The sequence below is a fragment of the Halanaerobium saccharolyticum genome (assembly GCF_004362045.1).
GTDB lineage: Bacteria > Bacillota > Halanaerobiia > Halanaerobiales > Halanaerobiaceae > Halanaerobium > Halanaerobium saccharolyticum_C.
Genome location: NZ_SNWX01000027.1, coordinates 1 through 44,526, shown reverse-complemented (window position 1 = coordinate 44,526; position 44,526 = coordinate 1). Strand labels below are relative to the sequence as shown.

45 protein-coding genes are annotated in these 44,526 nt (G+C 36.1%); 3 read left to right on the top strand and 42 right to left on the bottom strand.

What is annotated here, in order from left to right; all coding sequences use genetic code 11:
* Positions 1-317: 317 nt before the first annotated feature.
* The 19 genes from DFR79_RS12985 to DFR79_RS12900 all read right to left on the bottom strand — a co-directional run bounded on the left by DFR79_RS12985 (position 318) and on the right by DFR79_RS12900 (position 18,342).
* On the bottom strand, positions 318-1,109 hold the full coding sequence (locus DFR79_RS12985; RefSeq protein WP_133515907.1) for a CsgG/HfaB family protein: 792 nt from the start codon (positions 1,107-1,109) through the stop codon (positions 318-320).
* A 41-nt stretch (positions 1,110-1,150) separates the two neighbouring features.
* Positions 1,151-1,564: a curli assembly protein CsgF gene (locus DFR79_RS12980; protein WP_133515906.1), complete on the bottom strand. Its 414-nt coding sequence runs from the start codon at positions 1,562-1,564 to the stop codon at positions 1,151-1,153.
* 15 nt (positions 1,565-1,579) lie between these two features.
* On the bottom strand, positions 1,580-2,146 hold the full coding sequence (locus tag DFR79_RS12975) for a hypothetical protein (protein ID WP_133515905.1): 567 nt from the start codon (positions 2,144-2,146) through the stop codon (positions 1,580-1,582).
* A gap of 106 nt (positions 2,147-2,252) precedes the next feature.
* Positions 2,253-2,726 (bottom strand): hypothetical protein, encoded by a 474-nt coding sequence (locus DFR79_RS12970; protein WP_133515904.1) that lies wholly within the window; start codon positions 2,724-2,726, stop codon positions 2,253-2,255.
* A gap of 86 nt (positions 2,727-2,812) precedes the next feature.
* Entirely contained in the window at positions 2,813-3,256 is a 444-nt protein-coding gene (locus DFR79_RS12965) for a hypothetical protein (RefSeq protein WP_133515903.1), read from the bottom strand.
* A gap of 154 nt (positions 3,257-3,410) precedes the next feature.
* Positions 3,411-4,547, bottom strand: coding sequence for an AfsR/SARP family transcriptional regulator (locus tag DFR79_RS12960; protein ID WP_133515902.1), 1,137 nt, complete (start codon positions 4,545-4,547; stop codon positions 3,411-3,413).
* A 180-nt stretch (positions 4,548-4,727) separates the two neighbouring features.
* On the bottom strand, positions 4,728-5,276 hold the full coding sequence (locus tag DFR79_RS12955) for a TIGR01440 family protein (RefSeq protein WP_133515901.1): 549 nt from the start codon (positions 5,274-5,276) through the stop codon (positions 4,728-4,730).
* Positions 5,277-5,421: 145 nt separating this feature from the next.
* A complete protein-coding gene (locus DFR79_RS12950; RefSeq protein ID WP_133515900.1) occupies positions 5,422-6,426 on the bottom strand; it encodes a hypothetical protein in 1,005 nt (334 codons plus the stop codon).
* A 102-nt stretch (positions 6,427-6,528) separates the two neighbouring features.
* Positions 6,529-7,164 carry a metallophosphoesterase family protein gene (locus DFR79_RS12945; protein WP_133515899.1) on the bottom strand — a complete coding sequence of 212 codons (636 nt, stop codon included), beginning with the start codon at positions 7,162-7,164 and terminating at the stop codon, positions 6,529-6,531.
* Positions 7,165-7,321: 157 nt separating this feature from the next.
* A complete protein-coding gene (locus DFR79_RS12940; RefSeq protein ID WP_133515898.1) occupies positions 7,322-8,275 on the bottom strand; it encodes a TIGR01212 family radical SAM protein in 954 nt (317 codons plus the stop codon).
* An 11-nt stretch (positions 8,276-8,286) separates the two neighbouring features.
* Positions 8,287-9,039, bottom strand: a complete 753-nt coding sequence (locus tag DFR79_RS12935; RefSeq protein ID WP_133515897.1) for a phosphatase — start codon at positions 9,037-9,039, stop codon at positions 8,287-8,289.
* A gap of 196 nt (positions 9,040-9,235) precedes the next feature.
* A complete protein-coding gene (locus DFR79_RS12930) occupies positions 9,236-9,958 on the bottom strand; it encodes an amino acid ABC transporter ATP-binding protein (RefSeq protein ID WP_133515896.1) in 723 nt (240 codons plus the stop codon).
* A gap of 15 nt (positions 9,959-9,973) precedes the next feature.
* Entirely contained in the window at positions 9,974-10,618 is a 645-nt protein-coding gene (locus DFR79_RS12925) for an amino acid ABC transporter permease (RefSeq protein WP_133515895.1), read from the bottom strand.
* A gap of 11 nt (positions 10,619-10,629) precedes the next feature.
* Positions 10,630-11,427 (bottom strand): transporter substrate-binding domain-containing protein, encoded by a 798-nt coding sequence (locus tag DFR79_RS12920; RefSeq protein WP_166638054.1) that lies wholly within the window; start codon positions 11,425-11,427, stop codon positions 10,630-10,632.
* Between the two features lie 176 nt (positions 11,428-11,603).
* Entirely contained in the window at positions 11,604-13,358 is a 1,755-nt protein-coding gene (gene pyk, locus DFR79_RS12915) for a pyruvate kinase (RefSeq protein ID WP_133515893.1), read from the bottom strand.
* A gap of 21 nt (positions 13,359-13,379) precedes the next feature.
* Positions 13,380-14,378 (bottom strand): 6-phosphofructokinase, encoded by a 999-nt coding sequence (gene pfkA / locus DFR79_RS12910; protein ID WP_133515892.1) that lies wholly within the window; start codon positions 14,376-14,378, stop codon positions 13,380-13,382.
* Positions 14,379-14,392: 14 nt separating this feature from the next.
* Complete coding sequence (locus tag DFR79_RS16145; RefSeq protein WP_166638053.1) at positions 14,393-14,569, bottom strand: hypothetical protein; 177 nt, start codon at positions 14,567-14,569, stop codon at positions 14,393-14,395.
* A 57-nt stretch (positions 14,570-14,626) separates the two neighbouring features.
* On the bottom strand, positions 14,627-14,848 hold the full coding sequence (gene mtrB / locus DFR79_RS12905; RefSeq protein ID WP_108142719.1) for a trp RNA-binding attenuation protein MtrB: 222 nt from the start codon (positions 14,846-14,848) through the stop codon (positions 14,627-14,629).
* Positions 14,849-14,985: 137 nt separating this feature from the next.
* Complete coding sequence (locus DFR79_RS12900; protein ID WP_133515891.1) at positions 14,986-18,342, bottom strand: DNA polymerase III subunit alpha; 3,357 nt, start codon at positions 18,340-18,342, stop codon at positions 14,986-14,988.
* 86 nt (positions 18,343-18,428) lie between these two features.
* Between DFR79_RS12900 and DFR79_RS12895 the strand changes: the two genes are divergently transcribed.
* Entirely contained in the window at positions 18,429-18,650 is a 222-nt protein-coding gene (locus DFR79_RS12895; protein WP_133515890.1) for a NifU family protein, read from the top strand.
* A gap of 83 nt (positions 18,651-18,733) precedes the next feature.
* On the opposite strand, the gene DFR79_RS12890 is transcribed toward DFR79_RS12895, so the two are convergent.
* The 6 genes from DFR79_RS12890 to rlmD all read right to left on the bottom strand — a co-directional run bounded on the left by DFR79_RS12890 (position 18,734) and on the right by rlmD (position 23,008).
* Positions 18,734-19,159, bottom strand: coding sequence for a YlbF family regulator (locus tag DFR79_RS12890; RefSeq protein WP_133515889.1), 426 nt, complete (start codon positions 19,157-19,159; stop codon positions 18,734-18,736).
* Positions 19,159-19,653: a YfcE family phosphodiesterase gene (locus tag DFR79_RS12885; protein WP_133515888.1), complete on the bottom strand. Its 495-nt coding sequence runs from the start codon at positions 19,651-19,653 to the stop codon at positions 19,159-19,161. The genes DFR79_RS12890 and DFR79_RS12885 overlap by 1 nt, the downstream gene beginning before the upstream one ends.
* Before the next feature lie 17 nt (positions 19,654-19,670).
* Positions 19,671-20,813 (bottom strand): DUF362 domain-containing protein, encoded by a 1,143-nt coding sequence (locus DFR79_RS12880; RefSeq protein WP_133515887.1) that lies wholly within the window; start codon positions 20,811-20,813, stop codon positions 19,671-19,673.
* A 128-nt stretch (positions 20,814-20,941) separates the two neighbouring features.
* Positions 20,942-21,184 carry an FmdB family zinc ribbon protein gene (locus DFR79_RS12875; RefSeq protein WP_133515886.1) on the bottom strand — a complete coding sequence of 81 codons (243 nt, stop codon included), beginning with the start codon at positions 21,182-21,184 and terminating at the stop codon, positions 20,942-20,944.
* A 39-nt stretch (positions 21,185-21,223) separates the two neighbouring features.
* Complete coding sequence (locus DFR79_RS12870) at positions 21,224-21,496, bottom strand: hypothetical protein (RefSeq protein ID WP_110300789.1); 273 nt, start codon at positions 21,494-21,496, stop codon at positions 21,224-21,226.
* A gap of 150 nt (positions 21,497-21,646) precedes the next feature.
* Positions 21,647-23,008 carry a 23S rRNA (uracil(1939)-C(5))-methyltransferase RlmD gene (gene rlmD, locus DFR79_RS12865; RefSeq protein ID WP_432207099.1) on the bottom strand — a complete coding sequence of 454 codons (1,362 nt, stop codon included), beginning with the start codon at positions 23,006-23,008 and terminating at the stop codon, positions 21,647-21,649.
* Positions 23,009-23,206: 198 nt separating this feature from the next.
* Here rlmD and DFR79_RS12860 point away from each other — a divergent pair, with 198 nt between their 5' ends.
* Together DFR79_RS12860 and DFR79_RS12855 are read left to right on the top strand one after the other, a co-directional pair.
* On the top strand, positions 23,207-24,136 hold the full coding sequence (locus DFR79_RS12860; RefSeq protein ID WP_133515884.1) for an AEC family transporter: 930 nt from the start codon (positions 23,207-23,209) through the stop codon (positions 24,134-24,136).
* Between the two features lie 22 nt (positions 24,137-24,158).
* A complete protein-coding gene (locus DFR79_RS12855) occupies positions 24,159-25,529 on the top strand; it encodes an MATE family efflux transporter (protein WP_133515883.1) in 1,371 nt (456 codons plus the stop codon).
* Positions 25,530-25,691: 162 nt separating this feature from the next.
* On the opposite strand, the gene DFR79_RS12850 is transcribed toward DFR79_RS12855, so the two are convergent.
* The 17 genes from DFR79_RS12850 to DFR79_RS12770 form a co-directional block, all read right to left on the bottom strand.
* Positions 25,692-28,205 (bottom strand): CoA-disulfide reductase, encoded by a 2,514-nt coding sequence (locus tag DFR79_RS12850; protein WP_133515882.1) that lies wholly within the window; start codon positions 28,203-28,205, stop codon positions 25,692-25,694.
* A 42-nt stretch (positions 28,206-28,247) separates the two neighbouring features.
* Positions 28,248-28,577: an ArsR/SmtB family transcription factor gene (locus DFR79_RS12845; RefSeq protein WP_133515881.1), complete on the bottom strand. Its 330-nt coding sequence runs from the start codon at positions 28,575-28,577 to the stop codon at positions 28,248-28,250.
* 176 nt (positions 28,578-28,753) lie between these two features.
* Positions 28,754-29,740, bottom strand: coding sequence for a rhodanese-like domain-containing protein (locus DFR79_RS12840; protein ID WP_243727795.1), 987 nt, complete (start codon positions 29,738-29,740; stop codon positions 28,754-28,756).
* Positions 29,741-29,777: 37 nt separating this feature from the next.
* Entirely contained in the window at positions 29,778-31,571 is a 1,794-nt protein-coding gene (locus DFR79_RS12835) for an SLC13 family permease (protein ID WP_133515880.1), read from the bottom strand.
* 1 nt (position 31,572) lies between these two features.
* Positions 31,573-32,109 carry a DUF6691 family protein gene (locus tag DFR79_RS12830; RefSeq protein WP_133515879.1) on the bottom strand — a complete coding sequence of 179 codons (537 nt, stop codon included), beginning with the start codon at positions 32,107-32,109 and terminating at the stop codon, positions 31,573-31,575.
* Complete coding sequence (locus DFR79_RS12825) at positions 32,031-32,477, bottom strand: YeeE/YedE thiosulfate transporter family protein (RefSeq protein ID WP_133515878.1); 447 nt, start codon at positions 32,475-32,477, stop codon at positions 32,031-32,033. The genes DFR79_RS12830 and DFR79_RS12825 overlap by 79 nt, the downstream gene beginning before the upstream one ends.
* 93 nt (positions 32,478-32,570) lie before the next feature.
* On the bottom strand, positions 32,571-33,194 hold the full coding sequence (locus DFR79_RS12820; protein WP_243727796.1) for an NUDIX hydrolase: 624 nt from the start codon (positions 33,192-33,194) through the stop codon (positions 32,571-32,573).
* A gap of 115 nt (positions 33,195-33,309) precedes the next feature.
* Positions 33,310-34,755: an Asp-tRNA(Asn)/Glu-tRNA(Gln) amidotransferase subunit GatB gene (gene gatB / locus DFR79_RS12815; RefSeq protein ID WP_133515876.1), complete on the bottom strand. Its 1,446-nt coding sequence runs from the start codon at positions 34,753-34,755 to the stop codon at positions 33,310-33,312.
* Between the two features lie 21 nt (positions 34,756-34,776).
* The gene (gene gatA / locus DFR79_RS12810) at positions 34,777-36,219 is read right to left on the bottom strand and encodes an Asp-tRNA(Asn)/Glu-tRNA(Gln) amidotransferase subunit GatA (RefSeq protein ID WP_133515875.1); all 1,443 of its coding nucleotides are present in this window, start codon (positions 36,217-36,219) and stop codon (positions 34,777-34,779) included.
* Between the two features lie 25 nt (positions 36,220-36,244).
* On the bottom strand, positions 36,245-36,532 hold the full coding sequence (gene gatC / locus DFR79_RS12805) for an Asp-tRNA(Asn)/Glu-tRNA(Gln) amidotransferase subunit GatC (RefSeq protein WP_133515874.1): 288 nt from the start codon (positions 36,530-36,532) through the stop codon (positions 36,245-36,247).
* An 18-nt stretch (positions 36,533-36,550) separates the two neighbouring features.
* On the bottom strand, positions 36,551-38,563 hold the full coding sequence (gene ligA / locus DFR79_RS12800) for an NAD-dependent DNA ligase LigA (protein WP_133515873.1): 2,013 nt from the start codon (positions 38,561-38,563) through the stop codon (positions 36,551-36,553).
* Between the two features lie 12 nt (positions 38,564-38,575).
* On the bottom strand, positions 38,576-40,723 hold the full coding sequence (gene pcrA, locus DFR79_RS12795) for a DNA helicase PcrA (protein WP_133515872.1): 2,148 nt from the start codon (positions 40,721-40,723) through the stop codon (positions 38,576-38,578).
* 51 nt (positions 40,724-40,774) lie between these two features.
* The gene (locus DFR79_RS12790) at positions 40,775-41,218 is read right to left on the bottom strand and encodes a GIY-YIG nuclease family protein (RefSeq protein WP_133515871.1); all 444 of its coding nucleotides are present in this window, start codon (positions 41,216-41,218) and stop codon (positions 40,775-40,777) included.
* A gap of 182 nt (positions 41,219-41,400) precedes the next feature.
* Positions 41,401-42,822: a monomeric [FeFe] hydrogenase gene (locus tag DFR79_RS12785; RefSeq protein WP_133515870.1), complete on the bottom strand. Its 1,422-nt coding sequence runs from the start codon at positions 42,820-42,822 to the stop codon at positions 41,401-41,403.
* An 11-nt stretch (positions 42,823-42,833) separates the two neighbouring features.
* Entirely contained in the window at positions 42,834-43,073 is a 240-nt protein-coding gene (locus tag DFR79_RS12780) for an NAD(P)H-dependent oxidoreductase subunit E (RefSeq protein ID WP_133515869.1), read from the bottom strand.
* A gap of 19 nt (positions 43,074-43,092) precedes the next feature.
* Entirely contained in the window at positions 43,093-44,247 is a 1,155-nt protein-coding gene (locus DFR79_RS12775; protein ID WP_133515868.1) for a SpoIIE family protein phosphatase, read from the bottom strand.
* The gene (locus DFR79_RS12770) at positions 44,247-44,408 is read right to left on the bottom strand and encodes a hypothetical protein (RefSeq protein ID WP_208107550.1); all 162 of its coding nucleotides are present in this window, start codon (positions 44,406-44,408) and stop codon (positions 44,247-44,249) included. Before DFR79_RS12770 ends, DFR79_RS12775 begins: the two co-directional genes overlap by 1 nt.
* Between the last annotated feature and the right edge of the window lie 118 nt (positions 44,409-44,526).

The following is a 44,526-nucleotide window of genomic DNA, read 5'->3' as shown; positions in this document are numbered from 1 at the left end:
TTCCTTCAGATTCCACCTCGCGATGGACACCCTTGTCTTCAGCTAGCGGTTGGCACTATTAACCCCCACATCAGACTTTCACTGATTAGCAAATACTCATGCCAGGCAAACCATAAATAACCCCGGCATTTAAACCGGGGCTAAACAGAACAGATAGCTGTCCTGAGTAAAACTATTTAAGATCGGGGGCCATGAATTTCAGCCCCCGCCTTGTAGTGGAAAAGTGTTAGTTTTATAACACTTACACTGCTGATTAAGTTTATTTCTTTGTAAAATTAATAATCTCAAATTCATAAAATATTCAAAAAATTATTCCTCTACAAGATCTGACTGTCACTTAGTTTATAAACTGCCTCTTCCAGTAAAGTTCTGACTACCAGATTTATAACTTCCTGCTGTCCTCTACCACTTTCAAATTCAACAATGTTATTACCCATAAATGAAAAGAGTTGTAAACCTATCTTTTCTCCTACTATTTCCTTCTTAAGACTTTTTGCCCAGACTACTTTACCTGTAGTAGAATCAGTTACTCTTAAGTCAACTGCACAGCTTGCAACTGCAAATTCCTGCTGTCCACCTTTTCCAGCAATAACTAATCCCAATCCTCCCGTTTTTTTATCTATTTGATATTCTGTGATTGCCCCAGATATTATATAATCTGAGCCCAACATCTCACCAATTACTGGTCCTTCATTATTTATTGTTCTTTCCTGGATTACAAGATTTTGTTCAGTCATAAAATTATTTAAATTTACTCTATCAAGAATTTCAAATTGTCTGGACCTAATTAAGGCAGTGATAAGCATTTCAGTAGCACCCTGAGTAACTATTTTTGAACCAATTTCACTATACTGGCCAGTTTTGTCCTGAATATCATAAATAGCCACTTTATATTTCTCTTCTCTCTCCGGTAAGGCTGCTAAAAGTTGAGTTGCAGTAGTGATATTTTCTCTGGAAGTCATAATTTCTTCGTCAGATTGTATTACTTCTTCTATTATCTGCTCTGACTCTGTGACTGGTCTTTCAACAGTGTTTATCTCAGGAACTTCTCCACCTGATCCGCCTCCCAGGAGAGAAATAACTAGTAAAGCAGCAATCATTATCTCCATAATTCTCCCTCCTCCAAAAATTACTATATATTATCCTGATTTTAAAAATCAAAATCCCAGTCATTTGTTCCGTATTCAACTTTAGTTTGCTCACCTGTTTCTTTATTTGTTATATAAATAGTAACATCACCATTATCATCTTCTACCGTTACTAATAATGTATTGGTTTCATAAACTCCCGCAGCTGAACCATCTTCAATCATTTTATTGACAATATCTCTCTGGATGTTACTCATTATTCTACCTTCTAAACCTGAAACAAACTGTGCTATTGGATCTTCTGACTCACTCATCTCATTTTGAGCCTGAGCTAAATTATAAGCAACCTGCCTGGCATCAGGATCATTTAGGACCTTAAAACTCCAGCTGGTAGTTGATGCAGCTCCAACAAAACTACTAAAACTAATTACAAAGAAAAAAAAGAGAATTGAGATGATAAATATTTTTTTTAACATTTTAAATGCTCCTTTCTAAAAAGGAATTTTAAATCCCAAAGCTGAATAAAAATCGCCATCTTCTAAATCATCTTTCTCATTAATAAATTTTGTTTCCACAAAAAAATACTGACTGAGATTTAGGCCAAGAAAAACCTGGTAATCTGCTACATTCATGACTTCTGCTCCCAGACCAAAATAAGGGGAAAACAACCTATTACTTAAAGTTGTCTGCAGAGATAAAAATGCTGCTACATCCTCTTCTTCATTATCAAGATAAATGCCCTCTATCACATAAGAAAAATTAGTACTGTTCTTATTTCCATAGAATATTTTTTCAAATTTAGCTCCCAACTTATATTGAGTATTATTTGTATGGTAATTACAGGCATACATACTAACTGCAGCAGTCTGATTAATGTTAGTTTGAGCTTTGCTAAACTGTTGAGAGGCCTCAATTAATTCTATTCTTTCTGTTAAATTTTGTTCCACTACTTGTGATTCATTTTCTTGAGCCAGGATTAATGGTGAATTGATAATTAAAAACATAAAAAAAACTAGAAGTATATAAAAATAATCTAAAATCCATATTCTTTTATCCATTTTATCACTCCTGGTAATACGTAATTTAAAATACTCAGTAAAGAAGCAATCTAAAGGAAAACTAACCTTTAGATTGCCTGTTTACAAATTTAAATATTATTAGACTTTAATACTGGTTAATAGTTGCACTGTTGCCAGCGCCATTTTGAGAAATTATCGCAAAATCGTCTTCATCTGTCTGATCTGTACGGGCAAAGTTAAAGCAGCCAAGTTGACCAATAAAGCTCTTATTATCTTCTCCAGTTTGATACTGTTCGGCTTTGTTTGCAAAACCGTCCTGATAAACTGAAGCTAATAAATCATCTCCATCTTGATATTGAGAAACAGAGTTAAATTCTCCCATTGATTTAACTATAGCAAAGTTATCATCTCCATCCTGATATAAATCTGAATCATTTCCCCAGCCGTCCTGGTAAATGAGACCAATATGATCTTCACCTGTCTGATTAACTAATGCATCATTACCCCAACCATCCTGATCAACCTTAGCAAAATTGCCATCAGAACCATTTGCTGCTGCCATACCACTCATACCCACTACTAAAAGAGCAACTGCTAACAAAATAAATAATTTTTTCATTACTTTTCCTCCTTGATATTTTTTGGATTTTTAATTCTAAAACTTTCCCGAAAAATTTTAAGTTTTAGATTGAAACTCATTTTTTATTAGTTTGCAACTCTTAATACACTATCATTTGTAAATTGTGTAATTCTAACATGACTGTTAAATTGAGATTGTTCAATTGTAGCCAGGTTATCATGGCCATACTGTCTTATTTCAGCTCTGGCATTTACAGTAAACTGTTTAATTAAAGCAGTATTACTGTTCCCAACCTGGACTATTGAAGCCGAATTACTTTTTTCTTGAGAAGATAAATTTTTCTGCCAGATCTCACCCTTATTATAGCTGCCAATTTGAATTATCGAAGCAAAATTATTATTTGATACAGAGTCAAATTCATTGCTGTAATTCTCATTTTCCCAAACTATCGAACTGCTAAATTGTCTTTGATTAAATAAATAATCGCTTTGAGCAAAGGAATTTATAGTAGGGATAATTGTTAGCAATAAGGACAAAATCATAATCAATGTTATTCTCTTTATTTTCATCTTCTTCTCCACCTCCTTCTTGCTTTTTCACACCTCCTTTCTACTGAGTTAATAATAACAATAAAAACTAATAAAAATTTATAATAAATCTCGAAAAAACCTCGAAAAATAAAAAAACCACCCGCTAAAGGTGGTTTTAACAAAAAATATTTTTTTAATTTACTTCTCTAATATCAATTGAAGGTTTCTTAATCAATTCTAACTCCTCACAAAATTTATTAAATCTGTTCATAATTATTCCACTATTAACAAGGCTCATATCTCTCAACAAAATGTATACTTTTTTATTGAGAACACAAATTACATCTCCTGTTCTTAACATACTTCCGATTTTATCTGCTGCTTTCTGAAAAGGGAGCTTAAGTTCAACATTATTAAAATCAATAGTCATCAGAACAAACTCTTTTTTTAATCTTTTTACATGTCTGATCTCAAGCTCATATATCTTTTTAAAGACCATCATTTCGCAAAGCATAGCACCTGAACCTAAAATAGGGCTTTCATTTAATTCTACTTCTATATCTTCCGTTAGATCCTGACTCATTCTAATCCGGTGATACTCTTTTTTAAGACTCCGGCCGGGAAAAACATCAAGTTCTTCTTTTAGTATTCTTTCACATTTTTTGTAACTATTTATCGCCTCTGCTACTCGTCCAAGTTTAACTAAAGCTTTAATATAAAATAAATAAAAATTTTCCCGATAAGGATCATATTCAATTCCTTTATGTAGATAATTTACTGCATCTCGATATCGCTGTTCCTGAAATAATTTTTCTGTAAAATTTTCAATTAAATTTAAATATAATTCTCTATAATCCTCCCGGTGAATTTCCGTCCAGCCTTCATACCTTAAAGGAGGAAAAAAATCTCCCCGATAAAGACTTAATAAATCCTCCACTTCTGACAAAGATAGTTCTTCTCCTTTGATTACTTTCTTAGCATTTTTCTCAAAATAGTTCCAGTCTGTTTTAACAGGATAAGCGTCATTAAGCGAATATCCGCCATTTTTTGATTCAACAATATCTTTTGGAATCCCATCTCTGGCAAGTGACTTTCTCAATAAATAAATTGTGTTATATAATTTATTTTTCCCATCATTCAGATCAGATTCTTCCCAGAAAACATCAACAAGTTCTTCGGCAGCGACATTTCTGTCCTTAGCCAGTAAAAGATACATTAATAAATATAAGGCTCTCTTAGATACCCAGCTGCTGCCATCAAATCTTTTCCCCTGATACTCATAATAAAATGGACCCAGACCATAAAAACTAATCTTCTCTAATTCGCTCATAAACACACCCCCATGTGTGCTGCACATCAATCCACAAAATCTATCAAAAGGGGCATCTGTCTTTTTAGGCAAATGTCCATTATTTTTTAAAAAAATTAAAATGCTGCTTCTAAAATGCTTTTTATATCCTCTCCTTTAACCTGACCGGCCGAATTTAAAAGTGTACTATTATGCATTGCTTTATAAATCTTTATATTCTGCTCTTACTCCACCCACAAGTTTGAGCCTTGTTCTCGCTGCAGTAAGATGGGCTTTGCCAATTTCTTTGATTGATAATCTCACAGGTACGGCAACATTTTTAAGATGCATCCCGATTAAGGCATCCCCAATATCAATTCCTAAATCTGCTTCCATACTTTCTACCGTAACTGGATTTTCAAATAATTCGAATGCTTCTGTCGAAAAAGCACCACCAGCATGACGCTGAGGAATAACATTCACCTCTGGAAAGTGATAGAGTAGCTGGCATTTTTTTTCGATTACAAGTGAACGATTTATGTGTTCACAACCCTGAACTGCAAGATACAATTCAGATTCATCCATAATTTTTATAACTCGCCTAATTATTTTTTTTCCAAGTTTCAAATCAGTTGCAGAACCAATTTCTTTACCCTGTATTTCACTGGTACTTCCACCCAGTAAAAAGATTGAATTGGGTTCCGGCTTAACAATATCTATTAATTCTCTGATGGCTGTTTCAACCTCAGTTAGTATTTTCTCTGTATTCATTAATATCTCCTTTCTAAACTTATCCATATCTATATTTTATCTCAAAAGTATGGATAGCGCAAATATGTGATTCTTTATACATATTTATATATTTTAGTCTGGATAAAGAAAAAGTCAGGCTTCAAACCCAACTTAATAACAAATTTTATAATTTAGCCTCTATTTCTTTTTCCAATTCAAAGTAACGTGCTTTAGCAGTTTGAGAAAGTTCGTCCATTATTTCTTCTCTAAATTTAAAGGCCAGCTTCTGGCGATCATGCCGCTGATTATCATTTAAAATTTCGGACCAATTAATTTTTTTGCTTTTATTAAAAAGATCATAATCAACCAACCTTTCCCCATTACTGCTGTACTCAAAAGCAAATAATATCTTTTTTATTTCCAGAGGAGATAAAAATGTAAAAAGCCTCACCTGATAGGCAGTAATTGAAAATAAAGCAAAGGCATGGTCTTTAGTCCAGGATTCACCCAGAATAATACCTGCCTCTAAATCAGATAGAATCGTCATTAAACGCTGGTATTCCAGATCATAAAGTCCACTGGAATCATAAATATTAATTTTAAGTTCAGACCACTGATTATCTTTAAGCCCATGAGTGATATACCTTACAGCATCCCGTCTCAGTTCCTCAAATACTAAAGTTGAATCTTTATTAACTAATATATTATCTCTTACTTTGTTTAAAGATTTTAATCTTGATTTGATAGGCTGTTCGGTAAATGAAATAATTGTGCTGTCTGCACTTCCCAGGTTAATACCTTCTAAAATTGAAACTTCCCGCGCCTGATAATTTTCAATAATCTCAGCTATTACTTTTTTCCCAGCTTCCGGAATCCGCATTACCAGCTGCCCCGGTCCAGTAGTAACTTTTCCGACTGCCTGATTCAACTGAACTTCATTTAAAATCACTGCCAGTAGTGCTGTGGAATTCATCGGCAAGTATAAGATCAGATCTGAATCTTCAACCTTAAAACTTTCTTTCTCCCAATCACTCAAAAATACTATTACCGATTCCTCTACTGCCAGCCCGATTGCAGTCTGAAAATCAAGTTGTCTCACTTCGGTCAACTGAGAAAGCTGCTGACTGAAAAAATCAGGTTCCTTTACTTTTAAAAAAAGATATCGGGGACCACTGCGGACAAAATTCATCTAATCACTCCTGCTGCTTGATAATTATTTAAAATTTCTAAAAACTTAACCTAAAAGAAATTAGCCAGATCCTTGCAAATCTGACTAAGAATAATTTCTCATTTAAATCATATTGAAAGTTTTATACTGTCTTCCCTGATTTACTATCCAGGGATAATTAATCTTATAATCCTCTTTAGAAGGTAAGAGTAAATAATTAATATTTAATATTCCATTCAAATATATATTTTCACTCTCAAAATTTTGCTGCTGGTTATGACCATAAAGATTAATATCTGCATTTTGAGGTAAATTTTCCGGATAGTGAGCAAGACCAATCTTCACCCCATCTAACTCTATTATACTTCCTTCAGCCATAATTTCACTTCTGTTTTTATTATTTTCGATAACTTTAATATCATCATGATTTCCTGGTATATAAATAATTCTGGCTGCTGTCAATTTTTCTAAATTGCTGATAAACTCAGCTGACTTTCTCTGATATTTATCCAGCATTTCATCTCCAGAATCTTCCAGCTTTAAATTATCTACCAGATCTCCTGTATGAATTATTACATCAGGCTGACTATAGCTCAACATTTTATAAATATGAGAATAAATTGATTCTGGTGTATCACTAATATGCATTATTTTTAATTCATTTGAACTGTGAAACTCATCTGGTAATTTATAACGGTTTTTAAAATCCGAAATTCCAGTGCTGAAATCCCTAAAAACCTTTTTGATTACTGAAGTCATAAAACCACTCCTCTGCTGCTCTGCTGTCTGCTGATTGACTTCATAATTATATTCTTTTGATTATCTTTAATTATAATACTCTGGCAGTTAAAATTCAAGTAAAATTTTAACTCTACCAGCTTCAAATCATTTTGGCTGTTTTAATCAATCCAGCTAATTAAAACTTGGCCAGTGCTTTTCCTTTTAAATAATTAAATGATCGACCCTGATAAGTATTGCGCTCGTTCATCCTTTTGATTATCAAATCATGGATCTCCCACCAGGGAGTATCCCAGTTTTCAAAAATTGTTTCATCACCAGGTGCTCTGCCGATTAAACGCTGGACAGCTATATCTGGAGCCAGATTTTCTAAAAACAAAATTACTCGATCAATATATTCATCCAGTGAACAAATTTCAAGCTCTCCATCTTTAAATTGCTTTGCAAAAACAGAGTTTTCCCTGATATAAAGTGCATGTAGTTTAACATGATTGACTTCCAGAGCTGATAAAATTCGGGCGCCCTCAACAACATCTTCCCGATCATCACCCGGTAAATTTAAAATCATATGTGCTCCAACCTCAACTTTAAATCTTTTTGCGGTTAAAACTGCGTCAATAAACTCTGCCAGGCCGTGCTGTCTGTTCACTTTTTTTAAAGTTTTATAATTTACAGTCTGCAGTCCAAACTCAAAGGCCAATTCAATTTCTGAAGAAACTTCCAGCAGAGAACTTTTTAAAGCTGAAATGTATCTCTCGTTGATCGCATCCGGTCTGGTTGAAAAATATACGGCAGCAACTCCTTCAATCTCTGCCGCTTCTCTGGCATATTCCTGCAATTTATCCAGTGGTAAGTAAGTATTAGTATAATTTTGAAAATAAGCAATAAATTGATCTACACCATAACGTTCTCCAATATATTCTCTATTTTCCAGCAGCTGATTTCTAACTGACATATCATCAGGCAGCATTTCAAAATCTGCCCCTTCCTCACCACAAAAATAACATCCTTCTGTTGCAAAACTGCCGTCTCGATTGGGACAGGTAGTTGGTAGATTTACAGGCAGTTTGTATGTTTTCTTTCCGTATTTATCTTTTAAAAACTGTGAATATTTATAATATGGTTCTTCCATTTCTACACCCCTCAAACTGTCTTCTTTAACTCTGAAAGTCGTTCTTCTCTCTTTTTTAAATAATTAATTACACTTTTTTGACTGCGGTTTAATATTAGATTTCTATCAAAATCCTCACTTTCAAAAATAAAATTGAGGCTTGAATATTCTCCAATTTCATCATGAAAATGAGCATCACTGTTTACTGCCAGTTTAAATCCATATTTTTTGGCCAGTTTTAATAATCTCAGTGATTCACTTTTTATACCCCTGGTGTGATCTTTTTTAGGACTGTAAGAACTTGCATTCAGCTCCAAAATAACATTATTTTCGGCAGCTGCTCTGGCAACCCTCTCTAAATCAAGTGGATATTCTCTCTGTACAGGATGGGTAATCATATCAAGATGCGGATTTTCCATGGCCCTGATTGTAGCCTCAGTATAATCTTTCTTATTTTTTAAATTATGTCCTGTTAAACGATGAATCCCGGCAGAAACAAATTCCAGACGCTCCAGCTCTTCTGCTGCTAAATCTAGTTTTCCCTCATCTAAGATATTGGCTTCTACACCTTTAATAATTCTAACCCCATACAATTTATCAGGTACAATAGAAAAATTACCAAAGTGATAGATATGAGGACCACCGGGCATCTGTGGACCGTGATCAGTTACGGCAATTAATTTTATACCTTTAGTAAAAGCACCCTTAGCCATTTCGTCAACTGTGGAATAGGCATGGCCGCTTGCTACTGTATGAGTATGCAGATCAGTATCTATTTTTAACACATTAACACTTCCCTTCATTATTCTACTTATAAACTTATAAAAGTCGGGTTAATTATACATTAATATTCTACTAATTATCTGTAAACATTTTAACAGGCCTTCAGCCTAAAAGCAAATTAAACTTGTTTTACCCCAGGTATTTTGCACTATTTTAAAATATTAGCTATAAAATAGAAAAAGCCCCCTTGAGGGAGCCTTAATTCTGACTTAATATTTTAGTTAAGAAATTTTGAATTCTTTCTGATTCAGGATTGACAAATATTTTTTCGGGAACCGTGTCACTAATAATCTGACCATGATCCATAAAAAATACTCGATCAGAAACATCTCTGGCAAAGCCCATCTCATGAGTTACAATTAGCATTGTAATATTTTCCTCAGCTAAATCTCTGATTACAGTCAGCACTTCTCCAACCAGTTCGGGATCTAAAGAGGAAGTAGGCTCATCAAAGAGCATAATATCAGGTTCCATTGCCAGAGCTCTGGCAATAGCAACTCGCTGCTTCTGTCCCCCGGATAATTGGGCCGGATAACTGTCTTTTTTATCAGAAAGTCCAACTTTTTTTAATAAGGCTGCTGCATTTTCTTTAGCAGCAGATTTTTTGATACCCTTTACCACCAGCGGAGCTTCGATTAAATTACCCATCACAGTTTTATGAGGAAAAAGATTAAAGCCCTGAAAAACCATACCCATTTTTTGATAGGCTTTTTTGCCGGATTCCCTGACTGAAATTCCTTCAATATATAATTCACCTGAATTAATTTCTTCCAGGCCAATTAGTGAACGCAGCAGTGTGCTTTTACCGGAACCGGAAGGACCAATTATCGAAATGGCCTCTCCCTGCTCTACTTCAAAAGAGATACCAGAAAGCACCTCAAGCTCACCAAAGCTTTTATAAATATCTTTTGCTTTTATCATTTCCAAAATTATCACCTATTCGTAAACAGAATATTTTTCTTCTAATTTGCGGAATACTGTAACAATAACTGAGCTGATTATTAAATAAAAAACTGCAGCTATTATAAAAGGAATTATAGAAAAATCTCTTGTTACAGCAACCTTGGCTGCGCGTAATAAATCACCCAGTCCAATCACAGCTACTAAAGCACTATCTTTAACCAGATTTATGGCTTCATTACTGGTAGCAGGCAAAATTCTTTTTACAGTCTGCGGTATTATAATTCTGCTCATTGTCTGTCTATAGTTCATCCCTAAAACCTTTGCTGCTTCGTATTGACCTTCATTGATAGATTCAATTCCACCTCTAAAAATTTCGGTAAAATAAGCTCCATAATTAACAATAAAGGTCAAAGCTGCAGCCGGAAAAGGCTGTAAAGTTATACCCAGAACCGGCAGTCCATAATAGGCAAAAAACAGCTGTAATAAAAGAGGAGTTCCTCTAAAGACCCAGGTATAAAACGATAAAATTGATTCCAGAAGTGGTATTTTTGAAATCTTACCCAGGGCTCCTGCTATACCTAAAATTACAGAAAAAATAGCTGTGACCAAATAAAGCTGGAAGGTAATTAAACTACCTTCCAGAATATATCCTGATACGTTTATTATATAATCAAACAAATAAATGCCTCCTACTTAAGCACAATATCTTCTCCAAACCATTTTTGGGAAATCTCAGCTGCTGTTCCATCTGCTATCATTTCATCTAAAGCATTATTCAGAGCTTTTCTAAATGAATCTGCATCCTCACGAACACCAACCCCATACTTTTCAGCTCCAAAGTTATCTTCTAATACTTTAAACTGTCCCGGACGCTTACTCATATAATAGCGTCCCACAATCACATCTAAAACAACTGCCTGAACTCTTCCGGTCTGTAAATCCATTAAAGCTTCAGTATTATTAGAGAATTTGCGTAATTCTTCAAAAGTTGCCAGTACTTTCGGCTCAGATTCCACTGCACTAACAGCACTACTTCCGAGCTGAATTCCCACAACTTTACCGGCCAGATCTTCTTTACTATCAATTTCACTATCTGCCTGAACTACAATACTCTGGGAATTTTCAAGATAAGGTTGAGTAAAGTCAATACTCTCTTCTCTTTCGGGAGTGATTGTTAAACCATTCCAGATTACATCGATCATCCCGTTTTTAAGACTTAAAATAACTCCATCCCAGTCAACAGCTTTAAATTCTACATCAACACCGATTCTTTTGGCTGCTTCTTTTGCTAAATCTATATCAAAACCAACTATTTCTCCACTTTGACTTCTAAAACCCATTGGCGGAAAACTATCATCAAGTCCAACTACCATTTTACCTTTTTCCCTGATTTGAGCCAGTGAATCCTGGGCCATTACATTACCACCAATTAATAATACTGCTAAAACCAAGACTACAAAAATATTTAATAAATTTTTTTTCACTATTTTTCCCCCTCGATTTCTTTTATACTATTATACTTTATTACTTTATCGTTGTAAAGTGATAAGGTAAAAAAATATAAATAAACTAGACTTTATTTTTTAAATCTAGAAAGACTCCAAAAAAAATAGGAGGCCGAATTAAAATCCGCCCTCCATGATTTATATAATTTTACTTTGATTTACTTAAGATGTGCCTTACCTCTATAAACTAAACCTCTAACACCATCGACAGTGATTACTTCTCCATCTTTAAAGTCATCACTAATATCACCTGTATTAACTACCACAGGAATACCGATATTAAGACCAACAATTGCTGGATGTGAAGTTAAACCTCCACTGAAGGTAACTACTGCAGCTGCTTTCTTCATTGCAGGTACAAAGTCGCGATCAGTCATCGGAGCAATCATAATGTCTCCTTCTTCAATCTTGGCCATTGCTTCTTCTGCGGTTTTAACAAGCTTAGCTTTACCAACTGCTATACTCTTACCAATTCCCTGACCATCAGCAACTGGTTTACCTACAACATCTACTTTGATTAAGTTAGTTGTACCAGAAATACCAACTGGAGTACCGGCAGTAATTGTTACCAGATCTCCTTCATCAATTAACTTGTGTTCAAGAGCTGTAGAAATGGCATTATCCATCATTTCATCAGTTGTAGAACTTCTGGCAGCAAGTAGTGGAGAAACTCCCCAGGTCATTGCCAGCTGATGTAATACTCTCTTATTTGGAGTAACAGCAATAATGGGTGTCTGTGGTCTATATTTAGAAACTGTACGGGCTGTTAGACCAGAACCTGTTGATGTAATAACTGCTTCTGCACCAAGTTCTTCGGCAGTCTGACAGGTAGCAAGTGAAATTGCAGCAGTAACAGAATCAGCTGCGAATTCATATTTACCGGCAAACTTTTCTTTATAACTTTCAGAATTCTCGACTTCTTTAGCAATCTGAGCCATAGTTTTTACTGATTCTACAGGATATTTACCGGCTGCAGATTCTCCAGATAACATTGTTGCATCTGTTCCATCATAAATAGCATTTGCCACATCAGAAGCCTCAGCTCTAGTTGGTCGAGGATTTCTAATCATAGAATCAAGCATCTGGGTTGCTGTAATTACAGGTTTTGAAGCTTCATTACTCTTTCTAATCATTATTTTCTGGACTATTGGTACCTTTTCTGCAGGAATTTCTACTCCCAGGTCACCACGGGCAACCATGATTCCATCTGCTACTTCTAAGATAGAATCCAGGTTTTCTACACCTTCCTGGTTTTCTATTTTAGCAATAATAAAAATATCTTCATTACCTGTTTCTTCTAAAATTTTACGGATTTCAATAACATCATTGGCTTTACGCACAAAAGATGCAGCAATAAAATGAATTCCCTGTTCTACACCAAAGCGGATATCAGAAATATCTTTTTCAGTTAAAGGTGGTAAGCTCACCTTAACACCTGGCAGGTTAACACCTTTACGGGAACCCAGTTCTCCCCCGTTAACAACTCTGGTAATTACATTTTCACCATCAATTGCTGTAACTTCAAGCTCAATTAGGCCATCATCAATTAAAATTTTATTTCCTACTTCCATATCCTGAGCTAAATCTTTATAGGAGACAGAAATCATTTCAGTTGTACCCTCAACATCTTCTTTTGTAACCACAAGTTCAGTATCTGCTTCTAACTGAATCTTGTCACCCTTCATTTCTCCAGTTCTAATCTCCGGGCCTTTGGTATCAAGCATGATACCTACAGTTTTACCTGTTTCTTTTTCTGCTGCTTTAACCATGTCCATTCTCTGTTTATGTTCAGCATGATCTCCATGAGAGAAGTTCATACGGGCCACATCCATCCCGGCCTCTACAACTTCCTTAATAATTTCTTTATCATTTGTCGCTGGTCCTAAAGTACATACTATCTTCGTTTTTCTCATATTAACCTCCCAATTATTAACTTACATTGATAAAATATTTGCTAAATTATAAATATCCATATTTATGGTTTCAGTCTTTTTAATTGCATCTGCAACTTCACAACAGCCAATTGAATTATCTTTATAGGTAACCATCTTATCTCTCTTACCTGCCAGTAAAAGGTCAATAGCTTTACCACCCATACGGCTGGCAACAATTCTATCTGTTGCTGTAGGACTTCCCCCGCGCTGCAGATGGCCTAAAATGGTTACTCTGGTTTCCATGCCTGTTCTTTCTCTAATCAAATCTCCCATAGCCATCCCGGGACTTCCATTGTATTCACTTAAATCAGCAAATGGTGCTTTGACGCCCTCTGCAATTAAAATCAGACTGTGTAACTTACCTCTATCAAATCCTTGTGTAATTTTATCACAAACCTGCTGTGGTGTAAAATCTATTTCGGGAACTAAGATATATTCAGCTCCACCAGCCAGACCGGTCATTAATGCTAAATAGCCCGAATCACGTCCCATACATTCAATTACAAAGGTTCTCTCATGAGAGGTGGCAGTATCTCTAATCTTGTTGATTGCATCCAGGATTGTATTCATGGCTGTATCAACACCAATTGTATAATCAGTACAGGATAAATCATTATCGATAGTACCCGGAATACCAACTGCCTTAATATCACTTTCAGCATTAATTTTCTGCACACCTTTTAAAGAACCATCACCCCCAATTACAACCAGGGCATCTATACCTTCTTCTTTCATATTAGCATAAGCTTTTTTTCTACCCTCTTCTGTTTTAAATTCTTCACAGCGGGCTGATAGTAAAATTGTTCCTCCACGCTGGACGATATCTGCAACAGATCCCCTGTGCATTGGGAAAAAATCTTTTTCAATTAAACCCTTATATCCATGTTTTACACCAACTACTTCCAGACCTTTGTAGATAGCTGTTCGCACTACAGATCTGATAGCAGGGTTCATTCCTGGAGCATCTCCTCCACTTGTCAGTACTGCTATTTTTTTCATTTCTATACCTCCAATTAAATATTTGTATGTAAACAGGAATAGGCTTCTTCAGCTTCAATTGCCGGAACCTTAATCTGATAACTACCGGCTCCAGCATCATCAACCTGAACCATAAAGCCTTCTTTTTCCATAATTTTTAAAATATTATCAGCTTCCTCTTTCGAAGAAGCTATATATACAACCTGCCACATTTGTAAGCTCCTTTCAATTTTCCGACAATTAGAAACATCTATCGGAAACCAAAGCTATTATTTACCTTCAGAATTAACTTTACCGTGTTTGCTCATTATCTCTGCTTTGCCTCGAATTTTCATTGCAGAAACATTTTCGGTAAACTGAGCAGCCAGGATTTCTCCCTTATCCAATTTTTCTGTATGATTAAATTTAGTATCCTTGCCTCTGGTTAAACCAATAATTGTAACCCCATCTTCCAGAGCCTTAATTAAAATATAATCAGCATTAACATCCATAGTTTTTCCTCCTTTACCCACTTAATAATATAATAAGCTAAAAAGCATTGTCAAGAATTTTTGATATTTTTAAGATAAAGTTTGCCAAATTTATCACATTTTTTCGACCAACAGTCAAAGAAATGAAGAGTTTAAGCTTAGATAAATTTATACTCTGATTTTTTTAAAGCTCTTTCTAATTCATTTTGAGTCTGCTGACTCATATTAATATTGTACTTATCAGCAGTTATGATTAGCCTGTTATTCCTTTTCAACAGAACCGAAACATTACCTTCTTTTTTTAAGAGATATCTTTTTAACTTAACAATCCTATTTTTAGGCAGCTCAGAAATATCAATTAATAGTAATTTATCTTTTAAAGAAATTACTTTTTTTGCAATCAGCTGCTCATCACTTTTTTCACCGTAAATTAAAAGGCCTCGATTTTCTTCTAAATCAAAGTTTATTTTTTTAAATAAGTCAGAAAAAACTATTACCTCAATTTTTTCTTCCCGGTCACTGACTGTTAAAAATGCCATTTTATTGTTGCGTTTGGTAATATGTTCTTTATAATTTATTAAATAGGCTGCTGTCAATACTTTCTGCCCTTCTGGCACTTGCAAAACTTTATTAATCGAATAAGTGTTTAAGTGCCGTAGTTTATCCTGATACTGGTCAAGAGGATGAGCTGAAAGATAAATCCCCAGAAATTCTTTTTCCTGTTCCAGGATAGTTTCGGTCTTTAATTCCTCTACCTCAGTATAATTTAAGTCTTCTTCTAAAAATTCATTCTGATCTTCAAATAACTCTGCAAAAGACTGCTGTCCCTGCGCCCGATGTTTTGATAAATTATTATATTTATTGTATAAATCCTCAAAGTTCAAAAGCAGTGAAGCCCTGCTGACAGAAATCTGATCAAAGGCACCTGCTTTTATAAAAGCTTCCAGACTCTGTACATTAATTGCTGAAATGTCAACTCTTTTCAAAAAATCGATCAAAGAAGTAAATTCTTTTTCTTTTCTTGCCTTTATTAAAGCGTTAATTGTTCCAGAACCCACATTTTTGATTGCCTTCAGTCCATAACGAATTTGTCCCTCATTTTCAGCAGTAAAATCATGGTAGCTTTGATTGATATCAGGTGGTAAAATATCCAGATTAATTTCCCGTGAAGCTTTAATATAATCTGAAATTTTATCCTGATTGCCCATCACAGAAGAAAATAAAGCGGCCATAAATTCAGCCGGGTAATGATATTTTAGATAGGCAGTCTGATAGGCTAAAAATGCATAGGCAGTTGAGTGTGATTTATTAAAACCATAACCAGCAAAATACTCCATCTGGTCGAAAATTTCCTGAGCAGTTTCTTCCGCAATCCCCCGCTCTACTGCCCCTTTAACAAATTTTTCTCTTTCGGCTGCAACCAGTTTTAATTTCTTTTTACCCATTCCTCGACGTAAAAGATCCGCCTCACCCATACTGTAACCGGCTAGAGTACTTGCAATTTCCATAACCTGTTCCTGATATAAAATCATTCCAAAGGTTTCTTCTAGTATAGGCTTTAATTTAGGATGTAAATATTCTGCTTCTTTTTTGCCGTGCCTGATAGCAATAAAATCATCTACAATATTACTGCCTAAAGGACCAGGACGCCCCAGGGCCAGCATGGCAATTAAATCATTAAAGCGCTCCGGCTTCATTTTTTTATTTAAAGACTGAAATAAATAAGATTCCATCTGAAAAACACCAGCTGTCTTTCCAGTTGAAAGAAACTGGTATACATCTGGATCGTCAAGTGGAAGATTATCGATATCTATATTTTCACCATGACGCTCATCGATCAATTTAAGAGTATTTTTGATTACTGTTAAATTTCTTAATCCTAAAAAGTCCATCTTTAAAAGTCCCAGAGCTTCCAGATCACCCATCGGCAGCTGGGTAATTACACTCTCATCCTGCTTCTGCAGCGGAACTATCTGGGCCAGCGGTTCAGCCCCAATGATAACTCCGGCTGCATGAGTCGAAATATGGCGCGGTAGGCCTTCAACCCCTCTAGCATAATCAAGCAGTTCTTTAATTTCTCCATCATTTTGATAAAGCTCCTGCAGTTTATTTTGATCTTTCATTGACTGTTCTATACCTTTGCGAGAAGAAATTAATTTTGCCACCCGATCAACTTTTCCGTAGGGAATAGCCAGAGCTCTACCGACATCTCTGACTGCTGCCCGGGCCGCCATAGTCCCGAAAGTTCCAATCTGAGCCACCCGTTCTGTCCCATATCTCTGCTTAACATATTCAATAATCTGATCCCGATTCTCATCAAAATCGATATCAATATCGGGCATTGTTACCCTTTCTGGATTTAAAAAGCGCTCAAAAATTAAGCCGTATTTTAAAGGATTAACTTTGGTGATATTTAAAAGATAGGCAACTAAACTCCCGGCAGCTGAACCCCGACCGGGACCAACCATAATTTGATTATCCTCTGCATATTTTACAAAATCATAGACAATTAAAAAATAGGCCGCATAACCCATCTCAAAAATTATCCTGAGCTCATATTTGAGCCTTTCCACAGCTTCCTGATTTGAAGACATATCTTTTGCTTTTAAGCCTTTAAAACATAATTTTTTCAGCAGATCCTCCGGAGATTTTTCTTCCCCCAGATCCGGATATTCGGGCAGATAAAAATGATTAAAATCAAGATCAACCTCAACCCGATCCGCAATCCGGACAGTATTTTGATAGGCAGAATCAAGTTCCGGGAAAAGTTCCCGCATCTCAGTCGGTGTTTTATAATAAAATTCTTCTCCACTAAAGGTCATCCTATTTTCATCATCCACAGTTGTCCCGGTCTGCAGAGCCAGTAAAATATCCTGCAGTTCTGCATCTTCTTTATTTAGATAGTGGCTGTCATTAGTAACGACAGCAGGAATATTATTTTCCCGGCTTAACTTTAGTAAACCCTGGGCTGCTTCTTTCTCCTGCTGCAGATTATGGTCCTGCAGCTCTAAAAAGAAATTTTCTTTACCAAAAATAGCCTGATAATCAGAGGCGGCCTTTTGGGCCAGATCATAATTACCGTTAAGTAAAAGCTGCGGGATTTCTCCCTGCAGACAGGCAGATAAACAAATTAAACCCTGACTGTATTCTGCCAGCAGCTCTTTATCAACCCGGGGTTTATAATAAAACCCCTCCAGCCAGGCTTTAGAAACCAGCTGAATTAAATTGTGATATCCCTGCTTGTTCTGAGCCAGCAGCACCAGATGATAGCGCTTACGGCTCTTTTCAAAGCGGCTGCCCGGTGACAGATAAATTTCTGCCCCAATAATCGGTTTAATTCCCTCTTTTTTTGCTTTTCTATAAAAATCAATCATGCCATAGAGCACACCGTGATCGGTAATCGCAGCTGCTGGCATCTCATATTCTTTTGTTTTTTTGATTAAGGAATCCACTCTAATTGCTCCATCCAGCAGACTAAAGGCTGTATGATTGTGAAGATGGACAAAATCGGACATTTAAATCATTCCTTTTAAATTTATACTTGTAAAATCTTGAGTTTTTTTGTATAATATAATCAAATGTTAATTTAGGAGGTGCAAGTATGAAAGAAGAAGTACAAAAATATATTGATAAAATCAGACCAAGTCTTCAGGCTGATGGCGGAGATGTTGAATTAGTCGAAGTAACTGAAGATGGAGTCGTTAAAGTAAAACTTTTAGGAGCCTGTAGTGGTTGTCCAATGTCAACCTTAACCATAAAAAATGGTATTGAAAGAACTTTAAAACAAAATGTTGACGGAGTTCAGGAAGTACAATCTGTTTAATTTAGTTCAACAAATTAAAGTTTTTAACATTTAAATAAAAAAAGATTTTAAAAGCATCCTCAGGTGGGGATGCTTTTTTAAATTTATTTTTCGCTGTCTTCCGCCTCTGCTGTTTCACTATATTCTTCTGAATCAGCCGCTGCGGAATTTTCATTTTCAGGCTGCAGTTCTTCCTCTGGAATTCCAACTTCAATATCAGAAAATATAATTTTCTGGATATCCTGAATTGTCTGGCTTAAAGCATATTCTGCCTCTAAATATTTTTTTACATTATTATTAATCTCAATAAAATTCTGCAGGTTCTGCAGTCTCTCTTTATCTTCCTGGCTCAATTCTTCTCCTGACATCCTCTTACTCTGCATCTCCATCATCAAATTTTGATAATCCAGCAGCATTTTTTTAGAGCCCTCTTTTTCCATCACTTTTTCGCGTAAGTCCTGATACTTTTGATATTCATCGGAATTCTTTAACTTTCTCTGCAGTCTTCTTGCAGTATCATGTACTGACATTAAGATTCCTCCTTCAAAATTTTAATTTCAGCTTTTATTTCTTCTTCAATTTCTATTATACCAAATGTATAATTTTTTTCCAGTCGTTTATCAGTTGGTGAGCCCGGATTAAAAAATAATTTATCACTTAAACGTTCATTAAAAGGCCGATGTGTATGACCAAAGACAATAATATCACTATCCACAAATGTGTAATTTAAACCCTGAAGAATATTTTTACCCCGAAATTGATGGCCGTGAATCACAGAAATTTTCTGACCGGCAGCTTCAAAAGTTAATTTATCTTTTAATTTCTTCTGTAAGGGGTAACTGTCTCTGTTGCCGGCAACAGTTTTAACTTCGGCAATCGATTTTAATTTATTTAAATATCGTTCTTCACAGTGGTCACCAGCATGAATAATTAAGTCAACTTTTCTTAATTCTGCAATTAATTCTTCCGGAAAATCTTGATCTGTATTGGGTAAATGGGTATCTGAAATAACTCCTATTCTCATTTTTTATTAAACCTCCATTAATTTGAAAAAAGCAGCTTCGCCAGCAGTGGATATTTAATTTCTACTGCATCATAGGGACAAAGTTCCTGACAGCAGAAACAGCGAATACATGTCTCCAACTCCACTTCTGGAAAATTATCAACCATTGTAATTGCCTCAGGTGGGCAGTTTTCAGCACAGTTTCGACAGCCTACACAATTTTCTTCTTTGAAAACTGGTTTAGGACGCAAAAATTTCTCTATAATATCTGATAAAAAATTAGGTAATTTTGCATCAAGCAGATTATTTTCCTTTTCGATTTTTGGAATTTTAACATTAGTTAACGGCTCAATCTGATCCCCTCTAAGTTCTAAATTATCCCTGTTGATAAACTGATCAGCCAGTGCGGCTTTAATTGAAGGAACTTTTTCTTCCGGTGTAATTCCCATCAGTCTGACAGCTGCCAGATCAAGATAATACGGGGAAGTAGAAGCCAGTAAATAATTAAACTCCCGCGGCTGCCCATTAGAAGGACCCTCTCCCTCCATACCTACAACTGCATCCATAATTGTTAATTCTGGAGCAACAAGTGCTGCCAGATCATTTAACATCCGCGAGAAATCATCAACTGACTGCATCCGCAGATGGTATTCTGCTTTCAAAACTCCCGGAATACAGCCAAAAAGATTTTTGACTGCACCTGTATACATTGTTAAACCATGAGTTTTTAACTTTGGTAAGTTGATTACTAAATCAGCAGCTTCTAAATAAGAGACCAGCTGAAAAGATTTATTGATCTTCCCTGCTCGATATTCATGTTTTTGAGAATCAGTATTATAATTCAATTTCAAATTTTCTACAGCAGCCATCTCATAAAGACCAGATTTCTGATATGCTCTTTTGAGTAATTTTTCATTAAAAGGACCACCTGGACTATCGGCAATAACTACCTCTGCTCCTAGCGCTTTAACCTTTCTAGCCAGAGCCCTTATAAATTCAGGATTGGTAGTTACAGCTTCCTCCGGCGCCTTGCCCATTAAAAGATTTGTCTTAAAAACTACCTGATCACCGGCCTGGATAAAATTTTCCAATCCCCCAAGCTCCTGCAGCAAAATATCCAACTTTTCAGAAAGTTCTTCTGCCTGATAACTATAACATTTTTTAGCAGCCACAATAGTCATTTTTTACCTTCTTTCGTTATTAAAAGTCAAATCACAGATAGAAAAAATTAAAACCGGCACTAAGGCCGGCTTATTTGCGTAATTTTATGGCTCAAATATAAACTGGACTGTCGCCAGCCAAAAATAATTTAAGAAACTTTTTCACTCTTTTTTTCATTACTTTTAGTTGAGCTTTTAGTAGAATTATTAGTTGAGCTTTTTTTATCCTGATTCACATAAAAATTAGATCCTTTAAAAATAATTCCCGGAGAACCGATAATCCTCTTAACCTCACCACTGCATTCCGGACATTCCTCTAAAGCATCCTCACTAATATTCTGAAATTCTTCAAATCTACCACATTTTTCGCATTCATATAAATATGTCGGCATTTTTATTCCTCCTTCATATCCTGTTTTCTAATTTGATTTTTATTCATTAACAATATTTAAATAACCCCAATAATTATAGAGCTGGATAAAGACAAACAAAGCAGCGATTAACCACTTAGAATGATAAATAAAATATCCAAGCCCTGCTGCCGAAGAGATGATTATAGCGGTTAAGACAAATTTTCTCTTAATCTTAATTTTTAAAATCTGCCAGGGTATTAATCCCAGCCCAATAAAAACACCAGAATCAACATTATAAATCAAACCGGCAATCCCAACTATTACAAATATAATTAATAGAAATAAATTCATAATTCAACCTCCAATTATGGAGTAACTTGATTCTTAAAATAATGACCAACTTTATAATAATATATCATAAGAATACCAGTCTTGGCAAGCTTTTTATCAAAAATATTGTTTCATTTGTATTTGATATATTCCGTAAAACACCCACAATTTTTAAGTTTTATTCAAAAAAGCAGCAGATTCTATATGGTAAGTCTGAGGAAAAAGATCTACAGGCTGAATTTCTACTAATTTATATTTTGATTTTAACCGCTTTAGATCTCTTGCCAGAGTAGCAGGATTACAGGAAATATAGATTATTTTTTCAAGCTTATTTTCCAGCAGCAAATTAATTGTTTTTTCATCCAGTCCTTTTCGGGGAGGATCAAAAATAATTGTATCAATTTGATCATTTTTTAGTAATTCCGGCAGTTTATCTTCTACTAGTCCCTGCTCAAATTCTACATTATTGATTTTATTTAATTCAGCATTAGCTCTGGCATCTTCCACAGCAGATTTTAAAGATTCAACTGCATAAATTTTTTCTGCCTGATCTGCCAGATAAAGAGCAATACTACCCGTACCGGAGAAAGCATCAATCACTCTCGCATTACCATCATCACCAAGATATTTTGCTGCTGTATCATATAACTTTTTGGCCTGCATGGTATTAACCTGAAAAAATGATCTGGCAGAAATTGAATAAGCTGTCTTACCAATATATTCAGTAATTTTATTTTCACCAGCCAGCAGAATATCCTCTTTACCAAAAATAACATTTGTATTTTTAGTATTTATATTTTGAACTACACCTTTTAACTCAGGAATTTTACGCACCAGAGTTCTGGCAATTAAATTTTTATCGATAAAGTCATCACCATTAGTGACCATTACCAGTAAGGCCTGATTGGTACAGGTTCCAACTCTAATCACCAGGTGCCGCAGCAGTCCACTTAATGTATTCTCATTATATACACTGAGCTGAAATTTATTTAATTCTTCCAGGGTGATTCTTAAAATTCTGTTGATTAAGGGATGCTGAATCAGACAGTCATGATTGGGCACAATCTCATGACTTCCTCTTTTATAAAATCCGGCAGTTATCTGACCTTCGTCATCTAAATCCAGGGGGAATTGAGCCTTATTTCGGTAGCGAAAATCATCATCTGCAGCCAGCACATCCCTTAATTTAAAGTCTTCAATTTTTGCGATCCGATTAATTAGCTGTTTAAGATTGTTCTGTTTAAATTCTAATTCTTTTTGGTAATTAATATGCTGAAGCTGACAGCCTCCACACTCATTATAAACTGGACAGGAAGCTTTGATCCTTCCTTCACCGGCTTCAACAACTTCTACTAACTCAGCAAAAGCATAATCTTTTTTAATCTTAGTGATTTTTGCTTTTACAAGATCTCCAGGTAAAGTTAGAGCAATAAAAACAGCCTTTCCATTCTCTGCTCTGGCCACTCCATCTCCACCATGGGCTAAATCTTCTATTTTAAAAGTTTTAATTTCATCTTTTTTCAAAATTGGCACTCCTCTATAATTATTATTGCTGTAATGTCCTTATAAAAGTTTATCACATAAAACTCCAGCTTAGCAAACTTTACAGCTTAATACTTCTATGGTAGAATAATTTGATAGAATATTTATGATTTAGAAACAAATAATTAAATTTAATTAATAACAATAGAACCTACAGATAACTAAAGCATTCCACAAGGAGGCAGTATTTTGAATTTTCAGGTGGTCATAACACAAATTATATCATTATTCCTATTAATTGCTGTTGGTTATTTTCTCAGGCGCAGCAAACATCTCGATAAAAAAGAAACCGGTGCCATCTCTAAGCTGCTTTTGGACTTAATTCTGCCCGCTATGTTAATTTCCTCTCTCCAAATTGAGATCACTGCTAAAATGCTGGGGGATTTTAAAGATTTATTTTTATACTGGATTGCTTTCTATTTAATTCTAATAGCAGCTGCCTCATTAATTGCCAGATTTTTCCCCATTTCCAGGGACAAAAAAATTGTACTTAAATTTTTCCTGATCTTTGGAAATGTTGGATATATGGGACTGCCGGTGATCGATGTCTTATTTCCAGAAAACGGTATTTTTTTCGGTTCGATTGGAGTTGTGGTCTTTAACATCTTTTTATGGACCTATGGGGCCAATCTGTTTTTGCGGGGAAATGACGAAAAAGAGATCAATTTAAGGGATATTTTTAATAACGGTGTAATTGCAATTATAATTGGCTTATTTTTAATGTTAACTGGTCTCAAACTTCCAGGTCCAATAATGACAGCTGTTGATATGCTGGCAGAAGCTACTTTTCCCCTTTCCATGCTGGTTATTGGGAGTGGGCTGGCCGAGATTAAAATATCAGGTATTTTTAAGGATTTAAATATTATTGCTTATTCAACTTTAAAACTATTAATAATTCCTGCTGCAGCTCTATTAATTTTAAATTACTTTAATATTGCTGATCCAATAAGAAGCATTTTAGTTTTACAAATAGCAATGCCAGCTGCCGCTAATGGAGTTATTTTCGCCGAAAGATATGAGGGTAATTATGTTTTTGCAGCTGAAAGTCTATTTTTATCTACTTTAATGGCAGCACTGAGCATTCCTGCAATTTCGTATTTGACAACATATTTTAAATAATAGATAACTGGAGGCAGTTAAAATGCAAAGTAATTCTCAAAAACTTGGTACAGAACCAATAATTCCGCTGCTGATAAGGCTTTCGATTCCCTCAATTATTGCTATGGCAATTCAGGCTTTATATAACGTAGTTGACAGTATTTATGTAGGAAGAATCAGCACTGATGCTCTTTCAGCTCTGTCTTTAGCTTTTCCGATTCAAATTATTTTAATTGGTATTGGAGTAGGTACCGGTGTTGGAGCCAGTTCATTAATTTCCAGACGACTGGGAGAAAACAATGAACATGCTGCTGTTAATGCAGCGGAACACAGTATTATGCTTTCTGTATTTTATGGAATAATAGTTGCTATTTTTGGTTTTTTGTTTTCTGATCAGATTCTGCAGTTATTTACAAACGAAGCTAATTTGATCAGGATGGGAAGTGAATATATCAAAATTATTTTAATTGGTTCTATAGCTATGTTTTTCCCGATGATTAGTAATAATATACTGCGGGGAGAGGGAAATACATTTACCCCAATGGTAGCCATGTTGATCGGCTCTGTTTTGAATATTATCCTTGACCCCTTTTTGATTTACGGACTCTGGATTTTTCCGGAAATGGGAGTAGCTGGAGCAGCAATTGCAACAGTAACTGCGCGTATAATTAGCGGCAGCTTTTTGATTTACATCTTACTTTTTAGCAAAAAAAATGAGCTTCAGATTTCTTTAAAAGATTTTTCTTTTGATTTTCAAATAATAAGAGATATTTATGTGGTTGGTTTTCCGGCAATGGTTATGCAGTTTCTGGCAAGTTTTATGCTGGGAGGAATGAATAAAATTCTGGCAGGTTTTGGCAGTACAGCAATTGCAGCTGCCGGTATTTATTTCAGGCTGCAGTCCTTTGTTTTTATGCCTGTTTTTGGTCTCAATCAGGGCTATATGCCAATTATGGGCTATAATTTTGGCCATAATAATCCTGAAAGAATGAAAAAGACTTTTAAATCTGCTCTATTAGTTGCTGTAACCTTTACAACTACAGGTTTTATTCTTTTTCAGACTGTTCCTGAATTATTAATTAAAATGTTTAATAGTGATCCAGAGCTGCTTAAGATTGGTACAGACGCCCTCAAAAAAATAAGTATTGCTTTCCCTGTTATCGGTCCTGCAATAATTATCTCAACTACTTTTCAGGCTCTGGGTAATGGATTCCCCAGTCTCGTTTTCTCTTTTTTACGGCAAATTGTTGTGCTGCTGCCGGTAATGTATTTTTTAGGACATTGGTTTGGTCTGGAGTACCTCTGGTTTGCTTTTCCAATCTCAGAAGCTGTCAGTATTTTCCCGGCTTCAATCTGGCTTAGATATAAATTTAAACGAATTTTTATAAATATGGAAGCAAAACAAAAAACTTAAAATGATTCTCTACCTTCAAAAAGATTGAAACATAATTTTTGAGATTAAAAATCCCCTGAGAAAGCTTTAAAAGCGCTGCCTTCTCAGGGGATATTAATTTAATAGTTTTCTTTTTTAATTAAGAATAAACTCCAAATCTATATTAAGTATTAAATTCACTATTTAAATAAAGAGACTCATATTTGATTCATCGGCTGAACCTAAGAAAGTTGCAACTCCTCCAACTTCTACGCCTGAAATTAATTCTTCTTTTTTAATACCCAGCATATCCATTGTCATCTGACAGGCAACAAGTCTGACTCCATTATCTACAGCGTCTTCAATCAATTCTTCCAGAGAATCAACACCCTTTTTCTCCATAATTCCCCTGATCATTTTGGGACCAATTCCCATCATGTTCATATTGGAAAGAGGAAGTTTTTTACTTCCCTGAGGCATCATTTTAGCAAACATTTTCTCCATCATATTTTTATCAGCATTTACAGGTCCATCTTTTCTTAAAACATTTAAACCCCAGAAGGTAAAGAATAAGGTTACCTGATTTCCCATAGCAGCTGCTCCATTAGCAATAATAAATGATGCTATTGCTTTATCCAGTTCCCCACTAAAAACTACCATAGTTTTTCCTTTTTTGACCGGCTCCGAAACGCTGTTATTAATTTTTTTACTTTCCTGCTTCAGATTATTAGCTTGGCCTTTTAAAAGTGTAACTTCAATTTTATCAGCAGCTTCCTCAATGCTTAAAACTGTATTGCCGGTGTTTTTAGCCCAGGCTTTAATGTCCTGCATAAAGCCAGGATCAGTTGCTGTCACTTCCAGAAGATCACCATTTTCCATTGTTTCCATCTTCTTATAAACCTGCATAATTGGACCCGGACACTGCAGACCGCAGGCATCAAGTTCTACCACTGTACCTCTAATATGTTTGAGCATATCTTTACCGACCTGTTTAGCCTCTTCTGGACTTTCTGCAGAATTATAGCTTGCTTCAGCTGGATCCTCAATAACCTTTTCCTGATCATCTTGAACAGCCTTATACAATTTATAGCCACCACTCAAATTACGGACTTTAGAAAACCCATTCTGCTGCATTATTCGCGCAGCGATATAGCCTCTTAAACCAATGGCACAATAAACTATATACTCTTTTGTCGGGTCAAGTTTATCTAAATTATCACGTAAATCATTTAAAGGAATATTAATTGAGTTCCCAAGCTCAATACTACCTAACTGGGTTTCGACTTCTTCTCGAACATCTAAAATAACAGTCTCCTCAAAATCAATATTCTCTAATTCCTGCCAGTAAGCAGTATCTACAACTCCTTTTAAGAGATTACCTGCAGCAAACCCGGCCATATTCACGGGATCCTTTGCTGAACCAAAGGGTGGGGCATAAGCAAGCTCCAGCTCCTGCAGATCAAAAACATCCATTTCCTGTCTGACTGCTGTCGCCAGAATATCGATTCTTTTGTCTACCCCATCATAACCGGCAATCTGTGCTCCCAGTACTCTACCATTTTCGGGAGCAAAAATTAATTTAATCATCATGGGTACTGCACCAGGATAATAACCGGCATGATTATTGGAATTGGTATGAATAACTTTATAATCCCATTTTAAATCCTGAAGTGTTTTCTCCGAAACCCCTGTGGAAGCAATTGACAGATCAAAAGCTTTAGCAATTGAAGTTCCCTGAGTACCCTTATATTTTTCTTTTCTGCCGCAGATATTATCTGCAGCTATTCTACCCTGTTTATTTGCAGGACCGGCCAGCGGAATTCGGGCAGGCTGACCTGTAACTAAATCTTTAACTTCAATTGCATCACCAATCGCATAAATACTGGGATCAGAGGTCTGCAGATATTCGTTTACTTTGATTCCCTTACTGCTTCCGATTTCCAGTCCAGCTTCTTCTGCCAGCTCAGTCAGGGGGCTAACTCCGATAGATAAAATGATCATATCAGTCTTAATTGTCCTGCCGCTCTGTAATTTTACTATTTTTCTCTCAGCAGCCGCTTCTACTGCTGCAATACCATCTCCCAGGTGAAGATCAATCCCTTTAGTTCTGAGATGGTTATGCAGCATTGCAGCCATTTCGTAATCTAAAGAACCCATTAACTGATCCATCATCTCAACCACTGAAACTTCAATTCCTCTTTCATGAAGATTTTCAGCCATTTCCAGGCCAATAAAACCTCCTCCAACCACTACCGCTCGTTTAGGTTTTTGATTATCTACAAAATTCTTAATCTTATCTGTATCTGGAATATTTCTCAGGGTAAAAACTTCTGGAAAATCCAGACCAGGAAGCGGCGGCTTAATAGGTTCTGCCCCGGGAGATAAAACCAATTTATCATAGCTTTCTTTGTATATTTCTCCAGTTTTTAAATCTTTAATCTCAACTGTTTTTTCCTCCCGCTTAATTTTTACAGCTTCATGTTGAATTCTAACATCAATCTTAAATCTGTCCTGCATTGATTGAGGTGTTTGAACTAAAAGCTTTTCCCTTTCCTCAATTACTTCTCCGATATGATATGGCAAACCACAATTGGCAAAGGAAATATGTTCTCCTTTTTCTAACATAATTATTTCAAGATCTTCATCCATTCTCCGCAGGCGAGCTGCAGTACTTGCTCCTCCAGCAACTCCACCCACTATTATTACTTTATCTGACATTTTATTCCTCCTAGATTTTTTTAATCTAAAATTATTTTTTATTTACTGATTTTTTTCGAAATCGCTGAGTACATTTATGATCTTCATAATTGTTTCATTGACAACATAATAATTTCTTTCCAGTCCATTTCTTTTACTATTCAAAATATTAGCTTCCCTTAATTTTGCTAAATGCTGGGATAATGTTGATTGCGGAATATTTAAACATTCCTGCATTTCTGAAACATTACATCCTTCTTCGGCCATTAAACCTTTAACAATCACCAGTCTCACTGGATGAGCCAGAGCTTTTAATAATTTTGCTTCTTTTTCTAAAATTTCTTCCTGGTCTTTCAAAACTTTTTTTCCTTGTTCACTTGTAAAAAAAGGCATTTTTCTACCTCCATTCTGAATTTGTATTGCTTTATCTAAATAATACGATATAGTGAATAAAATGTCAAGCTATATTAAAGATTTATTTAACAAAGTTCGAATAACTATTTTTGAAATTCGCAAACAAAATGGCCCAAAATGGGCCATTTAATTTATAATTTTTATCTATTTAATCACTAAACAAGTGGACAGCTAGTTGAATTCCAGGCAACCAAACCACCTAATACTACCCTCTGATTAATAAAACCCTCTTTCTGAAGTAAACTTGCAGCAGTCATCGATCTTAAACCACTTCCACAGAATATATATAAAGGTTTATCCTGAGGCAGTTCATTATAATGCTCAGGCAGCTGGGTTAAGTGAATATTCTCAGCATTCTGGATCTCACCTTCTGTTTTTAGTTCATCTTCTGAGCGAATATCAAGAATAAACCAATCTTCAGGCTCCGTATCCAGCATGGTACAGAGCTTATCAACCGTTACTGTATTAACTGAGTCACTCTTCTTTCCACCCAGATGCCAACTAATAATTCCTCCGCTTAAATAACCCGCAATATTATCATAACCAGTTCTATATAAATACCTGATAGCCTCATCTGGATATTCCCCTTCAGTTACCAGCAGGATCTCAGCTCCAGTTGGAATAAACCAGCCTACAAAACTTGGGAGATTCTGCAGCGGAATGGAAATTGAACCTGGTATATGGGCAGAGGCATAACTTGATTCAGTTCTCACATCAATAATATAGCTATCCTCGTCTTTCATTGCTTCAGCAAATTCAGCAGCTGAAAGTGACGCCGGCTGCTCATAATGAGCTAAAAGTTCCAGTCCAGTTAAATTTGATTCTTCCATATATTTAAAATAAGGTGGATATTCCAGCATTTCACCAACCAGCTCAATAAATTCTTCCTTATTTTCAACCTGCAGTTTAGGATTTAACTTCCTTTCTATCCCAATAGTTGTCCATTCTCTTTCCGCAATAGCTGCTGCACAGACTGAACCGGCACCATGAGCCGGACAGAGAATAACTTCATCACCTAAGGGCAGAATCTTATTAAAAATGGAATCATAAAGCCAGCCTCCAGTCTTCTCTAAATTTTCTTCCCCCAGAAAATCAATTCTGCCTACATCACCTGCAAAAAGAGCATCTCCTGTAAATACCATCCAGGGTGCTCCTTCATAACCACTCCTCTTCAGTAGTTTAAATATAAAATAAATAAATCATCAAACTTGCGATGAAAATATAGATTAATGATAAAAAGCCTCCGGCTTTTAAATAATCACTGCTCTTATAATCTCCAGCCGACATAAAGAAAGCATTGACCTGATGTGTAGGCAGTATAAATGAATTAGAAGCGGAAACTGCAGCCAGGAGAGCAAGACCCCTGGGAGCAATCCCCAGTTGATTTCCAATAATCATTACCAGCGGTACCAGCACAACTGTAGCAGCAACATTTGACATAAATAAGGTAAAGATACTGGCCAGCAGAGAAACAGCTAAAAGTATTAAAAATACCGGCCCATTTTCCAGGGGACTAATTATTAAATCAGCCAAATAATGAGCCGCACCCGTATTTTCCATAGCTATTCCGAGAGGAATTAAACCAGAGAGTAAAAAAACCGTTTTCCAATCAACTGCTTGATAAATCTCACCGGGTTTCACAATTCCAGATATGATTACAAGGGCTGCTCCTGTAAAAAAAGACAGGCCCAGATTAAATCCTAAAATTATCAATAAAATTGATAGTAAAAATGACCAGATTGCAAAAAATGGTTTATTACCTTCAGCCTCTTTAGGAGGCAGAGAAGTCAGAAGTACAAAATCAGTCTTGGTCTTCAGCTGTCTGATATTTTCATTTGGTCCATAAACAACTAATGTATCTCCTGCTCGCAAAATGAAATCAGAAAAATCACCTCTGATTTCTTTTTCCCCCCTGATCAAATGCACAGGATTAACAAAATAATTTTTTCGAATTGAAATTTCCCTAATAGTTCTTCCAGCCAGAGCTGAACGAGGAGGTACCATCAACTCAGCAAAAGAAGTTTCTTCCAATTCATGATGTTCCAGATAATTTTTATATTCCTTTTTTAGAGTTAAATTATAATCCTCAGCAAAAGTCTGCAGATCATCTTTTTCTCCCATGATAATCACTTTTTGTTCAGCAGCAAATCTGGTAAAACGCCAGGGTGCATATGATATATCATCACCTTCTTTTAAGGCAAGAAGATAAAGATTATAATCAGACCAGAGATTTGATTCTTCCAGTGTTTTATTTAAAAGCTCACAATTTTTGGAGATTAAATAACTGTGAACAGTCGTCGCCAGCTTCCAATTTGAAATTAATTTCTGCTGACTTTCTAAAAACCTGTTTCCTCTTTTTTTATTTGAGGGCAGCACCCTGCCTCCAAAAAAATAAAAATATAAAATCCCGAAAATTAAAACTGCAAATCCAATTGGAAATACTGCAAAAAGATTAAATGGGTCGGCATTCTGCTGAATCAAAAGATCATTAAGAACAATTAAATTACCAGCACCAACCATTGTCAGATTTCCACCAAGGATAACTGCAAAACCAACCGGCATTAATACTTTTCTTAGAGATAAATTTAACTTTTCAGTCATCCTTCTGATAACAGGTAAAAACAAGGCAATTACTCCAATATTCTGCATCAAAGCAGAGACTGCACCTGCAGAAAGAGAGAGGATCACTGTTAGCTGCTTCTCCTCTTTACCTGAAACTGAAAGCAGCAGTCTGCTTATCTTCTGCATAACTCCAGATTTCTCCATCCCGTAACCTATAATCATAATACCAATTATAGCTATTACCGCATTACTGGAAAGACCCGAAAAAGCTTCTGCTGGAGTAATAAGTCCTGTCCAGGCTAATGTTAACATTATTAGTATAGCAATAATATCTACCCGAAAAGACTCAGTTATAAATAGTATGATTGTGGTTAGCAGAATCATTAAGGTTAAGGCTATTTCAAAATCCATCTTAAAACCCTATACTTTCCAGCCAGACTAAAAATAAAATAATAACCGTTGATAAGGGAATAATAAGCTTCCAGTGATTAACTTTTAGAAGTTCAGGTAGAGTATCGACCTTAAATATATTCTTATCTATTAAATCACTATATTTTTCATAAAAAGCAGCAAAGAAAAATGAACCAGTAAAGATTCCTAAAAGTCCAGGAATAAGAGCATCTATTCTACCCTGACCAATTGCTCCTGCAATAGTCCCCGGACAATAACCAAGCAGAGCAAAACCCACACCAAAAATCAAACCTCCTGGAATAGTACGTCTTAAAGAACCCGATTTAGGCTTAAGTTCAATAATATCTTTATCGCTTAAAAAATAAACACCAACCATCCCAACAACTATAGCAGTTAAAATAATTTTGGCCACAGTAAAATCTTCTAAAAGAAGCTGGCCCACCAGCACATTATAATCCGTTACTCCACCCCGCTGGAGAAGAAAACCAAAGATAATTCCAGTGCCGAGCCCCTTGAGTAATCTAACTTTACTTTCCATTTAGATTCACCTGCCTCAATTAAAGAATTAAAAGTGCAGCTCTGATTTAAAATTGATTCAAACTCAGTCAAAGGAAGAAATATCAGACTAAACTGTCCGGAAAGAAGGGAGGAAATAAAACTCCCCAGGACAATCCCTATTACCAGCATTGACTGCCATTCAAGTTCTGGCTTATACTTCTGATAATATTTCCAATTAAAAACAGTAGTTCCACAGCAGATAGATCCCAGTCTGGCTGAACCACGTGCATAAGAGGTAGAAGTTCCCAGAGGTTTCTTAGAAATTATAAAAGAGAACCAGCTTAAAATACCTATTAATGCACCAACAATATATGATGACCAGCTGTCTGCAAAAATTAACTGAGTCATTGATAACAACCCCTTTTATCTCTAATAATATTGGTTAATAGTGAATATTTTTATTCAAAATAGTCAACTTTGAGCCTGTAATTTACAAAATAATTAGTGTTTTATAATCTCAATAAAAGATCTGGTGATCTCTGCTGTAATACCCCAGATAACTCTATCCTGATAGCGGTAAAAATAGATCTGATAATCTCCCTGACGGGGGTTAAATTTTTCTCCCTGTGGTAAGAGATGATAGGGGAAATCCTGATCAAATTCGCTTTTTAAAACAGCTGCATATTTTTCAGCCTGATGATTAAGAAAAAATTCCAGAGGGACTGTAAAAATTTCTTCCACTTCATAATTATTAACCTTGATTGACTCGATTGAATCAATATTAATTTTACCGACAAAAGTGTAAATTATAAAATTATAAGGTGTTATTAAATAATCAGCCTCTCCTAAAAGTTCTATTTTTGATTCTGGAATTAAAAGTTCTTCACTGCATTCCCTTACTGCCGCCTGAGAAAACTCTTCTCCCCGCTCAATTCTTCCCCCCGGAAATGATACTTCTCCCGGCTGAGTTTTTAAATTTTGTGACCGCAGCTCATATATTAGGTGGATTTCTCCATTTATTTCTATTAAAGGTATTAAAACTGAATAATAGTGCTGAATTCTTGTTGGTCCGGGTATTCTATTCTGTATTTTTTCTTTTATAGTTTTAATTTTCAAAAAAATCACCCTCAAAAATAATATTTAACTTCAAAATTTAACTGGCCTCCAGAACTATTTAGATCCAGAAGCCAGCTGATAATTTGTCCAATAACAATTGAGTTAAATACTTACTACTAACTAATTAATTCATTAATTTATCTCTGAGCATCTGATTAACCAGACCAGGGTTGGCCTTACCTCTTGTTTCTTTCATAACCTGGCCCACTAAAAATCCAATTGCTCTCTCTTTGCCATTTTCTACATCTTCTACTGCATCTGGATTATCTTCAATAATCGCATCTACAATATTTTCTAATTCATCCTGATCACTAATCTGTTTTAATCCTTCTTCTTCGACAATAGTTTCCGGATCTCTGCCGCTATTGTACATTTTTTCAAAGACTTCTTTAGCGATCTTACCACTGATAATATCCTGATCAATCAGTTTAAGCATTTTTGCCAGATTAATTGGACTAACTCCAGATTCAAAAGGAGAATGACCATTTTCATTTAATAATCGCAAAAATTCGCCCATCATCCAGTTGCTTAAGTTTTTAGGATCATCATAATCAGAAAGAACTTCTTCAAAGAAAACTGCCAGATCTTTATCTCCAGTTAAAACTCCTGCATCATACTCAGGCAGGCCCAGTTCGGAAATAAAGCGTTTGTATTTTTCCCTTGGCAGCTCCGGGATTTCTTTTTGCATTTCTTCTTTCCAGGCTTCATCAATTTCTAAAGGAACTAAGTCAGGCTCCGGGAAATAACGGTAATCATGTGCTTCTTCCTTCCCACGCATAGAAATTGTCTTATTTAAAGACTCATCCCAGGTTCTTGTTTCCTGAACTACCTTTTTCCCTTCATCAAGGAGTTCCTGCTGCCTTTTGACCTCATATTCTAAGCCTTTTTCTACAGCACTAAAGGAGTTCATATTCTTCAGCTCTGCTTTGATACCAAACTCTTCCTGACCTACAGGCCGCAGTGAAACATTAGCATCACAGCGCAGTGATCCTTCTTCCATATTGCAGTCAGAAATATCAAGATATTCCATAATCATTTTTAACTCTGTTAAATAGGCTTTTGCCTGAGCTGGAGTTCTCATATCCGGCTCACTTACAATCTCGATCAGAGGGACTCCGGTTCTATTGTAATCTACTAAACTACCCTTAGATTTATCAATACTCCCCTCGTGAATCAACTTGCCAGCATCTTCTTCCAGATGAACTCTGGTAACTCCAATGTTGAAGATCCCTGCTTCAGTTTCTATTTCAATCTCACCATTCTCTGCAACCGGCAGGTCAAACTGAGAAATCTGATAGGCTTTAGGTAAGTCAGGATAGAAATAATTTTTACGATCAAACTTGGAGTATTCTGCAATATCACAATTTAACGCAAGTCCTGCCATAATCGCATAATCTACTACTTTTTTATTTAAAACCGGTAGAGTTCCAGGTAATCCCAGACAGACCGGACATGTATTTTCATTTGGTTCTTTTCCAAATTCTGTACTGCAGCCGCAGAAAATTTTAGAATTGGTATTTAACTGGACATGGACTTCAAGTCCAATTACTGTTTCGTATTTAGTGGTCATTTTTTCACCTCTCTCAATAATTTATAATTCTGCTCTCTTTTCTTTAATATTTAATAATTTCTCTAAGGTATAAGCTGCCTGAATGATTTTCCCTTCGCCAAAGTGAGGTCCAATTAACTGCAGACCAATTGGCATCTCACTGCTGTCAAAACCGCAGGGAACAGACATAGCAGGTACACCGGCTATATTTATCGGTACTGTAAAGATATCTGTATGGTACATTTCTAAAGGATCACTTTTTGATTCCAGTTCAATCGCTGTTGAAGGAGCAGTTGGGGTTATGATCAGGTCAAAATCATTAAAGATACGGTCAAAATCATCTTTAATCAGAGTTCTAACCTTCTGAGCTTTAAGGTAATAGGCATCATAATAACCTGAACTTAAAGCATAGGTTCCGATCATAATTCTTCTTTTTACCTCATCCCCAAAACCCTCAAGTCTGGTATTGGTAAACATCTCACTTATATCAGCTGCCTGTTCACTGCGCAGTCCATAACGGACTCCATCATAACGGGCCAGATTGGAGCTGGCTTCCGCAGGTGCAATTACATAATAAGCTGCCAGTGCATAAGAGGCATCTATCATATGTACTGTTTCCACTTCAGCCCCGGCTTCCTTTAGCTTTTCGACTGCTGCCAGCACACTGGCTTTAACTTCCTCATCAAATTCCAGGTTGAAATATTCTTCGGGAATTCCAATCTTCATCCCGCTGACATCTTCTTTTAGATATTCAGTATAATCTTCTTTTTTCCCCTCAATAGAGGTTGAATCCTTTGGATCATGACCTGCAATTACATTCATTAAAATTGCACTATCTTCAACATCTTTGGTAATCGGTCCAATCTGATCTAGAGAAGATGCAAAAGCAACCAGACCATAACGAGAAACCATGCCATAGGTAGGTTTTAAACCAACTACACCACAGTAAGATGCGGGCTGTCTGATCGAACCACCTGTATCAGAGCCAAGGGCTGCTGCACATTCTCCAGCGGCCACAGCTGCTGCTGAACCTCCACTCGATCCACCAGGAGCATGATTTAAGTTCCAGGGGTTATGAGTATCAAAAAAGGCGGAGTTCTCTGTGGAAGAACCCATAGCAAACTCATCCATATTTGTTTTTCCCATAATAACTGCCCCGGCTTCATTTAATTTTTCAACTACTGTTGCATCATAGGGTGGTTTATAGTTTTCCAGCATTTTAGAACCACAGCTGGTTTTAATTCCATCAGTAGACATATTATCCTTAACTGCAATTGGAATTCCAGCCAGCAGGCCTTCTTTTTTATTTTCATAGTCTGCAAGCTCTTCCTCTGCAAGCTCATCAGTTATTGTAATATAAGACTTAACTCTATCTTCTACCTCATTAATTCTAGCTGCATATGCTTTTTTTATCTCTGCTGGAGTCAATTCTCCGGCAGCAATTTTTTCTTTTAATTCGTGAATTGTTAGATCATAAATATTCATTTTCTTATCCTACCTCCTCAGCTGCTTAATCTGACATAATTTTTGGAGCTCTAAAGTGTCCATCTTTTTCGTCTGGCGCATTTGCCAGTGATTTCTCGCGTGGTAGAGAATCCTTTACTTGATCCTCACGCAGAACATTTTTCATGGGTACAGTATAGGCTGTTGGCACAACATCATCTGTATCCAGTTCACTCAGCTTATCAACATAATTTAAAATTTCACCAATCTGCTCTGTATACTTTTCTTTTTCTTCTTCATCAAGTTTCAGTTGAGCCAGACCTGCCGCATATTCTACATCTTTTTTATCAATCATCTAAATTTCCTCCTCACTTTAGGATAATTTCTTTTTTTCAATCATCTGTGTAAAATCAGCTTCAGTTAAAATTTCTACTTCCAGTTCCTGAGCTTTATCATATTTAGAGCCCGGATTATCTCCAATCACCAGATAATCTGTTTTAGAACTAACCGAAGAAACTGCTCTTCCTCCAGCTTTTTCCACCAGATCCTTAACCTCAGAACGGGTATAATTATTAAGTGAACCGGTAAAAACAAATTTTAGACCATTTAAAAACTTCTCATTTTCCTGATCATTTTCTTTTTCCAGTCTGATTCCTGCCTGTTTTAGGCGGCTTAAAAGATCCTTATTGTGTCTTTCCTGAAAAAACCCGACAATACTTTCTGCAATTACAGGTCCTATCTCATCAATTTCTTCCAGACTTTCAGCTGAAGCTGCTTTTAATTCTTCTATTGAATCAAAATTTTCAGCTAAAATTCGGGCAGCTCCAATCCCCACATGTCTGATACCTAAGGCATAAAGGACTCTAAAAAACTCTCGATCCTTACTGGCTGCAATTGCTTCGATTACATTTTGTGAAGATTTTTCTCCCATTCTATCCAGATCTTTAAGATGATCCTGTTTGAGGAAATATAAATCAGCATAGTCCTCAATTAAATTGTTTTCCAGCAGCTGCTCAATTAAGGCTGGACCTACACCGTCAATATTCATTGCATCTCTGGAAACAAAATGGAGGATGCTTTCCTTGCGCTGAGCTGGACAGCTGATATTGGTACAGCGGGTTACCGCTTCTCCCTCGGGTCTGATAACCTCACCCCCACAGACCGGACAGTGATCAGGCATTTCGAATTTTTTTTCTGAGCCATCCCGTTCTTCTTTGATTACTTTGACTACCTCGGGAATAACATCTCCTGCTTTCTGGACCAGAGCCGTATCACCAATCCGGATATCTTTTCTTTTAATTTCATCTTCATTGTGCAGTGTAGCTCTGCTGACAGTTGAACCAGCAAGTTCGACCGGTTCTAAAATAGCAGTCGGAGTCAGAGCACCTGTACGGCCGAGTGAAATTTCTATATCTTTGATCTTTGTTGTTTTCTGCTGGGCAGGAAACTTATAGGCAATAGCCCAGCGCGGTGATCTGGCTGTTGTACCCAGTTTTTCTCTTAAAGCTAAATTATTAATTTTAATAACCAGACCGTCAATTTCAAAATCAAGACTTTCTCTTTCTTCCTGCCAGCGCTCACAGATTTCTATTACAGCTTCTATTTCCGCAGCAGACTGATGCCAGTTGACCTTAAAACCCTGTTCTTTGAGATAGGAAAAAACTTCAAGATGGGTTTCAAATTCTCTTTCCGAATGGGAAATAAGATCGTAAATTAAAATCGAAAGGCTGCGCTGAGCGGCAATTTTGCTGTCTAACTGTCTAACTGAACCAGCTGCTGCATTGCGGGGATTAGCAAAAGGAGACTCATCATTTTCCAGCCTTTTTTCATTTAAACGCTGAAATTCACTCTTAGGTAAATAAATTTCACCTCTGAGTTCCAGTTCAGCTTTTTCTTCTATTTTTAAGGGAAGAGAACGGATAGTTTTCATATTTTTGGTGATGTCTTCACCTACTTCCCCATTACCCCGGGTTGCTCCCAGCTCAAAACTCCCATTATTGTAACGAATTACTGCAGAAAGACCATCAATTTTATGTTCTACCACATATTGATAATCTTCACCATTAAGGTTTTTTTGTACTCTTTTATCAAAATCTCTCAATTCTTCTGCTCCAAAAGCATTATCCAGGCTGAGCATTGTAGAAGAGTGCTCTACTTTTTCAAACTCATCCAGAACCTCTCCGCCTACTCTCTGAGTAGGAGAGTCGTCAGTAACCAGCTCCGGAAATTCTGCTTCTAATTTTATCAACTGCTGCATCAGCTGATCAAATTCCGCATCAGAAATTGAAGGATCATCCAGTACAAAATATTTATATTCATGTTCTCTAATTTTTTCTCTTAAAGCCTTAATTTTCTTTTCAGCTTTTGCTTCTGTTAATTTTGACATTCTAACACCTGCCTATACTTTCTGAATTGGAGCATATTCTGCCAGTAAATTTCTAGTTTTTCCCTGTTCAAAGGCAATCTTTAATTCTGGATTCTTCTCGCCTCTGATGGAAAGAATTGTACCAATTCCCCAGCGGGGATGAACAATTTTCTGACCAATGGCATAATTTGTTCCAGAATTATCGCTGTGAATCATTTCCTCTTCTTTTGCCATTTCTGAACGAGTATCTGCTGCTCCAGAGAGCAGTTCAGCCGGTATCTCTTCTATAAATTGAGAGGGAGGATTGACCTTTCTTTCTCCAAAACGAAGCCTGACCTGAGCCCTGCTTAAATACAATCTTTCTTCAGCTCTGGTCATTCCAACATAACAGAGACGCCTCTCTTCCTCCATCCCCTGCTGCTCAAACATCGAATTTGAATGAGGAAAAATACCATCTTCCATCCCTACTAAAAAAACTACCGGAAACTCCAGCCCCTTAGCAGAATGAATAGTCATCAAAGTTAGAGAACTCTGCTGCTCATCCATTGAATCAATATCTGACATCAGAGTAACTTCTTCTAAAAAACCGGCCAGTGTATTATTATCACTATTTTTCATATACTCGTTAATTACAGAAAACAGTTCTTCAATATTTTCCAGTCTGCTTTCTGCTTCTGCTGTTTTTTCTTCTTCTAAATTATGGCGGTAACCACTCTTATCCAGAAGTTTTTCGGTCAAGCGGGCCAGAGCGATCTCTTCCTGCTCTGCTCTCAATTCTTCTATAATTTCTGTAAAGTGAAGTACCCTTTTAGTATAGGTTCCACTTAAAGCAGGATTTTCTTTAGATTTTAAAGCTGCTTCATACAAATTTAGTCCTTCTGACTCCGCAAAATCCTGAACTTTGCCCAGAGTTCCGGCTCCAATTCCTCTTTTAGGACGATTAATTATTCTCAAAAAACTAATGTCATCCGCTGGATTATAAATCAGGCGCAGATAAGCCATAATATCCTTGATCTCCATCCGCTCATAAAACCGAACTCCTCCAACGATTTGATAGGGTATCCCGTATTTCATCAGCATATCTTCAAAAGCACGGGACTGAGAATTAGTCCGATAAAGTACAGCCAGATCATCAAAAGTTAAATCCTCTTTTTCTGTCAGCTCTTTAGCTGTCCGACAGACAAAGTCAGCTTCTTCTTTTTCATCTTTTGCCTCATATAACTCAAGTTTGGGTCCTTCTCCCTGGTCTGTCCAGAGTTCTTTTTCCTTGCGGGAAGAATTATTTTTAATCACTGCCTGGGCAGCTTTTAAAATATTACCTTTTGAGCGGTAATTCTGTTCCAGGCGAATAGTTCTAACATCAGGATAATCATCCTCAAAGTTTAAAATATTACGGATATCTGCTCCTCTAAAACCATAAATACCCTGATCAGGATCACCAACTACACAGACATTGCGGTAGCGTTCAGCCAGCAGATTTACAAGCTGATACTGAGCATGGTTTACATCCTGATACTCATCTACCAGAATATACTTAAAACGCTCCTGATAATGTTCTAAAACCAGTGGGAATTCTTCAAAAAGCCTCACAGTCTGCTGGATTAAATCATCAAAATCCATCGCATTATTTTCCTTGAGCCGTTTCTGATATTCTTCATAAATATCAGCAGCAGTCTGATCAAAAAAGCTGCCTGAGAGTGCACTCATCTGCTCCGGAGTTTTAAGTTCATTTTTGGCACTGGAAATTTTATTTAAAACCGACCTTGGCTTTGTTTTTTTAGGATCCAGATTTTTTGATTTTAAAACCTCTTTAACCAGTTTGCGCTGATCAAGGCTGTCAAAAATAACAAAGTTTTTATTATAACCCAGTTTTTCTGCTTCGCGACGCAGAATTCGCACACAAAAGGAGTGAAAAGTACTGACCCAGAGACTGCTGTTTATTCCTCCTACCATATCTTTAGCTCTTTCTTTCATCTCATTTGCTGCTTTATTGGTAAAAGTTACAGCTAAAATATTATAGGGAGAAACACCATAATGATTAATCAAATAACCAATTCTGCTGGTCAAAACTCTTGTTTTACCACTCCCGGCACCTGCAAGCACAAGCTCCGGTCCCTTGTGGTGTTCAACCGCTTTTTTTTGAGCTTGATTAAGATTTTTCAGTATTTCGCTATCTTCCACCAGATCACTTCCTTATTTTAAGTAGCATATTATTTCATTCAAATTAAACTATTATTTCTTAAAATCATTAAATTCTGCTTCTAAATTATTATTCTTAACTAAATTTTCCAGAATAGTGCTGCCTGTAGTTAAAGAAAAATATATCAGATGGCTGTCACAGCTGCAGTCACTGGCTCCAAAACCAGCAGCAGGAGTCCTGCCCCCATTTTCTATCAATACCCGGGCCAGAAAACATTCTCCTTCTCCCGGCAGCTCAAAAACAAAATCATTTTCTAAATCTGCCTCTGCCAGAAGATAATCGATATGCCAGTGAAATTTTTTGTCACTGCTGTAATGACGCTTCACTCTTGCTTTAAGATTACTCTGGGCTGTACCGGTATAAAAATAATAACCGGGAGCAAAAGTTTTTCTACCCAGAGCTCCAACTTCAATTTTCTTTTCTACTTCCAATTTTATTTTCAAAATATAAACCCCACCATCAGGGTAAACTTGCATAAATACCACTCCACTAACTACCTTTATTCTAGTTCAAGTCATTAGTTTCCTGCATTTTGAACAGAAAAAATGCCGGTATCCCGGCACTTCAATTATAATACATTTATTAGTTTTTATCAATTTTTAGAGAGATTTAAAATATTAAATTATTTAAATTCTTTGGCTGACAACTTCAACCGCTATTAATTAGAGGCTGCAAAATTCTGCACCAGTTTTTTGGCTGCTTTTTTAGAAATCATCGCCGAAGGACCACCAATACATCCACCAGTACAGGCCATTCCTTCCAGAAAATTATAATTATTTTTTTTAGCTTTAATTAAATACAGTTCTTTTTTTAAGCGACCCAGCCCATCAACCTGTTTACTTTTATAATCAACTGTTATCAGTTCCTGCAGAGACTTCTGCAAACCACCAGCATAAGCAAATTGTCTACCTAAAACTCCTGCATCTTCTAATTTTTCAGCTTTCTCTATTTCAGCCAAATTAATATTATGGGCAGTAAATAAAGCAAGTAATTCTTCAAAGCTTAGTACATAATCAACATTTTCATTTTGTAAAGCCTCTTCTTTTTTGGCTGTACAGGGCCCAATAAAAATAGTTTTTAGTTCATTGTTTTCATTTTTAATTTCCTGTGCTGTAACCGCCATTGGGGAATCAGTTTTAGAAATCAAGTTTGAAAGACTTTCAAATTCATTTAAAACCATAGTCTTAAAAGCTGGACAGCAGGATGATAGTAGTGTTTCTTCTTCAATTATTTTTTCTTTTAACTCTTTACTTTCTGCAGCAGCTGTTATTTCTGCCCCGGCAGCTACTTCAATCACCTTTTCAAAGCCCAGTTTTTTTAAAGCATATTTAATTTTAGCTGGCCCCTGTTGATAGCCAAACTGACCAACAAAAGAGGGAGCCAGCATTGCAGCTAACTTATTCTTCTCAGAAAATAATTCCAGAGCGACCTGGATTAAATCTCCTGTCTCAGTAATTGCTCCAAATGGACAGGCGGTTATACAGCTGCCGCAGCTGACACATTTTTCTCGATCTATTTTCGCCTGACGATTTGAATCAGAATTGATGGCATCAAGTTCACAGGCTCTACTGCAGGGACGCTGATTTTCTAAAATAGCATTATAGGAACAGGCTCCTGCACACTTACCACATTCAACACATTTATCCTGATCAATATAGGCTTTATTCTGGATAATTACAATTGCACTCACTGGACAGGCATTAACACATTTATGAGCAACACAGTTTCTACAGGCATCAGTAACTATATATTTATCAATCGGACAGCTGTCACAGGCAGTGTAAATCACTTCTACAATATTTCTTTTTTTCTCCTGTCGGGGTAATGATTCTGCCAGCTCTTCTAAACTTTTATCTTTATTACTGGCAATATTAAATCCCATCACTGCTTTAATTCTTTGATCAAAAATAGCTCTTTCTTTAAATTCGCAGCATCTATAGCGGGGAGAATCTTTTGTTATCATCTTCTGAGACAGACTGGAAATCTCTTCTACCAGTTTCCCTGTTTTCACAAGTCTCAGCAGTTCAATATATAACCTTCTTTTTAATTTAATAACCTCAGAAATAGTATTCCTACTCATTTTAACATCTCCTATCTTATATTATTTCTTATAATCTTATATAGTTTTTCAGGATTCAAATCCTGATAGATTCTACCGTTAAATTCTGCAACAGGAGCCTGCTCACAGCAGTCATCAATGCAGTGACTTGTTTTGAGCTCAATTTTGTCTCTTAAGTTCTGATCAAGCTCAGCTATTAATTCCAGCAACTCTGATGCACCCATCAAATGACAGGGAGTTCCTATACATATTTTTAAAGTATTTTTAGGCATCTAATCCACCTCCTCTGTTTTAAAACCATTCAATTTTAACTTCTTTTTTTATTCTTCTCAGCTGTTCGGCAATCTGACTTATTATCTGGCTTCTAATCCCTAAATTAATGGGGAGATTTAAACTCTGATGAGATTCATTAACAGCCCTGCCCACAAAAAATTGAACACTATCACTTTCCAGTAATAATCTAGTGAAGCGAGATGCCCCATCCTTACCCGCAACTGGAATCTGTCCCGGTTTATATTTTTTTAGTAAGGAAAGTACTTTATTTAAAGTTAATAATCCTTCTGTTAAAAGATCAAAGCCTTTCATTTTGCTGGTCGGGGGAATATCCTTATCATAATACTTAAGGCCAGGCTCTAATTTTTCATCTAACTCCCGGGACGCTATCTGAGCAGTTGTACCTCCACTGATTACCTTTTTGCCTTCTGCATTATAAATTTTCTGAGCCAGATGCTTATCATCTTCTTTATTTAAAGGTGGTCCACTCCAGATATTTAATTTTCTTTTCTTTCTATATTTCATTCCAATTATAGTAAAATCATCACCAGCCTGATCTCCATAAAAAGTATTAAATATTTTAACAAGATTATTGATGCTGTCTTTTAAGTTCTCCTGATTTTTATTAACTGTTCTCTCAATCTCTCCTGCAGCTCCACTCCATCCCAGGCCAAAATTTAATAATCCACCTATCCCGGCATGTGTTACCCCATCACTTACCAGAAAGAGCTGATCCTGGCGCTGAAATTTAAAATTAGCTTCTTTAATTTTTTTACCCTCCAGCTCAAACTCCTGATACTCTAATTTTTTAACCTGATCATCTCTAAATAAAAAAGCTGAAGGGGTGTCAATTTCTATCAGTCGCAGCTGCTGTTTTTGATCAATTATTAAAAAAGCAAGGGTTGCATAGGCAATCCCTCTAACCTCACAAACAGGTAGAGTTGCCAGAATAGTTGAAAGTATTTCTTCTAAAGGTAGTTCTTTATCCAGGAGTCCAGAAGCAATTTTAGATGTCAAAGTAGAAAGAATATTAGCCTTGATCCCACTCCCCAGTCCATCAGACAAAACAACAATTGTTTTATTTTCTTTTTTAATAATTTCTACATTATCTCCACAGACTTCTTCTCCAGCTTTGGGTATTGATCTATAAAATTCTTCAAAAACTAACTCCATTAATCATCACCTGCCTGCAGGAGTTCAGATAATTCTGTCAGTGCAGCCTTTGTTTCTACAGTCGTTTCTCCTAACAGGCCCGCAATTTCCTGTACAGTCTGCATCTGTTTATTGACAACATCATTTGTTTTTTCTACAGCAACCTCTTTCATCTTCTGCATTTTCCGCCTCTGTTTTTCCTGTTCGTTACGTCAAATCTAATAGTTTTTTTAAAAATATTAATAGTTATCATGGTTGTCAGGTTAGAAATCTGCATTAAATGCAGGAATCCCTCCCCCT

What these genes read in the sequence shown, in the direction of transcription:
- gatA (WP_133515875.1), bottom strand. Translation starts at nt 36,219, where the DNA reads ATGAATATTTATGATCTAACAATTCACGAATTAAAAGAAAAAATTGCT.
- DFR79_RS12775 (WP_133515868.1), bottom strand. Translation starts at nt 44,247, where the DNA reads ATGGAGTTAGTTTTTGAAGAATTTTATAGATCAATACCCAAAGCTGGA.
- DFR79_RS12850 (WP_133515882.1), bottom strand. Translation starts at nt 28,205, where the DNA reads ATGTCAGATAAAGTAATAATAGTGGGTGGAGTTGCTGGAGGAGCAAGT.
- DFR79_RS12840 (WP_243727795.1), bottom strand. Translation starts at nt 29,740, where the DNA reads ATGGTATTTACAGGAGATGCTCTTTTTGCAGGTGATGTAGGCAGAATT.
- DFR79_RS12880 (WP_133515887.1), bottom strand. Translation starts at nt 20,813, where the DNA reads ATGACTATTGTGGCTGCTAAAAAATGTTATAGTTATCAGGCAGAAGAA.
- DFR79_RS12965 (WP_133515903.1), bottom strand. Translation starts at nt 3,256, where the DNA reads ATGAAAATAAAGAGAATAACATTGATTATGATTTTGTCCTTATTGCTA.
- DFR79_RS12945 (WP_133515899.1), bottom strand. Translation starts at nt 7,164, where the DNA reads ATGACTTCAGTAATCAAAAAGGTTTTTAGGGATTTCAGCACTGGAATT.
- DFR79_RS12950 (WP_133515900.1), bottom strand. Translation starts at nt 6,426, where the DNA reads ATGAATTTTGTCCGCAGTGGTCCCCGATATCTTTTTTTAAAAGTAAAG.
- mtrB (WP_108142719.1), bottom strand. Translation starts at nt 14,848, where the DNA reads ATGGATGTTAATGCTGATTATATTTTAATTAAGGCTCTGGAAGATGGG.
- DFR79_RS12890 (WP_133515889.1), bottom strand. Translation starts at nt 19,159, where the DNA reads ATGTCAGTACATGATACTGCAAGAAGACTGCAGAGAAAGTTAAAGAAT.
- ligA (WP_133515873.1), bottom strand. Translation starts at nt 38,563, where the DNA reads ATGTCAAAATTAACAGAAGCAAAAGCTGAAAAGAAAATTAAGGCTTTA.
- DFR79_RS12955 (WP_133515901.1), bottom strand. Translation starts at nt 5,276, where the DNA reads ATGAATACAGAGAAAATACTAACTGAGGTTGAAACAGCCATCAGAGAA.
- DFR79_RS12980 (WP_133515906.1), bottom strand. Translation starts at nt 1,564, where the DNA reads ATGTTAAAAAAAATATTTATCATCTCAATTCTCTTTTTTTTCTTTGTA.
- DFR79_RS12975 (WP_133515905.1), bottom strand. Translation starts at nt 2,146, where the DNA reads ATGGATAAAAGAATATGGATTTTAGATTATTTTTATATACTTCTAGTT.
- DFR79_RS12970 (WP_133515904.1), bottom strand. Translation starts at nt 2,726, where the DNA reads ATGAAAAAATTATTTATTTTGTTAGCAGTTGCTCTTTTAGTAGTGGGT.
- DFR79_RS12835 (WP_133515880.1), bottom strand. Translation starts at nt 31,571, where the DNA reads ATGGATTTTGAAATAGCCTTAACCTTAATGATTCTGCTAACCACAATC.
- DFR79_RS12875 (WP_133515886.1), bottom strand. Translation starts at nt 21,184, where the DNA reads ATGCCGACATATTTATATGAATGCGAAAAATGTGGTAGATTTGAAGAA.
- DFR79_RS16145 (WP_166638053.1), bottom strand. Translation starts at nt 14,569, where the DNA reads ATGTGGCAGGTTGTATATATAGCTTCTTCGAAAGAGGAAGCTGATAAT.
- DFR79_RS12780 (WP_133515869.1), bottom strand. Translation starts at nt 43,073, where the DNA reads ATGCCTAAAAATACTTTAAAAATATGTATAGGAACTCCCTGTCATTTG.
- DFR79_RS12940 (WP_133515898.1), bottom strand. Translation starts at nt 8,275, where the DNA reads ATGGAAGAACCATATTATAAATATTCACAGTTTTTAAAAGATAAATAC.
- DFR79_RS12960 (WP_133515902.1), bottom strand. Translation starts at nt 4,547, where the DNA reads ATGAGCGAATTAGAGAAGATTAGTTTTTATGGTCTGGGTCCATTTTAT.
- DFR79_RS12770 (WP_208107550.1), bottom strand. Translation starts at nt 44,408, where the DNA reads ATGCAGAAGATGAAAGAGGTTGCTGTAGAAAAAACAAATGATGTTGTC.
- DFR79_RS12845 (WP_133515881.1), bottom strand. Translation starts at nt 28,577, where the DNA reads ATGCCTTTTTTTACAAGTGAACAAGGAAAAAAAGTTTTGAAAGACCAG.
- DFR79_RS12790 (WP_133515871.1), bottom strand. Translation starts at nt 41,218, where the DNA reads ATGCAAGTTTACCCTGATGGTGGGGTTTATATTTTGAAAATAAAATTG.
- DFR79_RS12885 (WP_133515888.1), bottom strand. Translation starts at nt 19,653, where the DNA reads ATGAGAATAGGAGTTATTTCAGATACCCATTTACCCAATACAGATCAA.
- pfkA (WP_133515892.1), bottom strand. Translation starts at nt 14,378, where the DNA reads ATGAAAAAAATAGCAGTACTGACAAGTGGAGGAGATGCTCCAGGAATG.
- DFR79_RS12785 (WP_133515870.1), bottom strand. Translation starts at nt 42,822, where the DNA reads ATGAGTAGGAATACTATTTCTGAGGTTATTAAATTAAAAAGAAGGTTA.
- pyk (WP_133515893.1), bottom strand. Translation starts at nt 13,358, where the DNA reads ATGAGAAAAACGAAGATAGTATGTACTTTAGGACCAGCGACAAATGAT.
- gatC (WP_133515874.1), bottom strand. Translation starts at nt 36,532, where the DNA reads ATGATTGATAAAAAAGATGTAGAATATGCGGCAGGTCTGGCTCAACTG.
- DFR79_RS12870 (WP_110300789.1), bottom strand. Translation starts at nt 21,496, where the DNA reads ATGAATTTATTTCTATTAATTATATTTGTAATAGTTGGGATTGCCGGT.
- DFR79_RS12930 (WP_133515896.1), bottom strand. Translation starts at nt 9,958, where the DNA reads ATGATAAAAGCAAAAGATATTTATAAAAGCTTTGGTGAGCTTGAGGTG.
- gatB (WP_133515876.1), bottom strand. Translation starts at nt 34,755, where the DNA reads ATGACCACTAAATACGAAACAGTAATTGGACTTGAAGTCCATGTCCAG.
- DFR79_RS12895 (WP_133515890.1), top strand. Translation starts at nt 18,429, where the DNA reads ATGAAAGAAGAAGTACAAAAATATATTGATAAAATCAGACCAAGTCTT.
- DFR79_RS12825 (WP_133515878.1), bottom strand. Translation starts at nt 32,477, where the DNA reads ATGACTCAGTTAATTTTTGCAGACAGCTGGTCATCATATATTGTTGGT.
- DFR79_RS12855 (WP_133515883.1), top strand. Translation starts at nt 24,159, where the DNA reads ATGCAAAGTAATTCTCAAAAACTTGGTACAGAACCAATAATTCCGCTG.
- DFR79_RS12900 (WP_133515891.1), bottom strand. Translation starts at nt 18,342, where the DNA reads ATGTCCGATTTTGTCCATCTTCACAATCATACAGCCTTTAGTCTGCTG.
- DFR79_RS12985 (WP_133515907.1), bottom strand. Translation starts at nt 1,109, where the DNA reads ATGGAGATAATGATTGCTGCTTTACTAGTTATTTCTCTCCTGGGAGGC.
- DFR79_RS12830 (WP_133515879.1), bottom strand. Translation starts at nt 32,109, where the DNA reads ATGGAAAGTAAAGTTAGATTACTCAAGGGGCTCGGCACTGGAATTATC.